Raw genomic sequence first — 57671 nt, 5'->3', positions numbered from 1 at the left:
CCCTCACAGCTGCGCGCCGCCAGGCGCCGTTCCCGCTGGCGGGGCGGGGATCGGGGGCGCGTTCCCCGTTCCGGACGCGTTGACCCGGTGTGACGATCGGTGAGGCGGGGCGGGGACGTTCACACCGTCGGGTCGGCGTCGCGGCCCGCGCGCCGCTCGCGCAGGCGCTCGGCGAACTCCTCGGCCATGTCCAGCTGGCGGCGCAGGGTGACGCAGCGGTCGGCGATGGCCGCCTCGAAGGCGTCCAGGCGCTCGGCCAGCGCGGCGCGCTCGTCCTTCCCGGTGCCGGGCGCGTTCAGGCCGTCGACGGCGGTGAGCAGGTCGCGGGTCTCCTCCAGGCTGAAGCCGAGCGGTTTCATCCGCTTGATCAGCTGGAGGCGGTCGACGTCGCTCTCGGTGTAGAGCCGGAAACCGCCGCGGGAACGCGCGGAGGGGACGACCAGGTCGACCTCGCCGTAGTAGCGGATCGTGCGCAGGGACAGCCCCGTGCGCTCGGCCACCTCGCCGATCCGCAGGTGGTGTTCCACGCTGTTCCCCCTCCCGCCGGTGTTCACCTCACGTTAGCGGTGGATTTCCGGCGCCCGGTCACACGGGCCGCTGAGGAGCGGGAGGTCGCGCCCCGCGAACGCGGGTGCGGGGTCACCCGGTCGCCACGGCGGCCTCCGCCAGGGTGAGCGCCGCTCCGGTTCCGTCCTCGGCGCGGGCCGCCTCGCCCAGGGTCCGGGCCCGGTCGGCCAGGAGCGGATCGCGGACCGCGCGGGACAGGGCCCGCGCCAGCGCGTCCTCCGTCAGGTCCTGGCCGCGCAGCGGGGCGGTGCCGACCCCGGACGCGTGCACGCGGCGCGCCCAGAACGGCTGGTCGCCCCAGAAGGGACACACCACCTGGGGGCGCCCCGCCGCGAGCGCCGCTCCGATGGTCCCCGCCCCGCCGTGGTGGACGACGGCCGCGCACCGCGGGAACAGGAGCGCGTGCGGCGCCCGGTCGATGACCAGCACGTCGTCCCCGGCCTCGGCGGCGATCCCGCCCCAGCCCGACGCGACGACGGCGCGCACCCCCGCCCGCCGGGCGGCGCCGACCACGAGGCGGCCCAGGGCTTCGGGCTCCGCGGTGGGCATGCTGCTGAACCCGACGAACACCGGCGGATCGCCCGCGCCGAGGAAGGCGTCCAGGTCGGGGGAGAGGATCTCCTCCGGGGCGGGCGGCAGGTACCAGAAGCCCGTGGTGTGGACGTGGGGCGGGTAACCGGTGCCCGGCGGCAGCAGGTGTCGGCTGAACGGCTGGAGGAGAGGGGCCCGGCCGCCGTCCGGACGGAGCAGGGGATCGTGCGGAACGGTTCCGGAGGGCAGGCGCAGCCGTCGGCCGCGGAAGTCCTCGACGACCGAGCGCTGGCCGCGCAGGGCCAGGGCGGCCAGCCGGTAGGAGAGGGGGTTGAGCGCGTCGGGCGTCCAGGCGGGCCAGGGGACGCCGGGCGCGGGGAAGGCGTTGGTGGGGACCCAGGACGGTTGCAGGGCGACGGGCAGGTTGGGCGCCCCCAGCGCCGCGGCGATGTCGCGGCCCGGCATGCCCGCGATGTGGACGACGAGGTCCGCTCCGGCCTCGGCGGCGTCGGCCATGTCGTCGAACACGCGGCGCAGCAGCGGCCGGATCCTCCGGACGAGGGACGCTCCCTGGGCGACGCCGCGCAGCCCCCGCAGTTCGGGGACGCCCCCTCCGGAGTCGCGCACCTCGTCCAGGAGGCGGTTGGGGCCCTCGTCGACGGGGTGGAAGTCGATCCCGGCGGCCTCTGCCAGGGACGCCGAGGAGGAGGGCCCGGCGAGCAGGGCGGTGTGCCCGGCTCCCGTCAGGGCGAGGGCGAGCGCGACGAAGGGCTGGACGTCGCCGCGGGTTCCGTGGGTGAGGAGGAGGACGCGCACGGACTGTCAGTCCTTCCGGGACGTGAGGGCCGTGGCCACCGCGTCGACGAGGAGGTCGAGCACCTCGTCGGCCCGGTCGGGGTCGGCCAGGTGGTGGCGGTAGGTGGGGAACATGAGGACCGACTGCAGGGCGCCGAGGATCACGGGGACGTCGGCGTCGATGACCGCTCCCTCGTCGCGCCGTGCCGTGACGAACGATGTCAGCGCGGTGGCGGGGTTGTCCTCCGAGGTGATCGCCACCGCCTCCGGCGTGACCTTGCGCGCGACCATCTCCATCTCCTCCGGGTGGGACATGAGTCGCCCGTAGAGGGGGTTGGTGGTCAGCTCGCGCACGGTCGCCGAGAGGAAGCGGCGCAGGGCCTCGCGGGTGTCGTGGGGGCTGGTCAGCAGCGCTCCGTCGACCAGACGCCGCCGGACGTCGGCCGTCTGCCGCCGCATCAGCTCCAGGTAGAGCGCCTCCTTGGAGCCGAAGAAGACGTAGAAGCTGCTCTTGGCGATCCCGGCGGGCGCGACGAGTTCCTCGAGCGAGGTCTTGCGCAGGCCGCGCGTGGTGAACAGGTCGCGGCCGGACTCCAGCAGGATCTCGGTGATCCGTGCCTTCTCCTCGGCCGAGAACGCGGGTGGCATGACGGGTCCCCTCTCGTCCGCGGTGGTGTAGAAAACATACAAACAGAATGTTCGGGCGTTTTCAATGGGGGGCCGGTCCCGGACCGCTCCGGGGCCCGGTGCGACCGCCGGACGGCGACCGGAGCGGTCGCCGTCCGGCGGGAGCGGGCACCGCTCAGCGGCCGTCCAGCATCGGGCGGGTCGGGTCCCAGCCCTGCCCCCTGCGGCGGGCGGCGATGCCCGACAGCGCCTCCAGGACCACCCGGTTGCCCAGCATCGCGGTGATGTCCGCGTGGTCGTGGTCCGGCGACACCTCCACGATGTCCACGCCGACGACGGGCAGCTCCACGCAGATGCGGCGCACGGCGTCCAGCAGCTGGCGCGAGGTGAGGCCGCCCGGTTCCGGGGTCCCGGTGCCCGGGGCCATCCCCGGGTCGACGACGTCCACGTCGACCGACAGGAACACGCCCTCGCACTCGTCCGTGGCCAGGGCGAAGGCCTCGTCCAGACAGGTGTCGAGGCCGCGCGCGTCCATCTCGCTCATCTCGTAGCAGCGCATGCCCTGTCGGGCCATCCAGGACAGCGTCTCCTCCTCGGGCCAGTACCCGCGCAGCCCCATCTGGATGAACCGGTCACCGCGCACGGCGCCCGACTCGATCAGCCTGCGCATGGGCAGCCCGTGGCCCAGCAGCGACCCGAAGTCGATGTCGCCGGTGTCCGCGTGCGCGTCGAAGTGGATCACCGACACACGCCCCCACCCGTGGTGGCTGGCCACGCCCTGCACGTCGGGCAGGGCGATGGTGTGGTCGCCGCCCAGCATGACGGGGATCTTCCCGGCCGCCGCGATCTTGGTCACCGCCTCGCGGACGTTCTCGACCATCCCCTCGATGTCGCCGTTGAAGCAGTCGACGTCGCCCGCGTCCCTGACGTTGAGCTCGACCAGGCCGTCGGCGCGGACCGCCAGGTGCGGCCGGCGGCCGTCGTGCGGCAGGTAGTCGGTCCCCCGGAGCGCGCGCGGGCCGAAGCGGGTGCCCGCGCGGTAGGACGTGCCCCCGTCGAAGGGCACCCCCATGATGACCGCCTCGGAGTCGGCCCAGGTGGCGGGTGTGTCGAGGTCGCACCGCCCGATGCCGAGGAACGTGGTGTCGGGGCCGAACAGCGGGTCGAAGCGGGTCATGGACGGTCTCCTTCGATGGTGGACGCGGCGGTGTTCGCGCCCGGGTCGGTGGGCGGGCCCACCCGGCCCCGGACGAGCAGGTAGTAGACGGCTCCGGCGACGGGGCCGCCCAGCAGGGACAGGTCCCCGCCGACGGCCGCGGCCAGCGGGCCGAGCCACAGTTCGGAGTCGGCGGCCAGCGCCGAGAACCCGGTGCCGACCGCGAGCGCGATCAGGCCCGAGCGGTGGAACCCGCGGGTGTAGCGGTAGGGGCCGCCGTGGAGGTCGTGCAGCCCGGCGGCGTCGTAGCGGGCGCGGCGCAGGGCGGCGTCGGTGAGGAACACCCCGGCCCAGGGAGCGAAGACCACGACCATGACCGAGAGCAGGGACAGGACGGCCGCGGTGAAGTCGACGACGAACAGGGCGACCGCCGACCCCGTGGTGACCAGGAAGACCTGGATCAGCACGGTCCGGGCGCGCTTGAGCGGCACGCCGAGCACCTGGAGGTTCAGCCCGGAGGAGTAGAGGGTCAGGATCGTGTTGGTGACCGATCCGCCCACCACGACCAGCAGGAACGGAACCTGGAACCAGACCGGCAGCAGGCCCGCGACGGCCTCGACGGGATCGGTGTCCGTGCCGGCGCCGACCCTGGTGGCCGCGGCGATGCCGATGACGCCCAGCGCCGCGGAGGGCAGCATCGCGCCCAGACCGGTGGCGAGGGTGATCCCGCGCGCGCGGCTCTCGGCGGGCAGGTAGCGGGCGAAGTCGGCGCAGATGGCGATGTAGGACAGCGCGCCGCCGGAGACGGCGACGACCAGGCCCAGGCTCCACGCCCACAGGCGGGGCTCGGCCGGGGCGGTGGCGGACAGGTCGGCCTGGGGCAGAACGAGGGCGCCGAGGACGACCGTGCACACGACCAGGCCCACGCCCAGCCAGCGCTGCATGACCTCGACGGTGGCGTGTCCCCAGACGGCGACGCTGGCGGTGCACACGATCATCAGGACCAGGGCGGCGAGGCGGACCGCCGCCCCGTCTCCCAGCCCGGCGGCGTCGGCCAGGACGGTCAGGGCGAGGACCCCGACCACCGTGTTCAGGACGATGTAGCCGATGCTGACGAGCCAGTTGAGCACGGCCACCGGGTAGTTGCCCCAGCGCCCGAACGAGGCGCGGGAGACGACGAGGGTGGGCGAGCCGGTGCGGGCGCCGGTGACCGACGCCGCCCCGACCGCGAAGAAGGCCAGGTTGCCGATGAGGAAGATCGCGGTCGCCTCCCAGAAGGAGAGGCCGAAGCCGACCACGAGGGCGCCGTTGATGACGAAGGTGAAGGTCAGGTTGGCGCCGAACCACACCCAGAACAGCTCACGCGGGCCGCCGTGGCGGTCGCTGAGCGGGATGCGGTCGGCGCCGTGCGCCTCGACCCGGAAGACCTCGTCCGTGGCCACTCCCGTGGACGGCCGGCGGATGCCGTGGGGGTCTGGCATGTGCGCTCCTCTGGTCCTGACTTTAAAATCAATGTGGCTGATCTTAAAGTCAGAGTGAGCTGCGACACAAGCGTCCGATGGTAAAGAATGGCGCCATGACCTCCAGCGACAGCCGCACCCGCATCCTCGACGCCGCCGTCGAGCTGATCGCCCGGGACGGATACGACGGTGTGCGCCTGGCCGAGATCGCCCGGCGCGCACGGTCCTCCACGGCACTGATCCACTACCACTTCGCCACCCGCACGCAGCTGCTGGCCGCGGCCATCGCGCACTCCCTCGACCGCGAGCACGCGCGGTTCGCCGACCTGGCCGAGGGCGTCGGTCGCACCTCGCCGCCCGAGCGCGTCGCCGATCTGGTCGACTTCTGGCTTCCGCTCACCCCCGACGACGTGCGGGAGTGGATGCTGTGGTCGGAACTGGAGAGCCGCGCCGTCCGCTCCGCCGACCTGGCGAACGCGCTCACGGGTCTCTACGCGCGGATGCGCGAACCCTTCGTCTCGGCGGTCCGCGACGGCGTCTCCTCGGGCGACTTCGGCCCCTGCGACCCCGAGGAGGCCGCCGCCACGTCCCACGCCCTCCTGAGCGGACTGGCCGTGCGCCTCCTGGCCCGCGACCCGGTGCTGACCGTTCCGGCGGCGCGCGGACTGGCCGGGCGGCACGTCGCCCTGGCCGTCGGTTACGCGGGAACCCTGCCCTTCGCCGATCGCGCGATCCCCGAGCACGTGCCCGACCCCGGCATCGAGCCCGCCCCGCCGCGCCGCAGGGCGACGCGCGCGTAGGGGGCCCGTCCGCGGTCAGGGCAGACGGCGCGGGTTGCTCGGGTCGCTCTCGTGGTGCAGGCGGTCGAGCGCGGTCACGAAGTACGTGTGCGCGCCGCCGCCCGGCACGGTCAGCACCGTCTCCCTGCCGTCGGACGCGCGCACGGTGGTGACCAGCGAGCGCGGGTCCTCGAACCGGCACGGCGTCGGCCGGAGCCCGTCATGGCCCTCGAACGCGTACACCGCGTAGTAGGCCGGTACCAGGCCCTGTCCGGCGCGGACCGTCAGCCGGACGCCGCCGTCCGCCGCCTCGGCCCCGACCACCACCGGCCGCCCGGGCGCCGCGCCGCCCCGGTCCGGCGTCACCGGCACGAGGGCGGGGTGGGCGTAGTGCTCGCGGGCCAGGATCGCCATGGCGTCGGCCGCGTTGGTGCGCAGGGACGTGGCGCTGAAGTACACCTCGCCGTGCACGCCGGGGCGGGCGCGGTCCATCTCCACGTGTCGGGCGAGCTCACGGGGCTCGGACCAGGCGCCGTCGTTGCCCACCTTGTAGGCGGCCTGCCCGATGTACAGGTGCGTTCCCGTGCCCGCGGTGACCTCCTCCCACCAGGGGACCAGCACCGCGTAGTCGGCCACCGGAAGGCCGATCTCCCAGTAGACCTGCGGGTTGACGTAGTCCAGCCACCCCTCGCGGACCCATCGTCGGCTGTCGGCGTAGATGCTGTCGTAGGACTGGAAGCCCCGGGTGTCGGAGCCGTTCGGGTCGCTGGACGCGTTCCGCCAGATCCCGAACGGGCTGATCCCGAACCGCACGTGCGGCTTCTGCGCGTGCACCGCCGCGCTCATCTCCCGCACCAGGCGGTTGACGTTGTCGCGGCGCCAGTCGCCGATGTCGTCGAACGCGCCGCCGTACCGCGCGAAGGTGTCCCGGTCGGGGATCGCCTGACCGGACGAGGGATAGGGGTAGAAGTAGTCGTCGAAGTGCACGCCGTCGAGGTCGTAGTTCTCGACCGCGTGCATCATCGCCTCGATCACGAACGCGCGCACCTCGGGGACGCCCGGGTCGTAGTAGAGGCGGCCGCCGTACGCGAACGCCCAGTCCGGGTTCCGCCGGGCCGGGTGGCCCTCGACGAGCCGGCCCGGGTCGTCGTGCATGGCCACCCGGTAGGGGTTGAACCACCCGTGGAACTCCAGGTTGCGGGCGTGGGCCTCCTCGACCGCGAACTCCAGGGGGTCGTAGCCGGGGTCGCGGCCCTGCTGGCCGGTGAGCCACTCCGACCACGGTTCGTGCGGTGAGGGCCAGAAGGCGTCGGCGGTGGGGCGGATCTGCACGAACACGGCGTTGAGGCCGTTGGCCCTGGCCTCGTCGTAGAGGTCGACCAGCTCGGCGCGCTGTTCGTCCGCGGTCAGCCCCCGCTCACTCGGCCAGTCGATGTTGACCACGCTCGCGATCCACTCCGCGCGCATCTCGCGTTTGGGCGGGGCGAGCGGGTCGGCCTCGCACTCCGCGGCTTCGCGCCGGTACCCGCCCGGCTCCGCGGCGGCGGGCGGCGCGTGGAGCGGGGACGCGGTGAGCGCGGCGGCGAGCGCGCCGCTCACGAGGACGGCTCTGCGCCCGCGGCCCCGGGCCGTCGCGGCCGCGGGGGCGGGCTGGTTCCGGTTCGGTCGCGCCAACGTGGCTCCTTCCGGCTTCCTCCTGGAAGCGGCAGTACGTGGGTCAGACACCACATGGAGTCTCATCGTAACTTTTCTGATACGAAGAGTGACGAAGTGCGGAGGTTCTGTGAAAAACCTTCATGAACCTGGCGAAGAACGCAAGAGTTCTCCGGCAGGTTGACAACGGAGTTGCGGACGGGGGAGATGAGGCCCCGGACCCGGAGGGGCCCGTGGTCGCCCTCCGCGTGTGCGGCGGCATCCGCGGGCGGCTAGCGTGCATGTCGACCCCGGCGTGACCCGACCGGTCCGCCGCGGGGTCCCCCGCGACCGAAGAGACCCTCGACCCGCGCGCGCCGGCGGGCGAGCACAGATGGGACACCCGTGAACAACAGTCGAACCCAGGAACTGCGTCTGATCGTGACCGGAGGCGGGACGGGCGGGCACACCTATCCCGCCCTGACGGTCGTCAACACGCTGCGCGAGCGGCTGGAGGCCGACGGGGGAACCCTGAAGGTGCTGTGGGTGGGCGCCGCCGACAGCCTGGAGCAGAGGGTGGCCGGGTCCAACGGGATCGCGTTCGACGCGGTGGAGGTCGGCAAGATCCGCCGTGCGGCCAACCCGCTGAGGATGCTCTCCAGGGACAACCTCCGCGACATGGCCAACGTGCCGCGCGGCGTGCTCCAGGCGCGGCGGATCATCACCGACTTCGCGCCGGACGTCGTCCTGGCCACCGGCGGCTACGTCGCGGTCCCCGTCGGCGTGGGCGCGGCGATGTGCCGCCGCCCCCTCGTCGTGCACGAGCAGACCGTGCGCCTCGGGTTGGCCAACAAGGTGCTCGCCCGCCGCGCCGCACGGGTCGCGGTGTCCTCGCCGTCGAGCACGGAGCTGCTGCCCGACGACGTCCGCGACCGCGCGGTCATCACCGGCAACCCGGTCCGCCCCGAGGTGCTGCGCGGGCGGGCCGACCGGGCCGCCGAGGGGCTCGGGTTCGAGGGGCACGACCCGTCGCTGCCCACGGTGTACGTGACCGGAGGGGCGCAGGGGTCGGCCCAGATCAACGGCACCGTCCGCGACCTGCTGCCGTGGCTGCTCACGCGTGCCAACGTCGTACACCAGTGCGGCGCGGCCAACCTGGACCCGCTGCGCGAGGCCACCCGCGACCTCGCCCCCGGGCTGCTCGTCCGCTACCACCTGACGGATTTCGTCGGCCCGGAACTGCCGGACGTGCTGGCGCTGGCCGACGTCGTGGTCTCGCGCAGCGGCGCGGGGACGATCGCCGAGCTCACCGCGCTGGGCAAGGCCGCCGCGCTGATCCCGCTCGCTACGTCCGCCGGTGACGAGCAGCGGCACAACGCCCGGCACCTCCAGGAGTCGGGCGCGGCGGTCGCACTGCTGGACGAGGTCGGCGCCGACCGCCTGCGGGAGGCGGTCGAGCCGCTGCTGGCGGACCCCGAGCTCCGCCGCCGGATCGAGGAGAACGCCCGCGCGCTCGGTCGCCCGGACGCGGCCGACCGCCTGGTGGACGTGGTCCTGTCCGCGGCCCGGGCCTGACCGTCGCTTCCGACGCCCGCGCGTGACGGCCGTCCGCTCCTGGCCGCCCCCGGGCGGTCGCGCGCCCCCGGGCGCCGCGACCGCCCGGTGTGCCTGGTCCGACGCCCGTCTTGCATGATCATTCATTTTCGCGCATACTTATTGCCATGTCCAAGGTACTCACCTCTCTCCCTGTCGGTGAACGTGTCGGCATCGCCTTCTCCGGCGGTCTCGACACCTCGGTCGCGGTCGCGTGGATGCGCGAGAAGGGCGCCGTCCCGTGCGCCTACACCGCCGACATCGGCCAGTACGACGAACCCGACATCGCCTCGGTGCCGGGGCGTGCCGCCGACTACGGGGCGGAGGTCGCCCGCCTGGTCGACGGCCGCGCCGCCCTGGTGGAGGAGGGGCTCGCGGCTCTCGCCTGCGGGGCGTTCCACATCCGGACCGGTGGCCGGGCCTACTTCAACACCACCCCGCTCGGGCGGGCGGTGACGGGCACCCTGCTCGTGCGCGCGATGCTCGAGGACGGCGTGCAGATCTGGGGCGACGGCTCCACGTTCAAGGGCAACGACATCGAGCGGTTCTACCGCTACGGTCTGCTGGCCAACCCCGCCCTGCGCATCTACAAGCCCTGGCTGGACGCCGACTTCGTCAACGAGCTCGGCGGCCGCAAGGAGATGTCCGAGTGGCTGACCGAACGCGGTCTGCCCTACCGGGACAGCGCGGAGAAGGCCTACTCCACCGACGCCAACATCTGGGGCGCCACACACGAGGCCAAGGCCCTGGAGCACCTCGACACCGGCGTGGAGATCGTCGACCCGATCATGGGCGTGCGGTTCTGGGACCCGGAGGTCGAGATCCCCGCCGAGGACGTCACCGTCGGATTCGAGCAGGGCCGACCGGTGAGCGTCAACGGCAGGACCTTCCCCACCGCCGTCGACCTGGTGCTGGAGGCCAACACCGTCGGCGGCCGCCACGGCCTTGGCATGTCCGACCAGATCGAGAACCGCGTCATCGAGGCCAAGAGCCGGGGCATCTACGAGGCGCCGGGCATGGCGCTCCTGCACGCGGCCTACGAGCGGCTGGTCAACGCGATCCACAACGAGGACACCGTCGCCGCCTACCACAACGAGGGGCGGCGGCTCGGCCGGCTGATGTACGAGGGCCGCTGGCTGGAGCCGCAGGCCCTGATGCTGCGCGAGTCGCTGCAGCGCTGGGTGGGCACGGCCGTCACCGGCGAGGTGACGCTGCGACTGCGCCGCGGCGAGGACTACTCGATCATGGACACGCGCGGTCCCTCGTTCAGCTACCACCCGGACAAGCTGTCCATGGAGCGCACGGAGGACTCCGCGTTCGGTCCGGTCGACCGGATCGGCCAGCTGACCATGCGCAACCTGGACATCGCCGACTCCCGCGCCAAGCTGGAGGAGTACGCCAGCATCGGCATGGTCGGCGAGAGCGCCCACCCGACCACCATCGGCGCGGCCCAGGCCGCCGCGACCGGGCTGATCGGCGCGATGCCCGAGGGCGGCGCCGAGACGATCGCGTCCCGCGGCGAGGGCTCCGGCGACGGCGACCTGCTCGACCACGCGGCCATCGAGTCCGGCAACGACTGACCGGCGACGCACCGACGTCCACGCGCGGCCCGCCCCACCCGGCACCTCCGGGAGGGGCGGGCCGCGGTGTTTCCGTGCCCGACGGCCTGGTCGCGCACGTCCCTTCCGGATCGCTGGTCAGGGGCCGTGTCGCCGCTCCCGGAAGCGAGCGGCCCCGCGCCACAGCGGAATCTCTACATCATTTGACTTACTCCAGAAAAGCGACCAGACTGAGGGCCATGCCAAGCCCTTCGGATTTCGAGCGAATGCTGCGCGAGTCCGCTCTGCGGGTGACGGGCCCCCGGCTCGCCGTCCTCTCCACCGTTCACGAGAACCCGCACTCGGACACGGAGTCGATCATCGGCCTCGTGCGCGGCAGCCTCGGCACAGTGTCCGACCAGGCCGTCTACGACGTGCTCAAAGCGCTGACCAGCGCTGGTCTGGTGCGGCGCATCCAGCCGCAGGGCTCCGTGGCCCGTTACGAGACCCGGGTCGGGGACAACCACCACCACATCGTGTGCCGGTCGTGCGGAGCGATCGCCGACGTCGACTGCGCCGTCGGCCACGCGCCGTGCCTGACCGCCTCCGACGACCACGGCTTCTCGGTCGACGAGGCCGAGGTCGTCTACTGGGGGCTCTGCCCCGACTGCTCCAGCACGCGCAGTTCCTGAACCAACGTTTCAGCTCTCTCCCACAGGCGGAAGGATCTCCATGTCTGACAGTCACGAAGCGGCCAAGGCCGGCGGCTGCCCCGTCGCCCACGACCGTGCGCCGCACCCCACCGAGGGCGGCGGCAACCGGGGCTGGTGGCCGAACCAGCTCAACCTGAAGATCCTGGCCAAGAACCCGGCCGTGGCGAACCCGCTCGGCGAGGAGTTCGACTACGCCGAGGCGTTCGAGGCCCTCGACCTGGACGCCGTGAAGGCGGACATCGCCGAGGTGCTGACCACCTCCCAGGACTGGTGGCCGGCCGACTTCGGGCACTACGGACCGCTCATCATCCGCATGGCCTGGCACAGCGCGGGCACCTACCGCTCCCACGACGGCCGCGGTGGCGGCAGCGCGGGTCAGCAGCGCTTCGCGCCGCTGAACAGCTGGCCGGACAACGTCAACCTGGACAAGGCCCGCCGCCTGCTCTGGCCGGTCAAGAAGAAGTACGGCCAGAACATCTCCTGGGCCGACCTGATGATCCTCGCCGGCAACGTCGCGCTCGAGTCGATGGGCTTCGAGACCTTCGGCTTCGGCGGCGGACGCGCGGACGTCTGGGAGCCCGACGAGGACGTGTACTGGGGCCCCGAGACCACCTGGCTCGACGACCAGCGCTACACGGGCGACCGCGACCTGGAGAAGCCGCTGGCCGCCGTCCAGATGGGTCTGATCTACGTCAACCCGGAGGGCCCGAACGGCAACCCGGACCCGATCGCCGCGGCGCGCGACATCCGCGAGACCTTCGGCCGCATGGGGATGAACGACGAGGAGACCGTCGCCCTCATCGCCGGCGGCCACACCTTCGGCAAGACCCACGGCGCCGCCCCGGACAGCAACCTGGAGGCCGACCCCGAGGCCGCCGGCCTGGAGATGCAGGGCCTGGGCTGGAAGAACAACCACGGCACCGGCAAGGGCGGCGACACCATCACCTCGGGCCTGGAGGTCACCTGGACCACCACGCCCGCGCAGTGGAGCCAGGGCTTCTTCAAGAACCTCTTCGAGTTCGAGTACGAGCTCACGGAGAGCCCGGCAGGCGCGAAGCAGTGGATCGCCAAGGACGCCGAGGAGATCATCCCCGACGCCCACGACGCCGCCAAGAAGCACAAGCCGACCATGCTCACCACGGACCTGTCGCTGCGCTTCGACCCGGTCTACGAGCGGATCTCGCGCCGCTTCCACGAGAACCCCGAGGAGTTCGCGGACGCGTTCGCGCGTGCGTGGTTCAAGCTGACCCACCGCGACATGGGCCCGAAGGTGCGCTACCTCGGCCCGGAGGTCCCGGAGGAGACGCTGATCTGGCAGGACCCGCTCCCCGCGTGGGAGGGCGAGGTCGTCGGCGCGGCGGAGATCGCCGCGCTCAAGGCCAAGGTCGCCGAGTCCGGCCTGTCCGTCGCGCAGCTGGTGTCCACGGCGTGGGCCTCGGCGTCGACCTACCGCGACAGCGACAAGCGCGGCGGCGCCAACGGCGCGCGCGTCCGCCTGGAGCCGCAGGTCGACTGGAAGGTCAACAACCCGACCGAGCTGCGCGAGGTGCTCGGCGCGCTCGAGGAGATCGCCAAGGAGTTCAACGCCTCCTCGGACGCCAAGGTCTCGCTCGCCGACCTGATCGTGCTCGCCGGAGGCGTCGGCGTCGAGCAGGCCGCCAGGGCCGCCGGCCAGGACGTCGTCGTGCCCTTCACCCCGGGTCGCGTGGACGCCACGGCCGAGCAGACGGACTCCGGATCGTTCGCCTACCTCGAGCCGGTCGCCGACGGCTTCCGCAACTACTACGGCGAGGGCAACCGCCTCCCCGCCGAGTACCTGTTGCTGGACAAGGCGAACCTGCTCGGCGTGAGCGCGCCCGAGATGACGGTCCTGGTCGGCGGCCTGCGTGTGCTGGGCGCCAACTACGACAACTCCGATCTGGGCGTCCTCACCGACCGGCCGGGCACGCTGACGAACGACTTCTTCGTCAACCTGCTCGACCTGGGCATCGCGTGGGCCCCGACCGGTGAGACCTCCCAGACCTCGCAGACGTTCGAGGCCAAGGACGGGTCCGGCGCCGTGAGGTGGACCGGCAGCCGTGTCGACCTGGTGTTCGGCTCCAACTCCGAGCTGCGCGCCCTCGCCGAGGTGTACGCCTCCGACGACGCGAAGCAGAAGTTCGTCGCGGACTTCGTCGCCGCGTGGACCAAGGTGATGAACGCGGACCGGTTCGACCTCGTCTGATCCGGTCCCCCGGGTGCGTGACACCCCCGGAGCCGGCTCGGCCCCCGCGGCCGAGCCGGCGTCCGCGCGGACGTCAGCGGCCCTCCCGGTCCTCCGGGCCCGGGTATCCGTGCTCGCCGTGCAGACGCACGAAACGGGCGCGCGTCATCGAGGCGCGCGTCCGCAGACCCTCGGCGGTGCGCTCGAACAGCACCACGTCCTCGTCGCCTCCCTCGCCGATCGGCTGCACCAGGCGCCCGCCCACGGTCAGCTGGTCGATGAGCGGCGGGGGCACGCTCGGGTGGGCGGCCGAGACCAGGACCGCGTCGAACGGCGCCTCGTCGGGCGCCCCGAGCGTCCCGTCGCCGACGCGCAGCACGACGTTGGCCACCCCCATGGCGTCGAGCGTCTCCCGGACCCGCCCGACCAGGTCGGGCCACAGGTCGACGCTCACCACCCGAGCCGCGAGCCGGGCCAGCAGGGCGGTCTGGAAGCCGTAGCCCGTCCCGACCTCCAGCACGTGTTCGTCCCCGGTCAACCGCAGGGCCTGGAGCATCGTCCCCGACAGGGAGGGCTGCGTCGTCACCTGCCCGTGCCCGATGGGGAGCGGCCGGTCCTCGTAGGCCGCCGACCGGTGGGCACGCGGAACGAACCGGGCGCGCGGGACCTCCCGGAGCGCGGCGAGCACCCGCTCGTCGTGCACGCCCGTCACACGGGCGGCGCGCACCAGGTCCTCCGGCGTGGCGTTCCACCTCACCTGTGCCCTCCCCCGTCCAGGCGGTCGGCGGCGCGGTACCGCGACACGGAGCCCTCCCGGGGGCGGGGCCCTTGGCGTCGACGGCCGCGTACCGGAAGCTGGCACCGGGCCGACACGACGGACGGGGAGTCCGACCATGCCAATCCCAGAAGCGACGGACGCCTGCCGTGCGGGTCGCGACCGCCTGCCGGAGCGGTTCGAGCCCGGAGAGGGCTCGCTGGTCGTCTACGGTGACATGTTCCCGCGCCACCCCTGCGACACACGGCCGGGGCCCGGGACCGGCGAGACGGCACGGCCGAGGCCCGACCCACCCGCGACACGGCGCGGACCCCGTCGCGGCGCGACGCGAAGGTGCGGCGGTGGACCTGTTCGGCGATGACCCGACGGAGCGGCCCCTGACCTACCCGGGCCGGATCCCCGACACGTCGGGGGTGTTCCTCGGCGACGCCTACGTCCCGCTCCGACCTCGCCGGGGGCGGTCTGCGGAGGCGTGGTACGCGGAGTTCGCCGGCGAGCCCGCGACACTGGCGGGCGTCCTGTCCCGCCTGCGCCGGGCCGACCTGGCGGACCGGCACCCCGTGGTGGCGGTGGGTTCGAACGCGGCGCCCGGTCAGATGCGGCGCAAGTTCCTCGCCCGACGCGTCAGACCGGTCGTCCCGATGACGTTGGCCGACGTGCTCGGCATCGCTCCGGGCGTGTCCGCGCACGTGAACCGTTGGGGCTACGTTCCGGCGGCTCCCGTCGAAGCGCCCGGGCCGACCGGCCGCCTGTTCGTCCTGTGGTTGGACGACGCGGAACGCGACGCGCTCGACGCCACGGAACCCAACTACCGGCGGCGGCTCCTGCCGGAGGACCGCCACCCGGTCACGCTCGCATCCGGTGTGCGGCTCCCACCCTGCTCCGTCTACGTGAGTCGACACGGCTGCCTGGTGGACGGTGAGGGACGGCCGCGGAGGCTGACCGACCAGCCCACGCTGATCCGGGCCCTGCTGGCGGAGTCGGCCGGACTCCGCCGCCTGTGCGGCACCACGCCCGAGTCGTTCGTCGACCGGGTCAGGGATCCGTCCGTGCGGGATGCGGTGCGCCGACTCCTCCGAGCGGAAGGGCGTGTGGCCGCCCAGCCCGGGCTGGCGCGGTGACCGCGAGGGACGGTCGCACGCAGCCGCCGATCTCGCAGATCGCCTCGGGGAAGGGCGACGCCTTCAGGTCGTCGTACCAGATGTGGCTGTCGTTGGCCGGCGCGAACCCCTCCGTGGAGCCGCCGAAGAAGGACGAGAAGTAGGCCTTGTCCACCAGGTCGTCGTTGGAGACCAGACGCAGGCCGGTGACCGCGGCCGCGGGCGCGCCGTTGTAGAGGACCTCGATCTCGCCGTCGGGGTTGGCCCGGCCGCCGGTCACGGTGTTCACCCTGAGCCGCTGCACGATGTTCACCCACTCTCCCCGGGGGTAGTGGACGTCGGCGCCGTCGACGCGCAGGAACGCCTGGTCGCCGAAGGTGCCCTTCTTGTCCATGTGGTAGTAGTACACGGCCGCCAGGCCGTCACGGCGCCAGATCATGCGCGAGCTGAAACCGTTCTCGCCGTCGCAGACCCGACCGCCCGAACACGCGCCGCCTCCCGCCAGGCCAAGGCCCAGCTTCCCGCCGAACGAGGTGGTGCCCCAGCTGAAGTCCTCGCTGAACCGCACCCAGAAGGACACGTGGTACTCGCGGGCGGGGGTGAGCCTGAACGGAGCCTGCGCGCCGGACTCGCGCGGACCGATCCTCCCCTCCGGATAGGACACGCGCAGGGACCGTCCGCCCGCGTGGGCGGGGACCCCGTCGTCGATCAGGGTGCGCTCGTCCATCCCCCGGGCCCGGGGGGCGTACCACCCGTCCTTCGCCCATTCCGACAGGGGATAGGCGCGGCCCGCGGCCGCTCGCTCGAAGGTGTTGAGCTGGAACGCGGCCGATGCGTCCGCGGCCGCGGGGACGGCGTTCACCACGGCCACCAGGACCGTGGACGCGAGCGCGGAGGCGAGCAGGGCGCGGGCGACCGTCATACGGTGTCTCCGTTTCACAGCGGCGGCGTCGCAGCCATCCTCGTCGTCGGGCCGCGCTCAGCCGGTGTACGACACGGGGACCAGCCGCGTGCGTTCGACGGGGCGCCCGCCCGTCACCGCCGTCCGGCGCTCCCGCCGCCCTCCGCCGTCAGCCAGTCGCCCTGTTCGAAGGCGAGGTCCTCGGCGTTCTGGTAACTGCGGGCCGAGCGGACGACCCCGTCCGCCGTCTGCTCGAAGGCCTGGGCCAGAGCGACGCCGAACTCGTCCAGCAGGTCGAGCATGGGGGTGAGGTCGCCGCGGACGGACTCGGCGGTCTCGTCGGTGCCCGCGCCCCACGGCGGCCCCAGCGCCGCGCGCTGGGAGCGCAGGCGCTCGAAGGACTCGCGCAGGAGGCGGGAGGGTTCGCGCAGCTCGCGCCCGGCCCGGGCCAGTTCCTCCGGGCTGACGCTGAGGCGGTCGTTCGTCGGCATCGGTGATCTCCTTGTCCTGGTGTGCCGGACCCGGTCAGGTGGCCGGTCCCGACGCGGGTGTCAGGGTCGCGGTGAAGTCGTGGATCAGCTGGTCCTGGCGGCTCCGTCCCCGCGGCGGGCCCGAGGCGGCCGTGGCCGGCGGGGGCGGCCACGCGCGACCGCGGGCCGCGGCCAGCGCCCGCTCCAGCCCGCGCAGCGCCCGTTCGCGGTCCGCGGCGGCCCGCTCCATGAGCCGCACCTGTGCCCGGTACCGGTCGCGGAATCCGTCGCCGGCCCCGTCGCGCGTGCCGACCAGCTCCAGGAGCGGCAGGCGGGCGGCCATGTAGGCCGCGTCGGCCTCGGCGAAGGCCTCCTCCGCCTTGAGCAGGCCGTCGATCTCGGGGGTGTCGGTGCGCAGGTTCCATTCCCTGGCCCTGGTCTCGGAGATCCACAGCGTGACGGAGGCCTCCGCCTGGACGGGGTGGCGCTGGTCGGCGGGGGAGCCCGCGGGCGCGCTCCACGCCAGCCACACGGCGGGCACCCGGACGAGGAACTGGCGGGCGGTACCCGGGCCCTCGGCGACCGCGCCGGTCCGGCTGGAGGAGGACCGGCCCTGCCCCGACCGCGCGTTGCCCGCCAGGTCCACTCCGGCCGGGCTCGTGCGGAGCCGGTCCTGCGGGCGGGCGTCGGTCAGGACCTGGCCGGCGACCTCGAGGGCGTTCGCGCTGGACTCCGTCTGCGCGGCGGAGACCCCGTGCTGCCCGTGTTCGGATCCCCGGGCCCGGCTGTCCCCGCTCGCCGACACGATCGCGGCGCGGGTGGGGTCGACGAGTGCCTTGAGGCCCACCGTCGTGCCGTTCACGTCCGACAGCTCCACGCCGTCGGCGCGCCGCAGGGCCTCGGGCGCGAGCCCGCGGAGCACGAGTTCGCCCGCCACCGAGCTGATCGGGTTGATGCCCGTCCTCCCGCCCGCGTTGGCGTCCAGGTACTCGTGTGCGGAGCCGCCGCCGTCCCTGGGGCGCCACCCCTTGTCCCGGGCGGCCGACTCGATCGCGGCGTCGAACACGCTCCGACCGCCGCCCTGCACCGCGACGGGGGCGTCGGTGCCGCCCCCGCTCCGGAGGGAGACGTAGCCGAGGCGCGCCTGCCGGGCGGTCCAGGCCGTGACGGCGTCGGTCGCGGGGGCGCCGTCCGCGACCGTGCCGGGTGCGGTCGTCGGCCCGTCCGCTCGGCCCGCGGGTGCGGGGCCCGTGTCGCCTGCGGCCGGGGCGGTGCCGGGGCCGTCGTCCGCGGGCCGGGTCCGGGCCAGGCGCGCGTCCCTGACCTGCTGGTCGAGCCGGTCCGCCCTCCGCTGGTGGTCGGCGGCCTCGAAGCGGGCGTCGCGCACGGTCGTTCGGTTGGCGTCGATACCGGCCAGGGTGCTCCTGAACTGCTTGTTCAGCCCGTCCAGGCGCCTCCGGGCCCGGGTGGCGTCGTCCTCCGCCCTCCCCAGCCGGGTTTCGAGGTCGCGGATGCCGTTCCGGAGCGACTCCGCCTGCTCGGCGGCCGCGTCGAGGTGCCCCCTCGCGGCGTCCGCGTACATGCCGATCATGGCGGCGCTCCGCCGCGCGTCCCAGCGGGCCCCGTCCGCGCGGTCGGCCGCGTCCTGCCACCGGCTCGCGCGGTCACCGAGCGCCCGGATCCGTTCCTCCGCGCCGGAGTCCTCGTCCTCGTCCTCGCGCGCGGCGTCGCGAGCGGCTGTGATGGCCCTGACCCTCTCCGCGGCCTGATTCCTCCGGGCCTCGGCGGCGTCGGCGACCGCCTGCTCCCGATCCTGCCGGTGCCTGAACCGGACGGCCCGGTCGGCTTGGGTCCGCGCGGCCCTCTCGACCTCCGTGATCTCCTCCTCGGCCCGGCGGATCCGGTTCCTGAGCCGGTCCCGCGTCTGCTCGGCGGCATCGCGGTTCGCCTGGACACGCGGGATGGCGTTCTCACGCAGGTGCTGGGCATCCCGTTCCAGCCAGTCGAGGTTCGCCCTGGCTCTGCGGGCCTCCTCCAGAAGCTTCGTGACCTCCGCCCGGTGGTCCCGGGCCCGCCTGGACAGGTCCGCGATCCCGGCGTCGTCGGGTTCCGTGCCCGGGGCGTCCCCGTCGACGGTGAGGTAGGACACCGGTTGGATGGTCTCCACCGTGCCGCTGGGTCCCGTCCCCGTGAAGACGCGCCCCCCGACCTCCACCGTCAGGGTCAGCGTGGTGTCCGTCGAGACCACTCCGTACGGGCCGAACCCCACCCGCTCGTAGGTGCGTTCCACCGACACGCTGTCGGACCCGGAGTTCTCCTGACCCGCCTGGCGCCGGACGACGACGTCCCCGCCGGACTGGAGGGCGGCGACCGATCCCGTGCCGCCCTCGATCGGGCCCCGTGCCTCGATCAGCCCGGAGACCGACCAGCCGGACGTCTCCAGCGTTCCCCTGTCGGCGCTGCGGACCACGACCACGCGCTCCACGAACTCCATCATTCCGCCGAACTGCCGGGTGCGGCTGGCCCCGCGCCCCACCTCCAGGTTGAGCGTCGCGCCGTGCGAGAAGCCCTTCGACCGGACGCGCACCCGCGTCGGCGGGACATGGTCCAGGTCGCGGGCCATGTGCGTCGACAGCTGGTGGATCAGGTCCTCACGGCTGGTGCCGGTGAGTTCGTAGCCGCCCGCGGACAGTTGCGCGACGAGGTCGTCGAGCGCCGCCCCGGGGTCCAGGGGCCGGGACTGGTAGCCCTTGTCGGCGAACCCGTCCATGGGTCGGACCGCTGCCCGCGGGGCGGCGGGCGGCGGATGCGGACCGACGGTGAGCGCGCCGTCGGGCGCCCAGTCGACCCGGTCCCGCACCAGGCCGTCCATGTAGGCCCACAGGGCGGGGACCACCCCCTTCTGCGCCTGCGCGATCGGCGCCGTCCACGCCGCGTGGTCCGACTCCCCCGGAGTGCGGGGGATCGTCAGGCCCAGGCTGAAGTCGTGCTTGACCTCGAACGCCTGGGCGACCACGCCGTCGGCCACGAACTCGAACGAGGGACCCCGCAGCTTGACCTCGGTCCGCGAGCGCAGGATCCGCGACGTCGAGGCGGTGTCCCCCCGCCCGAGGAACTGGTAGCGGGCTTCCAGACCGGGGCCGATGATCGGGTCCATCGCGGTCGGCGGGGGAGGGCCCCCGGGCGCGCCACCGCGGTTGGTGTTGAGTCCGCCCCGGCCGAAGACGCCGAAGAACAGACCGCGGGTGGTCACCCTCGCGGTCCCGATCTGGCTCTCCTTGGTGTGGGAGGCCTCCACGGAGGCTGACGGCCGGGGAGCCAGCGACTCCACCCTGGTGGTCAGGAACCAGGTGGCGACGGTCGTGCGGTTGCGCGTGGGCGGGAGCTTGTTGTCGGTCTGGAAACGCAGGCGGCTGCCGTGCCCGGACGCCAACGCCGGTGTGGCGGCGAGCTGCTGGGGCGACATGTGGTTGCCGAGGATCTGTCCGATGCCCGACGCGGACTCCAGCTTGTCCGGGAACCTGCGCAGCATCCGGTTCAACTCGTCGAAGCCGCGGGTGAGCACGCTGGTGGGGAGATCGCCGCCCCGGGTGACGGCGGGGTCGAAGACCTGCACGACGTGGAAGGTGTTCGACAGGATCTCGGCGGCCCGCGTGCGCGAGACCGGCGGCGCGTCGCCGCCGGTTCGCGTCGTGGTCAGCGTCGCCGGTGCGCCGTCGCGGAACAGGTCGCGGGCCTGTGCCGCCGGGAGACGGCGGAAGGACCCTGGCGGCCGTGCGGGCGGCGGATCGAGCGGAATCGCCCTGCCCGGCCGCGGCGCGTGGAGTTCGATGCGGCCGCGTACGCGGTCCCGCCCGTCCGTGAACAGGCCGCGTGAGGTGAGCGGCGGCGGTCGGTCGATCCGGGCGGAGCGGGGAACGAGATTGTCACCGGGGCCGATCCAGGCGCCGAACTCGACCTCGGCGAAGTACAGCTGCGTTCCGCCCTTGTCCTTGACGTTGTCCTCCGCGGTGACCGAACGGCCCGACCCGCGCTGGTTCACGGAGCGGCGCTCACCCGTCAGCCGGGCCCCGCCGCCCCCGGAGAACAGCGGGACGTCACCGGAGTCGACGACGTCCACGCCTCGCCAGGTGGCGGCCGCACGGAGCTCCACCTGGTGCGACCTCCACGTGGCGTCGCGGTGGCGCAGACCGGCCGACGCCCCCGACGTGCTGCCGGTGTGCGAGTCCTTCAGCTGCGGTCCGGGCACGGGGGCGCCCACGTCGGCGGTCACCCACAGCGAGATGTGGTCGGGGACGGTGATCCGGAACTCGCCCGCCTCGTTGCCCCCCGGAAGCAGCTTGGTCTCGGTCAGCTTGATCTCCAACCCCTGCCCGGTCCAGTCGCCGTGCTGGAAGCGGAAGGACTGGAGGTTGACGGCGCTCAGCACCTTGACCGTGTTCCCGACCGCGGTGTCGCGGTTGCGCCGGTGGTTCCACCCGGCGTGGGACCGTCCGGGCCGGGCGGCGCCCGGTAGCGCCATGGGCGGTAGGACCAGGCCCGGATACCTGGCGTCGATCCGCGTCAGCAGCCGGTGGGCGAACTCGCCGAAGACGGTCACGAGCCGGTTCTCCGCGTCGCTCCGTACCTCCGCGCCGTCCGGGAAGGTGACGTCCCGGACCTGGGAGTCGCCGAAGTGGGTGAGGCGGGGGCGGTTCAGGAAGGGGTCACGCGGAGCGGGGCCGCCGGGCAGGGGGGCGTTGGCCGAGGGGTCGTCCAGGGTCCGGGCCTCGTGCGCGGTGACGGCCTCGACGGAGGCGACGTCGAACAGGGTCGGGGCGGCGTCGTCGTCCACCCACACGGCGACGCGCCGTCGGACCCGGTAGACGGCGGTGTCCGTGCTGTGGAACAGGTGTGATTCCCAGGCGGCCGACTGCCGGGCGCGGTGGAACGCCGTCTCCCGCGAGTACCCGTACTCCAGCAGCGGTATCTCGAGACGGACCGCGTCCCCGGGCAGCCGCTCCATCAGACCGAAACCGGGGCGCACGGTGAAACCGGTGCTCCGGTGGGCCGCGGTGGTGCTCCCCCGGGCGAACCTGTCGGTGTGCTTGAGGTTGAAGGACTCGGGGATGTCCGGGACGTTGGTCATGCGCAGCGGGAAGGACCACACGGTGACCGGCGTCGGGCGCCCCTCGGAGTCGGTGAAGGTCAGGACGACCGCCTCGCCCGTCATCACGGGCAGGTTCCTGGCCAGGGAGTCGGGCCGGAACGTGCCCGTGACGAGGTCGAGCGCCCGCATGCGCCGCCGCTCCGCCCACGGGCTCCGGGCCGCGCCCTCCCCCGGCGTGTACAGGCGTCGGAGCGGGTTCCACCGCGCCGGCCGGACGGGCGTGGACAGGCCCAGCCGGTCGGCGATCCACTCCGCGATCCCCTGGTCCGTGGTGCGCGTCCCGGCGGGGACGCCGCCGGTGACGGGGACCTCCTCGGCGGAGAGCGGGTGGCTGTTGGACAGGTAGCCGCCGATCCTGGCGGGCGCCGGTGTCCGCGGCGGCCGGGGCCCGAGCGGGTCGGGGAAGGCGATGGTGTCCGGCAGGTCGCTTCGCCGCGGCGCCAGGCCGCCCATGAGCGTGAGCTCCACCCCCCGCCGCACGACGGCGGGCACGCCGTCCCGTCCGGCCGCGTCCAGCCCGACCAGGAGGTCGGCCGAGTACTCCGCCCCCGTGCCGGTCATCTCCGTGGTGCGCGTCCGCGTCTGCCCGGTCTCGCCGGAATGCTGCCAGGAACTCGACCCGATCCCGAGGTTCCCGCGGAAGCTGGGCAGCGGAACCATGCCTCCGGTGGCGAGCAGGTGGCCGGTGAACTGGATCCCGACGCGCTTGACCGCGCCGGACGAGTCCGAGAGCGACTGCCCGGTCTGCTCCTGGATGTCGTCGAGCCCCTTGAACCCGGCCCGCGCCGGTCCGCCGACGGTCGTGGGGCTCGGGCGCCAGTCGTCCTCGGCCGCGAGGTTGAGCCGGTAGGCGCGGCCGTCCTGGCCCTGGACGGGCACGCCGCCCGGGCGGAAGAACGGGCGCACGTCCTGGGAGAGCTGTTCCGCGAACCGGTCGCGCACGTCGTCGGGGAGCGGGGGCCGCACGGCGGAGAGCACGGCGTCGGGGTCCACGCGCACGCCGTAGGCCTCGATCCACCCCGTGGTGATCAGGTAGTTCAGGCGGACGGTCGGGTCCTGGGCGGGTGTGGGCGGCGCCGGTCCGGTCGGGGCGGGCGGAGCGGGTCCGCTGGGCGGTGGGGGCAGGGGTGAGACGTCCTGCGGCTGGGGTGGGGCGTCGGTGTTCGTGGGGCTGCCGGTGGTGTCGACGGGGTCGGCGCCGTCTCGGAGCCCGGGATCGGTGGACGTCTGGGGGGTGCTGGTTCGCGCTGCGGCTGGGGTGGTGTTCTCGGGCGTGGCCGCGTCGGTCGTCTGGGGTGGTGACTGGGTGGCGTCGCGGGGGTCGGTGCGGGTCGTGCCGCCGTGGGTGGCTTCGGGACTGTCGTTCCGGGAAGCGGGAGTGGCTGCTGGTGGTCGTCGCGGGGTGTCGTGGCGCTGGTCGGCCGCGTTCTGGCCCGCGGTGGCTCCGGTGGCACCGGGATCGGCGGGCACGGGGGCGGTCGAGGAGCCGAAGCCGACGGGAGCGGGGACGCCGGACAGCCCGGGGGCGTCCGGCGCGGACGTCTCCGACACCGCGGTGCTCTCCTGTGCGTTCATGCCTCCGACACCGACGACGGACGGGGCACCCGGGGAGGACGACGAACCAGGACGCGACGAGGGCAGCGGGACCTCTTCGGGGGACGGGTCAGCGGACGACCGACCTCCGTCGGCGGCGGGGACGTGCGCGTCCGGCACATTCCTGGAGAGCGCGGACACGGCCGGGTGCGGCGTGTCCCGGGGCTCCGTCCGGGCGTCGCCCGTCGCGGGGGAGTCGACGCCTGTCCGCAGCTCCGCCTGGAACAGGTCCGCGAGGTCGCGGGCGTCGGCCTCCACCGGCGACGTCTCTCCGTCGACCGTCGCGTCGCCGTCGCGGGCGGGGGAGGGGATCCCCCCGGAATCCGAGGTGGTGTCGCTCTCCCCCTCGGGGACCGACCTGAGGCGTGTGTCCGGGGCGCGTGAGAGGGAGGGCGCGTCGGTGTCGGCCGGGGAGTCCCCCGGCACGCCGTCCGAGGGCGCTCCCGAGACGTCGTCCCCTGTCCCGGTGTCCGAATCCTCCGAGTCCCCCTCCCGGACGGGATCGCTCTCGCCGGACGACGCGGGGCCCTCGGCCGAGCGCGGTGGATCGGCTCCCCGGGTGGCGGAATCGGAGTCCGTCGCGGGCGGGGCGGTGTCCGGTGCCGCGATCCTCAGATCGCGCAGGCCGTCGATCGCCGCGACCCCGCCCCAGGTGGCCAGCTGCTGCACCGTCGAGGTCGTCGCGCCCGCGACGGCGGACATCCCCGACGCCTTCCATTCCCGCTCCGGGGAGAACAGGAGGTTGGTGAACCCCTCCCCAAGGTACCCCTCCAAGGCTCCCGAACCGGCGCCGACGCCGAGGTTGAGCAGGCGGTCCCACCACGTGGTGCCGAACTCGCCCAGGGTCCGCGTGAGCGCCTCGGGAACGTCGTGGGCGAGGTGGTCGCGGGTCGCCCTCGGCAGCGGCACCGAAGAGAGCAGGTCGTCGAGCGCGGGTCGGAGGTCGGGTGTGTCCCAGTTCCCGAGGAAGGTGTCGGCGTAGTCGCGGCCGAGGTCGCGGGCGGCGTTCCCGCCCAGCACCGGACCGAGGTCGCGCTCGAAGGTCCTGGCCGCGTCGTCGCGGAACCGCTGTGCCGCTCCAGGCGCCTTCCACCCACCGCCGGGGATCTGCTCGGGTCTGAGGAAGGCGAAGGAGTTGCGGCTGAACAGGTGGGACAGGTCCCGCCCGAACCGGGGTGTCACGTCGCCGTCGCCGGGCGCGCCGGTGCTGTCGGTGTCGCCCGGCCGATCGCCGTCGCCGGGCCCGTCGAGGTCGTCCGGCCGGTCGGCGGGCGCCGGGGCGCCGTCGCGGGCCGACCCTCGGGGCGGGGAAGGGTCCCGAGGGGGTGCCGTCGGGTCCGGCGTTGGGTCCGGGTCGAGCGACCGCGGAGGCGGGGTGGCGGCGTCGGCGGACACGTCGCCGACGCTGTCGCCGAGGGCGCCGGACAGCCGCTTGGACAGGAACACGTCGGCGCCGAAGGACAGCCCGGCGCTGAGCAGCCCCTCCACGAACGCCCCGGCGGAGGCCATCCGGGTCAGTTCCCTGTCCCACTCGTCCCGGTTGCCCTCGTCCCTCTGGATCCGCTGGATGAGCAGGTCCATCGTCACCCCGAACAGCTGGGCGACGAACAGGTGGCTCAGCAGGTTCCACACCAGCCAGTTGAGGATGCGGCGGATCATCTCCTGACGGACGAACGTGAACAGCGTGATCCAGGACAGCGACGCGCCGAACGTCCAGTAGGACATGGCGATCGCCCAGGCGATCTCCAGGGCCAGCTGGACGAGCTGTCCGATGATCATCCACTTGGCGTACTCCACCTGGTTGGCGGCCTCGCGCGCGTACTCCTTGATCTCCTCCGCGAGCCGCCCCGCCTCACCCAGGTAGTCGCGCTCGCCCGCGGTGAACTGGGCCAGGGAGCGCTCGAAGTAGTCGGTGGTCCGGCCGTCGAAGGTCAGGCTGACCTTGCGCCGCAGCAGGAGCACCAGTTCGGGCAGTTCGGTGTCGAGGATGTACTGGACGGTCTCGTACATGTCGGACAGGTCGCGCAGCCGATCCTCGTCCACGTCCGGCCACTTGGTCCCGGTGAGCCCGTAGAAGAGGTTGACGAGTCCGTCCGGAATCTGCATCCCCATCGGATGCCCCCCACCTCACCTCACACAGAACCGCAGACGCGCAAGCGCAAGCCAACATATCCGCGATTTATCGAGGATCGGTGTTCGGATCCGTTGTTCATGATCTGTTCGGCCGACAGCGGTCGGACGGTGAACGACCGATGCTCTTCCGATGGGATCGGGAGTTTCCTTTCGCCTGTCCCCTCCTGTCCGAGGTCGACCCTGAGGGGTGCTGAACAGGGTCGATGCGGGTCAGAACGGACCCTCGGGCACCGGCTCCGCAGCGTCGTCGCGATGCCGCCGCCGAATGCCGCGCGATGTGGTTTTCTGTGGTGAATTACCATTCCGTACACCTGTCGTCGTGGTGGAAGAAACCGTGGGGAAAGAAACACGTGCGGACCGCCTCGCGGCCACGCGTCCGGACGCGGAAGCGGTGCAGCGCGGGTGTGGTCCAGGCGGCGCGGGCGCGGGGGTGACCCCGCCGCCATGGTCGGACATGGGTCGTCCCACGTCGCCGCCGCCCGGGGAGGGCGTGGGGGCGCCCCGGAGTCCGGGGCGCGGGTGGGAGCGATTCCACGGTCGCACCGGACCCTCTTGTCCCGAGGCGGCGGTAAATGTAAGGTTTGTTTTCCCTTCAATCTGTGACGGTGCTGCCCCGAAGTGTCACGATCAGGGGTCGCACGCGTCCACCCCACCCTCCATCGAGTCGGACCGGTCCGTGCGCGGCCCCCGCTCCGCGGGCCGCCGCCGGAGCCGGGCACGCAGTTCGGAGATGTCAGATGAGCCCGACCGCCCCCCACCGCACCCCCCGATTCCTCCGCCCCTCGCGACCCCGGGCGCCGCACCGCCGCAGGCGGGGCGCCCTCGCCCTGGCCGCGACCGCCGTCCTGATGGTCGCGGGTCCGACCGCGGCGCAGAGCGCGGCCACGGCCGGCGCGCAGGCGTCCCCCGTCCCAGGGGCGGCGCAGGCTCCGCGGGTCGCGTCCGCGGCCGCACCCGGCGACCTGGTCTGGGCCGACGAGTTCGACGGACCCGCTGGGAGCGCTCCCGACCCCGCCCGATGGCGCCACGAGACCGGTGACCACGGCTGGGGCAACGCCGAACTGCAGAACTACACCACCAGCCGGGCCAACTCCGCGCTCGACGGGAACGGCAACCTCGTCATCACCGCACGGCGTGAGAGCGACGGTTCCTACACCTCCGCCCGGATGACCACCCAGGACCGGTTCGAACGCGCCTACGGCCGCTTCGAGGCACGCATCCGCATCCCGCGCGGCCAGGGCGTCTGGCCCGCCTTCTGGATGCTCGGGGACACGTTCCCCGGCACCCCCTGGCCGGACTCCGGCGAGATCGACGTCATGGAGAACATCGGCCGCGAACCCCACCTCGTGCACGGCAGCCTGCACGGCCCCGGCTACTCGGGCGGGCAGGGCGTCACAGGGTCCTACACGCATCCCCAGGGATGGTCGTTCGCCGACGACTTCCACACCTTCGCGATCGACTGGACCCCCGGCGCCATCACGTGGTCGGTGGACGGCGCGGCCTACCAGACCTTCACCCCCGACGACGTGCGCGGCAACCCCTGGGTCTACGACCACCCGTTCTTCATGATCCTCAACGTCGCCGTCGGCGGCCACTGGCCCGGCTACCCGGACGCGACCACCCAGTTCCCTCAGCGGATGGTCGTGGACTACGTGCGGGTCTACGACACCGGCACCGGCTCCGGGGGCGGGACCGGAACCATCACCGCGCCCACCGGCATCTGCGTGGACGTGGCGGGTGCGGCCACCGCCAACGGAACGCCCGTCCAGGTCGCGCACTGCAACGGCAACCAGGCACAGCAGTGGACCATGGCGGCCGACGGCACCGTTCGGGCCTTCGGCATGTGCATGGACGTCGCGGGCGGCGGCACCGCCGCGGGAACCGACGTGCAGCTGTGGGAGTGCAACGGCACCGGGGCGCAGACGTGGACCTACTCCTCCGCGACGCGGGCGCTGCGCAACCCGCAGTCGGGGATGTGCCTGGACGCCCGCGGCGGGAGCCTGGCCGACGGCACCCGGTTGCAGATCTGGACCTGCCACGGCGGCCAGAACCAGCAGTGGACCGTGCCCGCCTGACCGGCCGGACACCGTTCCCCGGGGACCGGCCCGCGCGGCCGGTCCCCGGCCGTCGCCGGACGCGTCGCCTAACGCCAGGTCTCCCGCCGCCGTTCGAGGCCGTCGAGGATCAGGTCGAGTCCGACGTCGAACTCCTCGGCGTACGCGTAACCGGGTCTGAGGGCGCGGTCGGCGATCATCTCCGCGAGATGCGGGAACGCGCCGCCGGGGATCCGTTCCAGCATGGAGCCCGCCACGTCCTCCAGGTCCGCCGATGACGTGAAGGGCAGGCTGAGCTCCTGGAGCGTGAACCCGTAGACGTATCCGTCCAGTACGGACAGCGCGTGCGCCGCTCCGGAGATCGAGAAGCCCCCCGCGCGCAGGCAGCCGATGACCGCGTCGTGGTGGCGCAGGGTCGCCAGGCCGGGGCTGGTCCGTGAGTCCATCAGGCTGATCGCCCACGGGTGCCGGGTCAGTGCGTCGCGCATCGAGACCGCCCGGCGCCGCATCGCCGTCCGCCAGCCGGCGTCGCCCGAGGGGAGGGCGATCTCGCCGAAGACGAGGTCGACCATGCCGTCGAGGATCGCTTCCTTGTTCCGGAAGTGGTGGTAGAGCGACATGGCCTCGATGCCGAGCCGCCTGGCGAGACCGCGCATGCTCGGCGCGCCCGTGCCGGCCTCGTCCGCCAGTTCCACCGCCGCGCGGAGCACCGTCTCCTTGCTCAGCGGGTCGCGGCGAGGCGTGTCGGTCGGCTCCGTGCTCACGGGGTCCTCCTGTCGGGGCTGTCTGGACACTTGACAACCTTACACTGCAAGGCTGTACCTTACACCGTAAGAGGCAAGCGGCGAGTGAAGGAGAGGGACATGGAACCGGCCGGTGCGGACGCAGTCGGGAAGTCGGGAGCGGGGAGGAGGGTGTGCGTCGTCGGCGCGTCGGGCAAGCTCGGGCGCCACATGGTGCGGCACGCCCTGGACCGCGGATACGAGGTCGTGGGTGTGTGCCGGGAGCGGAGCGTGGACAAGCTCGCCGGTTTCGGGGGCCGGATCACCGTGATCCCCGGGATGACCGACGACCGCGAGGCCATCGCGCGGGCGGTGGACGGGTGCGACGCCGTGCTCACGGTCCTGGTGCCGTGGGGGGTGAACCACTACGCCACCGGTACGGCCCAGGCCGTGCTCGACCACGCGCGTCCGGGCGCCCGGCTGGTGTTCTCCTGCGGCTGGCACATCACGCGCGACGGAAAGGACGTGTACAGCCGGAGGTTCAGGCTGTACGCGGCCGTGTTCGGCCGGCTGGCCAAGCTGGCGCGCGTCGTCGACGTGGACGACCAGGTGGAGGCGTGCCGGCGGATCTTCGCCAGTGACACCAGCTGGACGGTCGTGCGGGGCAGCGACCTGGAGGAGGGCGAGAGCCAGGGCCTGCCGGTGTGGAGCCGGCACGTGGGCGACCCCGTCCTGGCGAGCAACCTGACCCGGCGCGTGGACTACGCCCGGTTCATGGTCGAGGCGGTGGACGACGACGCCCTCGTCCGCGAGGCCCCGGCCATCGTCGGCCGACTGACCCCGTCGGCCCTCGCCCACGCCGGCGGCCCGGCGTGAACGGCGTGCGCCTGAGGCGCCGACCCCGCCGGGTGCGGCCGACCGACAACGCGAACCCGGGGAGGGCCGCACTGTGACGGAACCGAAGAAGCTCGCGAGGGTCGCGGGGTTCCTGTACCTGCTCGTCGCCGTGTTCACCATCTTCGCCGGAGTGGTGAACACGCGCGTCGCCGAGTCGGGAGAGGCGGGGGCCACGGCCGACGCCGTCGCCGCCTCGGCCACGCTCTACCGCGTCGGATTCGTCAGCGAGCTGGTCGGGGCCACGGCCTTCCTCATGACGGCCATGGCCCTGTACGCGCTGCTCAGGCACGTCCACCCGCTGGTCGCCGCCGCGATGGTCACGTTCGTGGCGGTCAGCGTCGCGATCCAGAGCCTGAACCTGCTCAACCAGATGACGGCGCTGAACGTCGCCACCGGCGAGGACTACGCGGGCGCCTTCGGCACGGCGGGTTCCGACCGGCTGGTCATGCTGTTCGCCGACATGCGCCACGACGGATACCTCATCGCCCAGACCTACTTCGGCCTGTGGCTCCTGCCGCTGGGCTACCTCGTCATCAGGTCGGGCTACTTCCCCAGGGCGCTGGGGGTCCTGTTGGTGATCGGATGCCTCGGCCACCTCACGGACGTGCTCGCGCGCTTCCTCGCCCCCGATCTCGGCGCGAGCATCTCGCCGTTCGTCATGACCCCTCCGGCGATCGCGGAGGTGTCGTTCATCCTGTGGCTGCTGGTGAGGTCCGTGCGGGATCCCGACCCGGGCGCCCGGGCTCCCGCCGCGGCCCGCCCCGCCGTCTGACGGCCGGCCGCCGCGTGCCGCCTCCGAGGTCGGAGGCGGCACGCGATCTCGTGTGACACGGAGCGATGTTCTGGCTGCGCGGAGTTCCACGTGGGAGGCTCTGGAGCGTCGCCGATGTCCTGGAGGGACCGCCGTGAACCTGCCGCTGATGAACATGCCCCTGGTGAACTCGTGCGAGGCGCACGCCTGCGCGTACAACACCGACCACTCCTGCCACGCCCTCGCCATCACCGTGGGCAACGAGCCCCGCGCCCACTGCGACACCTTCTTCGGCGACGGCAGCAGTGGAGGCGACCCCGTCCAGACCGGGCACGTCGGCGCCTGCAAGATGTCCGACTGCGAGCACAACGTCCACCTCGAATGCCAGGCCCCGGGCATCAACGTGGGCTTCGTGGAGAACCAGGTGGACTGCCTCACCTACGCGCCCGCCTGACCCCGGCCGGTCGGGCCCCGACCCGCCGCGACGCCTTGCCCGCGGCGCCGCGCGGGTAGACCGTAGGCACAAGGCTCCACCACGCGCCCCCGCCCGTGCGGGTGCGAGGCGCGACGCCGGAGGTGAACCACCGGTGCCCGACCACATCGAGATCGAGACCACCTACTCCGTCGACACGCACGCGCGACTGCCGGACCTGGCCGACCTCGCCCCCGGCGGGATCGAGGAGCGGGCACACGAGCTGGACGCCACGTACTACGACACCGACGACCTGCGCCTGGCCGCGCGCCGCATCACGCTGCGCCGACGCACCGGCGGCACGGACGCGGGCTGGCATCTGAAGATCCCGTGGGGCACGGACGCCAAGCGCGAGTTCCACGCTCCGCTGGGCGGGGACACCGGCACGGTCCCGCCCGAACTGGCGCGGCTCGCCGCCTCGGCCGCCCGGGGCGGGTCGCTGCACCCGGTCGCCCGGATCGGCACCCGGCGCACCGAGTACGAGCTGCGCGACGCCGCGGGCGAGCCGCTCGCCCTGGTCGCCGACGACACGGTCACCGGCGAGACCACCGCCACCGTCGCGTGGCGGGAGGTCGAGATCGAACTCGCCGGGGGCGGCCGCGCACTGCAGCGCGACATCGGTCGACGCCTGACCTCGGCCGGGGCCGCACCCTCCGCGACCGGCACCAAGCTCCTCACCCTGCTCGGCGACCGGGTCGCGCGCCCCGTGCCCCGCCCCGCGGGCGGCACCGCGGGCGACGTGGTCCTGTCCTACCTGTGGGACCAGGTGGAGCACCTGCTGGAACACGACCCGAAGGTCCGCCTCGACGAACCCGACGCCGTGCACCAGATGCGGGTGGCCACCCGCAGGATCCGCGCCGTGCTCCAGGTGTTCCCCTCCGTCCTGGACCGGAGGTCCACGCGGCCGGTCGCGGACGAGCTCCGCCGCCTGGCACGCGTACTGGGGCTGGCACGGGACCTGGAGGTCCTCCGGGAGAGGTGCGCGCGGTGGATCGGCGACCTCCCCGACCGCGCGGTCGGGAACCGGCTCACGGACGTCTGGCTCCACGCGATCGACGACCACCGCGCCGCCGAGATGCGGCGGATCACCGAGGAGCTGTCGGGTCCGCGCTACTTCGCGCTGCTGGACGCCCTGGACCGCCTGCGCGCCGACCCGCCGCTGACCGGGGCGGCCGACCGGAAGCCGGGTCCCGTCCTGGCACGCGACCTCGGACGGGCCTGCCGCCGGATGTCCGCCGCGCACGACCGGGCGGAGGCCGCCGAGGACGCCGACACGCGGCTGACCGCCTGGCACGAGGTGCGCAAGGCCGCCAAACGCACCCGCTACGCCGCCACGCTCGCCGGTCCCGTCCTGGGCAAGCGCGCCGAACGCGTACGCACCTGGTCGTCCCGCCTCCAGGACGTGCTCGGCGAGCACCAGGACGGCGTGGCCCTGCGGACCTACCTCGACGAGCACGCACCGGCCCTGCTGGAGGCGGTGGACGCGGACGCGGTCCTGGTGACCCTCGGCGCGGTGGCCGGGGCCGAGGCCGTGCGGGGGGAGGCGCTCATCGACGAGGCCGCGCGCGTGTGGCGGTCGGGTCCGAAGAGACGCGACGGGTTCACCTGAGGCGCATGTGCCGCGCGCCGGGTGTGCCAGGATCGTCGCCGTGCCGCGCCGACGCGGCGCACCCGCCCGCGCCCGTGGCGCCTGGACCGACGCCGGAGGCCGACTTGTGGACGACCTGGACACCTTCGCGTCCGCGCTCCGGGACGGCGGCGAGACGCTGAACGGCCTCGTCGGGCCGCGCGACATCGTCCGCACCGCCCCCGGGTTGCGCAGCGTGGCCGTCGTCGAGTCCGGGACCGGTGGCACGCAGACGCTCAGGATCGCCTTCGTCAGCGAGACCGGTCCCGGCTCGTTCGACGTGAGGACGCGGATACCCGGCTCGTTCCCGGTGCGCCACGTGAGCGACGACGGCGAACGCTTCACCCTCACCAGCGACGACGGTCGGTCCGTGCTCGGGACCCCGCGGCAGTTCAGGAGCCTGGCCGAGGTCAGGATCCTCAACCGGGAGTACAACCCCTCGTACGAGCGGCACGCCGAGGAGGCCTTCCTGGCGACCCACCTCCTCCCGGACGGCCGGTCGCTGCCGCCTCGCCTGCGCACGGACGCGGTCCTCGGTGAGATCCGCCTCCACGACGCCCTCCGGGAGTACGAGTCGACCGTTCGGGTCGGCGGGGGCGAGACGCGGTGGGCCTTCGACAGCGCCGGACCGGAACGGGTCGCCGCGCTGCTGCCCCGGGTCCGCGCGCTCGTCGCTTCGTTCGACCGTGTCCTCCACGACGGGTTGGAGTTCCTCTGGACGTGGGGCGCGGACGGTGCCGGACCCGAGGAGGAGGCGGAGGAGAGGTCCCGCTTCCTCGAGGAGACGGCGCCGCCCAGCGACGTGGTCGTCTACCGCTCGGGAGACTTCGAAGTCCACTTCGGAGGGGCCGGCGGCGGCCGCTCCTTCATGGACGGCTACTGGCCGGCCGTCCACTTCCGGTCCGACACGACCCCCGTCGGCGTCTCGGTGCAGGCCTGACGGCGAACTCCAGGACGCCGTCGTCGACCCGTGTCCGGCGCGTGTCCGTCACCGCTCACCTCCGGACACGAGCGTGCCCTCGACCCGGCGGTCCAGGTTCCAGGGGTTCGCTTCCTGCAGAGCGGGCGGAAGGAGTTCGTCCGGAGCGTTCTGGTAGCTGACCGGGCGCAGGAAGCGGTCGATGGCCAGACTGCCGACGGACGTGCCGCGCGGGTCCGACGTGGCGGGGAAGGGGCCGCCGTGCACCATGGCGTGGGTCACCTCCACCCCGGTCGGCCATCCCCCGAAGACGATCCGCCCGACCCTGCGTTCCAGCACCGGGAGGAGGGCCCGGGCAGCCGCGGTGTCCTCGGCGCTCGCCGTGTCCGCGTGCAGGGTGGCGGTGAGCTGCCCCTCCATCGACTCCAGCGCCCCGGTGAGCTCGTCGGTCGAGGAGTAGCGGATCACGAGTCCGGCCGCCCCGAAGATCTCCTCCTGGAGCCCGGGGTCGGCCGTGAAGGCGGCGATGTCCGTGCCGAACAGGACCGGAGCGGGTCCGTGGGGGCCGCGGCCCCGCGTTCCGCGCGCCAGGACCGCCACCCCGGGACTGGCCGCCAGCCCCTCCACACCGCTCTCGAAGGCCCTGTGGATCGGGCCCGTGAGCATGGTCTGCCCCGTCGCCGCCGCGACCCGCTCCCGCGCGGCGTCGACGAACGCGTCACCGCCGGGGGTGGCGGGCACGAACACCAGGCCCGGATTGGTGCAGAACTGACCCGAACCCAGGGTCAGGGAACCGACGTACTCCGCCGCGAGCGCGCGGGCGGCGTCCTCGCGCAGGGCCCCGGGCAGCACCACCACGGGGTTGGTCGAGGACATCTCCGCGAAGACCGGTATCGGTTCCGGTCGAGCCGCCGCAGTGCGCATCAGGGCCGTCCCCCCGGCGCGCGAGCCGGTGAACGCGGCGGCGCGGATGTTCGGGTCGGCCACCAGCGCCTGGCCGATCGCGGTGCCCTCTCCGAAGAGCTGGGAGAACACTCCTCCCGGCAGCCCACTGTCCTTGACGGCGCGGGCGACCGCCTGGCCGACCAGCTCGGCGGTGCCGGGGTGGGCGTTGTGGGCCTTGACCACGACCGGGCACCCCGCCGCGAGCGCCGAGGCGGTGTCGCCCCCGGCGGTGGAGAAGGCGAGGGGGAAGTTGCTCGCCCCGAAGACCGCGACCGGGCCGAGGGGGACGCGGGTCAGGCGCAGGTCAGGACGCGGCGCGGGTCGCCGGTCGGGGAGGGCCGGGTCGATGCGGGCTCCGAGCGCGTCGCCCCGGGCGACGACGTCGGCGAACATCCGCAGCTGACCGGTGGTCCGGGCGCGCTCGTTCTCCAGACGCGCCGTGGTCAGTCCGGTCTCACGGGACGCCCGCGCGGTCAGCTCCGGGCCGATCTCCTCGATGTTGTCGGCGATCCCGCGCAGGAACGCCGCGCGCTCGTCCGGAGGCTGGGCCCGGAAGGTGTCGAACGCGTCGTGTGCGGCGCGTGCGGCCTCCCGGACCGTGCTGTCGTCGACCATGCCGAAGTCGGGGCCGAACTCCGCGCCCGTCGCCGGGTCGACCGCGCGACGGGTTCCTGCTCCTCCCTCGACGGGCTCTCCGGCCACGAGCGATCGTCCGTCAACGGACACGGCTTCTCCTTGCGGGTGTGGGGTGGCGAGGGCTGTCTGTCGGGCGTGGTCGGCCCGTCAGGCGATCTTCCGGACGAGGGCGGCCAGTTCGGCGCGTTCAGCCTCGTCCAGTCCGGTCAACGGAGGGCGGACCGGACCGCCGTGGCGACCGGCGGCGTCCAGACCCGCCTTGACGATGGACACCGCGTACCCCCGTGTCCGGTCGCGGATGTCCAGATAGGGGAGGACGAACTCGTCGAGCTTGCGGTGGACGGCCGCCCGGTCGCGGGCCCGTACCGCGGCGAAGAAGTCGAGGGCGAACTCGGGCGCGAAGTTGTACAGCGCCGAGGAGTAGGTGGTCACCCCCAGTTCGAGCAGCGGCAGCGCGTAGGTCTCGGCGGTGGGCTGGCCGCCGATGTAGACGAGCCGGTCGCCGACCCTGGCGCGGACGCGGGTCAGCGACTCGATGTCGCCGATGCCGTCCTTGAGGCCGATGAGGTTCGGGTTCCGGTCGGCCAGAGCGGCCACGGTCCGCGCCGTGTACACCGCGTTGGCGCGGCTGTAGGCGATGACGCCGAGGTCGGTGGCCGCGCAGACCGCGCTCACGTGCTCGACCAGCCCGGCCTGCGGGGCCTCGGTGAGGTAGGGCGGCAGCAGCAGGATCCCGTCGGCTCCCGCCTCCTGCGCCGCACGGGCCTGGGCCGCCGCGGAGGCGGTACCGCCCGTGGCGGGCGCCAGCACCGGCACGGTGCCGCCGACCTCGTCGACGGCCACCCGCACCACCTGGTCGATCTCCGCGGGGGTCAGCGAGAATCCCTCGCCGGTGCCGCCCGCGGCGAACAGCGCGGCCACCCCGTGGCTCGCCTGCCAGGCGAGGTGCTCACGGTAGCGGTCCTCGTCCACGGCGAGGTCCTCGCGAAAGTGCGTGACGGGGAAGGAAAGGAGGCCGGAGCCGAGCCGGGCGGCCAGATCGGCGGGGGGCATCGGGTTCACGTGACGTCCTTTCGGCGGTGGCGGGATCGCCCTGACCGGGGCCCGATCAGTTCCTTCCGCCACCGTAAGGAGTGCGTTTCGATGCTGTCCAAGACTAGTTGTGCATCAATCGATGCCCGTCCGGTATCAGTGGGGCGTGTCCTCCGGGGTCGGCCACGTCTCCAGGGCCCGGCGGAGGGCGGGGTTGTCGGAGTCGCGCGGCCAGATGAGGTGGAGTTCGACCGGGTCCTCGGGGAGTCCGTCGAGCTCCACGTAGGTCACCCCCGCGATCCCCAGCCCGGTCGCCGAGGCGGGCACGAACGCGACCCCGCGCCCGGCCGCCACCAGCCAGACCATGGTCAGCACCTGGCTGACCGTGTGGACCACGTTCTGGTGGGCGATCGGGAGCAGACCCACCACCAGGTCGTAGAAGTACCGCGCCCTCGTCGGCGAGTGCATGATCAGCGGGACGTCGACCAGGTCGGCGGCGCCGACGGCGCCGCCGGCGCGGGCCAGCGGGTGCCCGGTCGGCACGGCGAGCAGAAGGCGCTCGCGGTGCTGCGGCCGTGAGGCGAAGACCTCGGTGTCGAAGGGCGGTCGGGCCAATCCCAGATCGAGTTCGCCGTTGAGCAGCGCCGCCACCTGTTCCCGGGTGACCATCTCGAACAGTTCGACGTCGACCTCCGGGAACTCCTCCTCCAGCGTGGCCAGCATCGCGCCCAGGACCCCGTAGGAGGCGACCGCGGTGAACCCGATCCTGAGTCTGCCCCGCGATCCCGCGGAGATCCGCCGTGCGAGGTCCGGCGCGCTGTCGGCGAGGGCGAGCAGTCGGCGCGCCTCGGTCAGGAACGCCTGGCCCGCGGGGGTCAGGGCGACCCGGCGGCGATCCCGGTCCAGCAGTCGCGCACCGACCGCGCGTTCGAGTTTCTGGATCTGCCGGCTCAGGGGCGGTTGCGTCATGGACAGCCGTTCGGCGGCGCGTCCGAAGTGCAGTTCCTCGGCGACGGCGACGAAGCCGCGCAGTTGGTCGAAGGAGAACGCGATGTCCATGGGGTATCGACTGACGCCTGTTCGAGCTCGGATGTGCACAGAGGGGCCATCCTAGGCCGCCGACGCCCGCCCCCGGCGTCAGGCGCCGGAGGGGGTTGGAGTCTCCTCCTCGCCCCGCGCGCCCAAGCCCGCCTCGACCATCGCCTGGACCTTGGCCAGATGCGCCCGCATGTGGCGCTCGGCGTCGTCCGGGGCGTGCGCGGCGATCGCCGCGGCGATCCGGACGTGCTGGGCGGCGCACTCCGAGGAGTTGTCCACCTCGGGCGCGTCCCGTCGGCGCAGCGTGGTGACCAGGTCCAGGTAGTCCGTGACCAGGTGGGCCAGCGGCCGGTTTCCGGACGCGGCGGCGATGGCCGCGTGCAGCCGCTGGTCGTGGGCGCGGAAACCGGCCAGATCGGCGGCCTCGGCGGACGCGCGCGACGCCTCGGCCAGGCGGGTGATCTCCGCGGCCTCGTCGTCGGTCCGCCGCTGCGCGGCCAACCGCGCGGTCTGCGTCTCCAGCGCGGCGCGGACCTCGTAGGCCGACCGGATGGACTCCGCCGAGGGGACGGGCACCCGCAGGCCGCGCCGACCCTCCGGCTCCACGAACCCGACGTGGGCGAGCCGTACGAGGGCTTCGCGGACCGGGGTCTTGCTGACGCCGAGCCGCTCGGCGAGCTTGGCCTCGGTGACCTGCTCGCCGGGCGCGATGCGACTGGTGACGATCGCCTCCCGGATGCGCGCGTACACGGTCTCGGTCAGCCCCGCGGGGCGGCTCGGAATCGGTTCCAAGGCGTCCGTCATCTCCTCGCTCCACCTTCTCTCCGCGGCGGTTCCGAGCCTGGCGGGCCGTTGACCCCAGCAGATCTCCTGTGCCAGACTCCGGTATTCCATACACGATATCCGTATACGAGATATGATCGAAAGGCGCACGGATGACGCGATCGGTCGCGTTGGTCACCGCGGGCAGTCGGGGTCTCGGCTATGCCTGCGCACGCGAACTCCTCCGACGAGGCCACCGGGTGGCGATCGCCGCCCGCTCCGCCGAGGGCGTCGACACCGCCGTCGCACAGCTCCGCGCGCACGGTACAGCCGAAGGGTTCGTCGCCGACATCGGTGACCAGGACGCCCTGGCCGGGGTCGTGGAGCGGACCCGGTCACAGCTCGGCCCGATCGAGGTCCTGGTCGCCAACGCGGGCGGCCCCAGAGCAGGCGGGTTCTTCGACCTCGACGACGCCGACTGGGACGCCGCCTACCGGCTCACCCTGCTCAGCGTGGTCACCTCGGTCAGCCTGGTCGTCCCCGACATGCGGCGTGCGGGGGGCGGTCGCGTCGTCGTCACCGGATCCTCCAGCGTCCGTCGCCCCCTGGAGGGGCTCACCCTGTCCAACGCCTTCCGTCCGGCGGTCAACGGCCTGGTCAAGGACCTCGCCGTGGAGCTGGCGCCCCACCGGATCACCGTGAACATGGTCTCCGCCGGGCGCATCGACACCGACCGCGTGCGCCAGCTCGACCTCGTCCGGGCCCAGCGGAGCGGATCCGACCCCGAGAGGGTCCGGGCCGGTTCGGAGGCCTCCATCCCCACGGGCCGGTACGGCACGCCCGAGGAGTTCGCCGCCGCCGTCGGATTCCTCGCCTCCGCCGAAGCCGCCTACGTCACCGGCCAGAACATCCTGGTCGACGGCGGACTCGTTCCCACACTTCCCTAGGCGAACGCCGTGATCGTCACCGAGGTCGGCGCCCGCCATCCGTGTGACGTCCCCGTGCGGCCTCCTGCGACGGGAGCGCGGCGCCTCCGGCGGCTCGTGGATACGGGCCGCCGGAGGGCCGTCGGCGCCGGAGCCGGTGCGCCCGATCAGACGCGGTCGACCAGGAGCTGCCCGTCGGTGGCCTGCTGGCCGGTCAGCCCGCCGCCGTAGTTGGCCTCGACCCGCGAGCGCTCGGAGGCGTTGGGGTAGGGGTTGGTGCAGCTCACGCCGCCGGTCGAGCCCGACATCAGCGACGAGCACGGGCCGGGCTTGACGTCGGGCAGGCCCAGGCTGTGGCCGAGCTCGTGCGCGGCGATGCGCACGGCGTCGTAGCCCGCGGCGGTGCCCTGGCGGCCCATCCAGACCGTGACCTGCCCGCCCGGGCGCACCGGGCCCAGGTGGGCGCGCGGCCAGCCGTTGTCGGCGATGACGCGGATCTCGGCGCGCCGTCCGGCGGGGACCGGCTCCAGACGGACGTTGGTGACGCTGTGGTTCCACACGAGCACGGCCGAGGAGACGGCGGAGGTGTACTCCGCGGCCTGGCTGGCGTCGTAGTACAGGACGGTCTGGCGCAGCGGCTGGGACTGCTCCGCGGGAGCCGCGGCGGCCGGCGCGGAGCTCACCAGCGTCAGCGCCAACGCGCTCAGCGCGATCAGGAGGGGTGTGAGGACACGTCTCAGCATGGGGGTCTCCCTGAGGGGTGAGAGTGCTGGTCCTTCGGTGACCCGGTGGGGTCGGCCTGATGCTATGTGTAGTGACGTATCACCACAAGGTGTGCAAAACGACTTTCCCACCCGTCGATGAAGAGGTCGGGTTCCTCGATCGGGAGGACAACCCCCGTACGGGCGGCGCGCCGAGGAGGTCTTCCCGGCGGCCCGCCTCCACAGCACGCTCGTCCCGGGCCGCGTGGGCGACGGGCGCGGACACCCGTGGTCGGAGCGCCGACCGCGGTGCCGGACGCCGACACCGTCAGCCCGAGGCCCGGGAGTCCGCCCCCCGGGGCGCGGCCGTGGTTCCCCGGACGACCAGCCGGGGGGCGATGACGGTCTCCGTGTCGGGCGCCTCCTCGCCCTCCAGGCGGGCGACGGCCAGGCCGACCGCGAGCTCGGCCATCCGGGTGATGTCCTGGCCGACCGTGGTGAGGTCGACGTGCGCCAGTCTGGCCAGGCGGCTGTCGTCGAAGCCGACGACCGAGATCTCGTCGGGGACCGCGACGCCGGAGCGGAGGAACGCGTCCAGGACGCCGGTGGCGCAGCGGTCGTTGAAGGCCAGCACGGCGGTGGGCCGCGGGCGGGCGGCCAGCAGAGCGCGGGCGGCCGCCGCGCCGTCCTCCTCGGTCAGGCCGCCGGGCAGGACGTGGACCTGGTCGGCCAGGCCGTGCCGCCTCATGGCGGCGCGGTAGCCGCGGCGCCGGTCGGCGGAGCCCGGGGCCCGGCCGCCGTCGATGTGCGCGATGGCCCGGTGGCCCAGCGCGGCGAGGTGGTCCACGGCCTGGCGGGCCCCCACGTCGTCGGCGGTCCGCACCACGAGGACCCCCGGAGCGGTCGGGCGCGGCCGACGGGCCACCGAGACGACCGGCAGCCGCTCGGCGAGTTCGGCCAGCCGTGCGGCGGGGGCGTGCGGACCGAGCAGGACCAGCGCCTCGCAGCGGTCGGCGAGCAGGCTCTCCACGGCGCGCCGCTCGTCGCGGTGGGCGCCCACGGCGCTCAGCACGACCTGGTACCCGGCGGGTTCGGCGGCCGCGTAGACAGCCTCCACCAGGTCGGTGTGGAACGGCTGCTGGAGGCCGAACTGCACGCCGAGCAGGTGGGAGCGGTGGCTGCGGAGCAGCCGCGCCCGGGAGTCGGGCCGGTAGTCGATCTCCCGGGCGGCCGCGAGGACCCGTTCGCGGGTGGCGTCGCTGGCGCCCTTGGCGCCGCGCATCACGATGGAGACCAGTGCCGTGGACACGCCCGCCCGCGCCGCCACGTCGGCGAGGGTGGGCCGTTTCCCGCGGGGGTCCGTCGGCGTCGGTGGCACCGCTTGGCCTTCCTGGTCGGGGACGTCTCCTGAGCGACGATCGTAGGCCACACGGGGCGAGCCGCTCCCCGGATTCTATAACGTTCTAGTACTGCTGGCCCGGTGGTCTTGACGGGGCGGCGGTGCTGCCTGTGTACTTCCTCGCAGGAACTAGAACGTTCTAGTTCGCGGAAGGGAGAACACGGCGATGTACACGTTGGCCGTCTGCGCCGAGATGGTCTTCCTCGACCAGCCGATCGAGGAGCGGGCGCGGCGCATCCACGACCTCGGTTTCCAGGTCGAGATCTGGGACTGGACCCGGCACGACCTCGCCGCGCTGGAGCGCACCGGGGCGGCGTTCTCCTCCATGACCGGGTACGTCCGGGGCAGCCTGACCGACCCCGACGGCGCGGCGGAGCTGGTGCGCACCGCCGAGGAGTCGGTTCGGGTCGCCCAACGGCTCGGCTGCCCCCGGCTGAACCTGCACGGCACCGGACTGGACGGCGAGGGTCTGCCCGTGCGACCGGTCACCGGACCGGCCACCGGACCGATGTGGATCGCCGCCCACCGCACGCTCACCCGCCTCGCCGAGCTGGGCGAACGCACGGGCACCACCTTCACCCTGGAGAACCTCAACACCGCCGTCGACCACCCGGGGGTGCCGTTCGCGACCGCCGCCGACACCATGGCCCTGGTCGCCGCCGTGGACCGCCCCGGGCTGCGGATGAACCTCGACCTGTACCACGCACAGATCGGCGAGGGGAACCTGATCGACCTCGTCCGCCGCGCGCACGGCCAGGGCCTGATCGGTGAGATCCAGGTCGCGGACGTCCCCGGCCGCCGTGAGCCGGGCACCGGCGAGATCGACCACCCGGCCGTCGCCCGCGCCCTCGCCGGCCTCGGCTACGACGGCACGGTCGCGATGGAGGCCTGGGCCTCCGGCGACAGCGCCCTGGCGCTGGAACGCTTCCGCTCCGCCTTCACCCCGTGACGGGCGCGCACACCCCTGACCAGACCACCGACCCCGGAGACCACCATGACCACGCACTCCTCCGAACCCCTCGCCGTCGGACTCGTCGGCGCCGGACGGATGGGCTCCTTCCACGCCGAGACGCTCGCCCGCCGCCTCCCGGACGCCCGGCTCGCCGCCGTCGCCGACCCCGTCCCGGGCGTCGCGCGCCGCCTCGCCGACCGCCTCGACTGCCCCATCGCGCTCACCGACATCGACGAGCTGCTCGCCGACCCCGGGATCGGGGCGGTGGTGGTCTCCACCCCCGCCCGCACCCACGCCGACCTGGTGGTGGCCGCGGCCCGCGCGGGCAAGGCGGTCTACTGCGAGAAGCCCATGGCCACCACCCTCCCCGACGCCGACCGCGCCATCGACGCCGCCCGAACGGCCGGCGTCCCCCTCCAGGTCGGCTTCAACCGCCGCTACGACGCGGGCTTCCGCGCCGCCCACGACGGGATCGCCGCCGGTGACATCGGCACCCCGCAGCTGCTGCGCTCACTCACCCGTGACCCCGGACTGGCCGACCCGGCGCCCATCCCGCCGTGGACGATCTTCCTGGAGACGCTGATCCACGACTTCGACACGCTGCGCTACCTCAACCCCGGAGCCGCACCGGTCGAGGTCTCCGCCATGGCCGACGCGCTGGTCCGCCCGGACTTCAAGGACCGCGGCCTGCTCGACACCGCCGTGGTCACCATCCGCTTCGACAACGGCGCCATCGCCGTCGCCGAGGCCAGCTTCCAGGCCGTCTACGGCTACGACGTGCGCGGCGAGGTGTTCGGCTCGGGCGGCATGTTCACCATGGGCGACGTCCGCCGCACCCACCTGACCCGGTACGGGCCCCCGGGCGTCACCGCCGACTGCGCCACCTACGACCAGGACCTCTTCCGCGACGCCTACGTCGCCGAGCTGGCCGACTTCGTCGACAGCGTCCGGACCGGCCGGACTCCCGCCGTCACCGGCGAGGACGCCCGCGCGGCCCTGGCCGTCGCCCTGGCCGCGATCCGGTCGGTCGGGACCGGGGCCCCGGCGCGCGTCGACGGGGCCGAGTGACCGTCCGGGCCCGGCACCGGTTCCCGAGCCCGGCGGGGGCCGGAGGCCGCTCCCGCCGGGCTCCGCCGCCGACGGAACCGTGGTCCCGGTCCTTCGTGCGCCGATCACGAGCCCGGACGGATGGCGCTCCCGACCATCTCGATCCTCACCTGGGACAGTCCGCTCAGATCGAGCCCCGGGTTGTTCTCCCTGCGCACGGTGAACTGCCACTGCGTGAACGGGTTCGGCTGCATGAGCAGCTTGCCGAACTCCTCCTCGATGGTCCCGTCGATCACGATCTCGGGCTTGTCCCTCCCGGGCTTGTACTCGAAGGCGCGCTCGGCGGGAAGGGAGGAGAACCGGAACTCCTTCCTCCTGAAACGGTCCTGGTACAAGCCGGAGCTGTGGATTCCCACCGTGATGCTCTGTCCGTCCCTGGGCTTGGCCCCGACGAGGTAGACCCGGATGGTCTTCAGCCTGACGCGCTCCAGCTTCGTGAACACGGGGTGGTCGAGGGTGATCGGCACCTCCAGGACCTCTTCGTCCCTGATGCTCCCGAGGCCCTCGGTGATCGCGAAGTCCTTCACCATCGTCTGCGGCGGCGGTCGGAACCCGTTCAGCGCCCTGGCGTACTCCGCCGCGATCTCGGCGATCTGTTTGGCGATGTGGGCCGCGTCACCCGCCATCGTGGGTGTCACGCTCGGCTCGGCCAGCGCCCAGTAGCGGTAGGCGCGCCCGTAGTTCTCCAGGGCCACGAACAGCCACCGCTTCTGGTCCAGGTACCCCTGGTAGAACGCCTGGGCCGCCGCGTCGCTCAGCGCCTCACCCCTCTCCAGGTCCGCGATGTAGCCCTCCAACCGGTCGACCGACCGCCGGGTGAGCCCCTCCTGGAGGGTCGCGCGGATCAACCGCTGAGCGGCCTGCACGTACCCCGCCTGGGCGGCGACGAAGGCGCGCCCGTAGATCGACAGCCCCTCCAGGGCGGTCTGGTACTCGGCGCCCACGCCCGCCTTGGCGACCATGTGTCCGAACATCGCGCGGACGACGACCTGGAATTCCTCCCACTTCGCGCTGGAGTTGACCGCCCCGCTGTCCGCCGTCTCCCTCAGAAGCCTGTCGATCTCCTTGACCGGCAGCTTCGACAGGTCGGCGGCGTTCTTGCCCATCTGGGCCTCGAGCTTGCGCAGCTGGTCCAGGAGCCGCAGCGCGGCCTGCAGGTCCTTCATGATCTGGTCGATCTTTCCCGCGGCCTCGACGATGCTCTTGGCCGTGTCGATCGTCTTGACGAGCTGGCCGATCGCGTTGGGCGCGCTGAAGGCCCCCATCGCTCCGGAGGCCACGGCGAGTCCCAGGCTGAGGACGGCGAGGCCGCCGTTGACGACCGCGGCCTCGATCTGCTTCTGCCTGAACCTCTCCATCTCCCCCTGGAAGCCGATCTCCGCCAGCTTGACCCGGTCCCTCTGGTTCTCGAGGTTGCGCCGCGACTGGGCCAGCGTCTCCGCCGCGGCGTCGGCGTTCGCGTGGGCCTGGCGGGCGAGCTGCGTGTGGTAGGTGTGGGTGTCCCTGAGGCTCGCCAGGAGCAGCTTGGCCGCCTCGACGCGTTCCTTGGCCCCGGTGGTCTTGTTCCGCAGGACCACGTAGCCGTTCTCGTAGGCCGCGACCGCGTCCTTGTAGGCCTCGACCAGGGTGCCGTAGACACTGCGGTCCAGGCGGGGCACGTACCGCCCGTGGAGACGGTCGCTGTCGTGGAGCGTCACCAGGCTGCTCGCCTGTGCGAACACCTCGCGAAGGTCGGTGCTCTGGCTCGCCAGGTGCACCACCCACCGCAACTGTGCGACCGCCTTGTCCCGTTCCGAGGCCCACACCTGGGTGGCGACCTGGAAGAGCAGTGTCAGGGAGAGCCCGAGTTGGACGGGCCCGCCGGAGACGGGCAGGGGCACCGTGTTCTGGGCCGTGACGGTCAGCGCGTCGTCGTCGACCTCCAGGTTGATGCCGGGCCTGCCCTCCAGGGTGGGATGGCGGTCCTGCCACGTGCCGTTCTTCCCGGGGATGCGCACGTACAGGGCTCCGGGCGTGTCCGGGTTGGTGATCCGGCCCGTGTAGAGGGTGAGCTGTGTCCCGTTGTCCATCGTCAGCGGGGCCGCGGCGGAGGCCGTGACCTCCCGGGCGATCACCTGCCAGCCGGAACCCCGTTTCAGGGACACGGCAGGGTCGCCCGACACGGTGACGGTGTCGGCGTACAGGTAGACGACGCGCACGTCGGGATGCTTGGCGAGTTCCCTGGCCACCGCGGCGGTGTCGAGGTCCCGGCCGTGGAAGACCGCGTTCCTCCCGTCGATGACCGGGCTGGTGAGCGCGGGAACGCCGAGGGCTTCGGGAAGGCTCTGCGGGGCATCGCCCAGGAGCACGGTGTCAGCGGTCATGGTTGCCTCCATGTGCTGGTCGACGAAGGGTTCCGGGTGAGGGGGCGTCCGGGCGCGCGGGAGGAGCGGCGGACGCCGCGGTGTACGTGGAGGCGGCCACCCGGAGAGCCGTTCGCTCACGAGTCCTGGGGGCCGCCTCGTCGCCGTCCTCCCACCCCGTCCGGTCGTCGGCGCCCTCGCCGCCGGTGAACGGGTGGGAGCGGGCGCGTCAGGCGTAGGCCAGTTCCGGGGTGGTCGTCTGTACCTTGATGTAGGCGTTCTGCGCGTAGTCCTGGGCCTGGCCCGCGACGTTCTCCCAGTCGTTGATGGCCTGCTTGACCTGGAGCTTCACCAGACTCTCCGCCTTCCTGATGTCCTCGTCCACCAGCTTGGCGATGTCCTTCAGGTTCCGCTCGATCGATTCCCAGCCGCCACGCATCTTGCCCAGGGTGTGCAGGGCCCGGTCTGTCAGGCCCTTGGTCTCGGTCACCGAGCCCTGCGCCACCTTGACCGACATCCTGATGTGGGCGTTCCGGTTCAGCTGCCCCTTGAGGACTCCGAGCTTGTTCTCGATCTCGTCGATCCTGCTCTTGAGTTCCGCCGCCTTCTTCCCGTAGATGCCGGCCACCGTGACCGCGGCGATGAACCCGAAGACCGTGCACCAGGCGTACGTGGGCGTGGTGCCGGCCACCACGCACGCGTGGTTGTAGTCGTCCCTGAGCGCGGTCAGTTCGTTCTCCATGTCCTTGATCTCCTTGTCCACCTTCTTCCACGCCTCGTTCTCGTGGTCGTACTCCTTGTCGTACTTCTCCTTGAGCTTGCCCATCCTGACGGCGTCTTCGGAGGTCTGCTGGTGGAATTTCCGCACCCCCTCGGTGACCGCTGTCGCCTCCGCGGCGTACTTCTTCGCCTCTGCGGCGCGGTTGTCCACGATCTCCAGGAACTCCTTCTTGCGCTGGGGGTCGCTGAGGCCCTGGGTCGCCAGATCGAGGAGTTCGCCGTAGTAGGTCTTCGCATTGCGCCCGTAGTTGTTGATCCCGGTGGCGAGCCCCACGCTCTTGGTGACGACGGCGTCCCAGCCGTGTACGTGCTCGTACATCGCCTTGTACTGGTCCCGCATGTCGCTGAACTTGGCGACGTCGTCGTCCGGAAGGAGTTCGAGCTTGAGCTTGATCTCGTTGTCGCTGATCGGGAGTTTCTTCACGGCGGCGCAGTAGGTCTGGACGCTGTACCATTCCGCCTCGCTCAGGAGGAAGCGCCGCTTGTCGTCCCTCTTGGTGTCGCGAAACTGATCGGCCTGGTCCTTCAGTTCGATCTGCTTGGGGTCGGTCATGGCAATTCGCCTCTTCTTTTCGGTCTGGGGTGCTTGGGTCCGGAATGATCCACGGAAACGACGTGCACCCGCTCCAGGAGAGCCGCCCGTACGGGCGCACTCTTCCTATCAAAGTCCTGGTGGGAAAACCAGAGGCGCCATCGCCCGCTGCGATGGTTTCGAACCGCGTCTGGAAATGCTCGCCTAAGGGATAAGGCAAACAAAGATTGCAAGAGGCCCATATCCCCGGAGGGGATTCCGGCGTATGGGGCGATACGCCGCCCTGCGCATATCTCCAGGGCCGGCCCGGGGGAACGCCGGAGAGAGTTCCGGGCGGCGCCGGGCCCCCGGGTCTTTCCGCGGACCGCACGATTTCCATTACCGGGCCGACCGGATCTTGTGATTCGGAAATGCAGTTACCATTCGGGGGCCTGGCGGCGCCGACCCGTCGCGGCCGTGGCCCCCTCCTCGGGCCGTCGGCCGAGGACGGTCGCTACAGGCGACCGGCGCCGGCCAGCCTCGGCACGGCGCGGACGGAGTGGACCGAGCCCACCCGCTCGACGTACGTGGGGGTCCACGTCCGCTCTGTGCCCAGCGGCCGGTCGGGGTTGGCGGCGTTGTACTCCGCCACGAGGTCGACGGGGCGCAGTCGGCCGCGCCCGCCGTCCATCGTCGCGTTCCCGAACTCCACCACGTCGGTGCCGCCCCAGTTCGCGAGGATCTCACCGGCGCCGACGCCGCCGTACAGGTCGAAGATGTTGCTCTCCGCGTACAGGTGCGACTCGAACCCGGCGCCCAGGCTGTACTGGTAGTGGTCCCCGCGCACGCTGTAGTAGTTGTTGTAGACGTGCGTCCGGCCGTAGCGGACGCGGGGCGCCCGCTGGCCGAGTCCGTCGAAGTGGTTGTGGTGGTAGGTGACCCGCAGGCGCCCGCGGTCGGTGGTGCGGCCGTCGCTGTTGCCCAGGAGCATGGCCTTGTCGCGGTCGGCGAAGCGGTTCCAGGAGACCGTGATCAGGTCGGACTCGCGCACGATGTCGAGCAGGGCGTCGTGCACCTCGTACTTGCGCCCGAAGTACTCGGGGAGCTCGCTGCCCGGATTGTCCCCGTCGTCGAAGGTGTTGTGGTCCACCCAGACGTTGGTGGCGCCGGAGATCTCCACCTGGTCGTACTCGGAGTTCCAGTTGCCGGAGCCGCCGTCACCGGGATCCCAGCCCGGGAAGCAGTCGTGGGCGTCGGAGATGGTCAGGTTCCGCAGGATGACGTTGTCCGCGCCGATGATCCGCAGACTCATCCCGGTGATGGCGGCGTCGTCGTCCGCGCCCACGATGGTGGTGTTGGACCCGACGCTCACCCTGACCCGCTCGGCCTGGCGGGCGGACGACGCCAGCCGCGCCTCCTCCAGCGGCCCCTCGGGGTCCTCCCAGCCCCAGACCTCGGGATCGTAGGCGGCGAGGTACTCCTCCTGCGTGTAGCCGTCGACGGCGTAGTCCGCGCACGAGAGGGGGGTTCCGTCGGGGGCGGTGTTGCCGTCGATGGTGCCCTCCACGTAGACGATCCTCGGGGCGTCGCCCTCGCGTTCCCCGACCGCCTCGCGGAACTCCTCCAGAGTGGACACGCGGAGGACGTCCTCGGGGACCGCCCCGGCCCCGCCGGTCGTCCCGGCTCCGGCGGCGCCCCATCCGTCGTCGTCGGACAGGACCTCGCGGCCGAGGTCGGCGGAGCCTCCGGAGGCGGTGGCGCTGACCAGCGTGGCGGAGGGGGACCCGTCGGGGCGAGGGGGCGCGGTGAGGGCGACCGCGCCCGCGGCCGTCAACGCGACCGCCAGGGTCAGGGGAAGTACGGGCCTGCGTCGTGACATACGTCCGTCCTGAGGGGGATAGGAGCGGCTGTGGCCGCCCGGAATACAAACGTTTGCATGACCATCCCCCGAACAGCGCCGCGGAGTCAACCCTCCCGGCACGCGTTCGACACGGAGGACCCAGGGGAACCCGGTAGTGGCGCTGTCAGCGGTGTAGGCGGGGCGCGCACCGCCGGTGGCTGCGGACAGCAACCGTTTGCCGTAGTCTCTGGGCATGCGACCCGGCGAGGAGGGGAGGCCGACCGTGGCCGTCACGATCCGGGACGTGGCGCGCGAGAGCGGCGTGCACGTCTCCACCGTCTCGCGGACCTTCTCCGCGCCGCACCTGGTCCACGCCCGGACGCGGACGCGGGTCCTGGCCGCCGCCGACGCCCTCGGCTACCGGCCCAACCGCGCCGCCCGGGCGCTGTCCACCCGGCGTACGGGGAACCTCGGACTGATCGTCGCCGACATCGCCAACCCGTTCTTCCCGCCTCTGATCAAGTCCGCCCAGGCCCAGGCGCGGACGCGGGACTACCACGTGTTCGTCGCCGACACCGACGAGCGGGCCGAGGTGGAGGAGGAGCTGATCCGCTCCATGGCCAAGCAGGTGGACGGCGCGCTCCTCGTCGCACCGAGGCTGAGCAACCGGGTGATCGAGGAACTGGGCCGCGACGTTCCGTTCGTCGTGGTGAACCGGAGGGTCCGCGGCCTGCCCGCGGTGCTCATGGACGTCGCCTCGGGCGCCCGGCAGACCGTCGACCACCTGGTCGGGCTCGGCCACCGCGACATCGCGGTCCTCACCGGCCCACGCGCCTCCTGGACGAGCCAGGAGATCGGCCGGGCGGCCCGGGAGCGGGCGGCCGAGCACGGGGTGCGCGCGTACGAGGTGGGCCCCAACCCGCCCACCGAGGAGGGCGGTTCCTCGGCCGCCGGAAGCGTCGTCGCCAGCGGCGCCACCGCCGCCCTGGCCTACAACGACCTGGTGGCCCTGGGCCTGGTGCGCGGGCTGGAGGAGTCCGGCAGGTCCGTGCCGCGCGACCTGAGCGTCGTCGGCGTGGACAACACCCGTATCGCGCGCCACTGCCGCCCCGCGCTCACCACCGTGGACATGCCGGTGGCGGCGGCCGGACGCGGGGCCATCGACCTCCTCATCCAGGCGGTCACGACCGGGGAGCCCCCGGGGACCGTCTCCCTGGACACCGAACTGGTGGTCCGGGACTCCACGGCCCCGGCCCTCACCCCGTTTCCCGGCCCTTGACGTTCTGGGCCGTGCGGGTGGCCGCGGGCTTCCTCCCGCCGCGCCGCGTGCTCAGCTCGTAGACCGCCACCGTCACCAACCACAACGCGGTGAGCGGAATGACGAACCACAGCATCGCGGCGCTGAAGGGCCGCAGTGCCGCGTGTCCGGTGGCCTCCACGACCAGATAGGCGATGTAGGCGACGTAGAAGCCGACGAGCAGCGCACCCTCCCAGCGGGCCACTTCCAACCTGGTCAGGGCGATCGGCAGCAGCACCAGGGCCACCGCCGCCATGATCGGCAGATCGAACCGCAGAGCCGACGGCGCGATGGCGATTCCCCCGGGTGAGACGATGGCGGTCAGTCCGAGCACCGCGCCGATGTTGAACACGTTGCTGCCCACGATGTTGCCCACCGCCATGTCGCGCTCGCCGCGCACCACAGCGACGACACAGGTCACCAACTCGGGCAGCGACGTGCCGACCGCCACCACGGTCAGCCCGATGAGCAGGTCGCTCACCCCGAGCGTCGTCGCGATCGCGCTGGCCCCGTACACCAGCAGCCGCGCCCCCGCGACCAGCAGGGCCGTGCCCAGGACCACGAGCACCACGTCCACCAGGACCGGCCTCGTCCGCGGGGTGTCGCGGACCGGGCCGTCCGCGCCCGGGCCGGCGTTCACGCGCACGGAACCCGAACCGAGCGCGGCCCGCCGCCGGGAGACGAGCACCGTGACCGTGACGTAGACCACCAGGATCACGAACAGCGCGGCGCCCTCGAAGCGGCCGAGGTTCCCGTCCAGGGCCATCAGGAGCACCACCACGGACAGTGCCGCCATCACCGGGATGTCGGCGCGCACGACCTGCGAGTGCGCCGCCAGGGGAACGAACAGCGCCGACGTCCCGAGCACCAGCAGGATGTTGGCGATGTTGCTGCCCACGACGTTGCCCACGGCCAGACCCGGGTACCCGGAGAGGGCGGCGTCGGTACTGACCGCCAGCTCGGGCGCCGACGTCGTGAACGACACCACGGTCAGGCCCACGACCAGTGAGGACATCCCCAGAGTCCGTGCCAGGGAGCCGGCGCCCCGTACGAGCGTCTCGCCTCCGGCCACCAACAGAACGAACCCCGCCACCAGGGCGAGGACCACCAGTACGTTCACACGAACCCTTCGATCGTCCCACCCTGCCGTGCTCGGCATACCCCTTCGCCGCAGGGCTCTTCCATGCAAACTACGCGGTTTCCGCCGACCCGGCCCGCATCGGCCCCGTCGTGGCCGACGGCGACGGTGTTCCTTCACACGAACTTCACACCGGGTTCGCGTGCGGCCTCCCCGTACCGGACGCGGCCCTCACCGCGGTTCCGGTTCCCCGTCGCCTGGTTGCCTCTCCCCTTGGGGGAGGGGCCACAGTGGAACCATGCTTCCCATCAGTTCATTCAGTGAACTCACCGGCCTCTCGCGCAAGGCGCTGCACCACTACCACTCCCTGGGCCTGCTGGTCCCGGACCGCGTGGACGAGGACACGCAGTTCCGCTGGTACACCGTCGACCAGATCGAGCGTGCCGGCTGGATCGTCGCCCTGCGCCGCGCGGGGATGGGTCTGGACTCGGTCCGGCGCGTGGTGGACGACCCCGGCCTGGCGCCCGAGATGCTCCGGCGGCACGCCGAGGAGTTGCGGCGCGAGCGCCAGGAGCAGGACCGCGCGCTGGCGGAGGCCTCCACGGCCCTGGAGTGGGAGCCGCGTGTGGAGGTCCGGGCCCGGCGGGCCCGCACCGCCCTCTCGGGGCTGACCGCGGAGGAGGGTGAGGACTTCGACCTGGGCCGGTCGCGGGCCGAGGTGCGGGCCCTGGCCGAGCGGCTCGGTGGTCTGGCCCGGGAGCGCGGGTGGCGCGCCGACGGCCGCTGGTGGAAGGCGCTGGAGCCGGCACCGGGGGGTGGAGCGGCGTACCGGGTGTGCGTACCGGTCGCGGCGGCGGCCCCGTCGTCGCCGTTGCCCGCGGACGTGGAGGTGGTGGAGTACGGGGAGGGGACCGAGGTCTGGCTGGCGGCGCCCGGCCCCGAGAGCCTGGGCGGAGTCACCGTCGCGCTGTCCCGTCTGTTCGAGCACGAGGTGGAGGGCATGTTCGCCGACGTGAGCACTCTCCGCCAGTCGGAGTACGGGGGCTTCGTGGAGTTCGCCGCGGAGCTGCGCCCCGTGGCGGAGGCGCCGGAGTAGCGGCGAGCGCCCGCGGGCGGGGCGCCGGTGTGTCGGGACCCGTGTTCCCTGCGGGATCTCGGCCGTGCCGCCCGCGCAGGGCTCAGTTCGGCGTCGGGGCCACCTCGACGCCGATGTTCCACTGGTCGCCCTCGACCCCGGTGAACGTGACCGTGGTGTCGAACTCCGCGCCGGTGGCGTCGGTCATCGTGCAGTCGACCGTCCTGCCGTTGAACGGGTTGATGTCGAGATCCCCGCAGTCGACGACGGGGCGTTCACCGAGCTGGGGCTCCAGCGCGTCCGCGGCCGCGGCCTCGACGGCGGTCACCGCGACCCTGTCGACCGCGCCGCCCGAGCCGGCCTGGTCGCCGGGGTTCTCGGAGGCCGCGGCGGGGTCCGGCTCGGCCTGGTCGGTCTCCTCCGCGCTCTGCCCCCGCGGCTCCGAGGCCACCTCGACGCCGATGTTCCACTGGTCGCCCTCGACCCCGGTGAACGTGACGGCGGCGTCGTACTCCTCGCCGGTGCCGGGGTCGGTCACCACGCAGTCGACTTCCTGGCCCTCGGTGGCGATGACGCTGTCGTCGGGGCAGGCGACGTCAGGACGCTCACCGGTCTGCTGTTCGAGCGCGTCCGCGGCCGCCTCCGCGAGCGCCTCGCCGGACACCGTCAGGCCGGCCTGGAAGCTGCATGCCGAGAGGGCGAGGGCCGCGCACGTCAGCGGCAGGGCAAGTCGGAGGGGACGCACTGTCTGGCCTTTCCATGGGAGGAGTTGCGGGCCGATGCTCGGCCGAGGCGGTCGTTGACCGACTTGGATCGTAGACGCCTCCCGCACGGATCGTGCACGGCTCGTCCGTGCACGACCGGACCGCTCCGCGCGGGGGGCGCGGACTATCCCTGGTCCGTGCGGTTCCCCGGGACGGCGGCGCCCGTGCCGGCGTACAGGGTTCGCGCCTCGTCCCGGTACCGGCGGGCGGTCTCCGCGTCGCCGTCGGCGAGCGCGATGCGGGCGAGGACCGACAGGGAAGCCGCCTCGCCGGGCCGGTGCCCGGTCTGCCCGCAGACCCGCAGCGCCCGGTTCGCCCGCTCCGCGGCGCCGCTGAGTCGCCCCGCCTCCACATCGATCTCAGCGAGCTGGTTGAGCGCCTGGCCCTCCAGGAACCGGTAGTCGCCCTCCTGGGCGGTCCGGAGCGCGCGCACCGCTTCGGCTTCGGCGTGGTCGAAATCGCCCTGGCGGTACAGCGCCCGCGACTTTCCCACCATCGCCTCGACCCGGTGGAGCATGGTGCTGCCCTGCTCGGTCGCGGCCAGCACGCGATCGTAGTGCGCGACCGCCTCGCCGTGCTCGCCCGCGGCGTCGTAGGCCGCTGCCACCGTGACCATGGCGGACGTCCTGATCCGGTAGTCGGCGGCGTCCGTCCGGGCCTCGACCACCCGCTTCGCGTGCGCCAACGCCTCCTCGACGCGTCCGGCGGCCAGCCGGAGCCTCGCGGTCGCCCCCTCGATGTCGCCGGACCGGTCGAAACCGAGGCCGCCGCGCTCCAGTTCGGCCGCCTCGTCCAGATGGGCGCTGGCCAGATCGAGTCGCCCGCGGAAGAGCTGGATCTCGGCCATATGGGTCAGCAGCACCGCCTTGACCGACGCGGTTCCCGCCTCCCTGGCGAGTTCCAGCGCCTGCTCGAAGTACCCGATTCCGGTGTCGAGCCGGTCCACGAGGGAGTGCAGGATTCCCAGCCAGTGCAGATTGGTGCATTCGGCCCGGCGTTCGCCGAGCGCCCGATTGAGGCTCAGCGCCGTACGGGCGTGCCCCAGCCCTTCACGCATCCGACCCGCGTAGAAGGCCCCGGACGCCAGATTTCCCTCGGCCGAGGCCTCGCCCGCGGCCCAGCCGGTCCGCCTCGCGAGGGCGGCGGCGGTACGGCCGTGCTCCATCGCCTCGCCCACGCGGTTGCAGCGGATCAGGGCGCAGGCCATGCCGAGCTCCGCGGAGGCCTGGCCGAGGGGGTCGCCGGCGCGGGTCGCCGCCGCCAGCGCGGCCCGACTGACGCGCAGGCCGTCGCTGCCGAGCATGCCCAGCCAGACGTACCCGCGCAGCGCGTCGGCCAGACGCCAGGCGTACTCGGGCGATCCGTGCCCGGCGGCGTGTTCGACGGCGGCGACGAGATTGGTCCACTCGGACTTCATCCACCGGGCGGCTTCGGCCTCCGTCCGCGGGAGGTCTCCGGCATCCCCCTTCGGCACCGGCAGCCGCGCGAACTCGAACTCCGGGTAGAGGAGCGACCGGCAGGCGTCGGCGGTGTGCAGATACCAGTCGAGCAGCCGGGCCGAGGCCGCTGACCGCTCGTGTTCCGATTCCTCCGCCTCGACGAGCTCGGCCGCGTACAGGCGGAGCAGGTCGTGGAGCCGGTAGCGCCCCGGACGGCCGTGCTCGACCATGTGCGCCTCCGTCAGCTGGCGCAGCGCCCGCGCGGTCTCCTCCCGGGTGCCTCCGTGCAGACGGGTCGCGCTGTCGATGCCGAAGTCGGGACCGGGAACGGTGCCGAGGAGGCGGAACATCCTGGCCGTGTCGGCTTCGAGGGAACGGTAGGACCAGGAGAACACCGCCCGAAGGTCCACGGACTCATCGTCACCCGCCAGGGCGTCCAGGCGTGAGGTCTCCAGCTCGTCGGCGGTGGCGCTCAGCGGATGGTCGGGCCGTGTCGCGGCCTTGGCGGCGGCTATCGCGAGGGCCAGGGGCACCCCCGCGCAGGCGGTCAGGATCCGCTCCACGGACTCGGGCTCCGCCGCGAGGCGACGTGCGCCCAGTTGCCCTTCGAGCAGGGCCGCGGCCTCGTGCCGCGGGAACGCCCCGACCTCGACGATCCTGGCCCCGTGGGAGACGGCGAGGCCGACCAGTTGGCGGCGGCTGGTCACCACCGTGTGGACACGCGAGGAGTTCGGCAGCAGCGGTCGTATCTGCGCCGCGTCGCGTGCGTTGTCGAGGATGAGCAGTCGGCGCCCGTCGCCGACGACGCAGCGGTAGAGCGCGATCAGGGCGTCGGGATCGGCCGGGATCCTGCGCGGTTCCACGCCCATCGAACCGAGCAGGAGACGGGCCGCCTCGTAGGGCTCCATCATGGTCCCCACCGGGGTGAAGCCGCGCAGGTCGATGTAGATCCTCCCTCCGGGGAACCGGTGGGCGGACCGGTGGCCCCAGTGCAGGGCCAGCATCGTCTTGCCGACGCCTCCGGCGCCGGTCAGGACGACGAGGGGGACCGAGGGCGCGTCCGCCGACTCCTCCAGCGCCGCCAGGCCCTCGTTCCTGCCGGCGAAGGCGGCCGTTCCCGCGGGGAGCGTCACCGGCGCGACCGCCGCGGGCTCCTCCGGCGTCCCGACATCCAGGTCCGGGTCCTCGCGCAGGATGGCGGTGTGCAGATCACGCAGCGGTCTGCCCGGGTCGGCGCCCAGCTCGGCGGCCAGCCGGTCGCGGACGTCGGTGTAGACGCGGAGGGCCTCCGGGGCGAGCCCGCAGCGGTAGAGCGCCAGCATCAGCTGTTCCGTGAAGCGCTGGCGATGGGGGTGTTCGAGGCTCAGCTTCCGCAGCTCGTTCACCAGCAGCTCCTGGCGGCCGAGGCGCAGCCCGACGTCGATGCGCTCCTCGGTCAGTGTGAGCCGGTAATCGTCGAGTCTCCGTGCCGCCGCCTCGAGGATCGTCCCGGACAGACCGGTCAGGGACGGGCCGCGCCATTCGGACAGCGCGTCGTCGAGCGCCCGCTCGGCCTCGGCGAGTCTCCCCGCCGCCCGGTGCCGCAGCGCCGAGGACTCGCTTCGTTCGCAGCGCAGCACGTCGAGCTCGTCCACGCCGACATCGATCCGGTAGCCCGTCCCCACCTTCCGCAGCCGTTCTCCGGCCGCTCCGAGCTGGCGTCGAAGGGCCGCCGCGATGTTCTGCACCTGCCTGACGGCGGTCGCGGGAGGCCGGTCGTCCCAGAGCCCCTCCACCAGCCGTTCCATGGGGACCACGTGGTTCGCCTGGTCGAGCAGTACCGCCAGCAACCTCGGGTGGTGGCGCCCGCTGATCTCGACGGGCCCGTCGGGTGTTCGGACTTCGAGCAACCCCAGAATGCCGAAACCCATCATGGCCGCACCCTCCTCCGTCACCCGGCCCCGGACCGCGGGCTCAACCTGACGATGCTCTCCGCAGCAGTGTAAGGGTGGCCTGACATGACCGTTCGGGAATGGTGGGCGGGGAACGGGCCGTGTCAGCCCTGTCCCGAGGGCCGTTCCCCGTCGGAGGGATGGGCCCACCGTCCGCGGGTCTGGCTGATGTGGTCGCGCATGATCCGCTCCACGGCGTCGGGGTCGCGGCTCTCCAGCGCGTCGATGATCCCGAAGTGCTCGCGGGCCACCCCTTCCAACTCCCCCTGTTCGAGCAGGGAGGTCAGTCCGAACAGCCGCGTGTGGGCGCGCAGGTCGGAGACGAGGTTGAGAATCCTGCCGTTGTCGGCGTAGGAGAGCAGGCGCAGGTGGAAGAGGCGGTCGGCCTCGGTGTAGGAGACCAGGTCCCCGGCGACCGCCCCGTCCACGATGTCCTGGGCCAGCGCCCGCAGTTCGGGGAAGTCCTCGTCCGGGATGATCGCCGTGACCTTGCGGACCACCGGGGGCTCCAGCAGCAGGCGCACCTCGGTGATCTCGTCCAGGTCGCTCTCCTTGATCTCGGTGACCCGGAACCCCTTGTTCGGGACGATCTCGACGAGGCCCTCGCGGACCAGGTCGAGCATGGCCTCGCGGACCGGGGTGGCCGAGACCCCGAACTTGACGCCCAGCGAGGGCGCGGAGTGGACGACCCCGGGCTCCATCTGGCCGGAGACGATGGCGGCGCGCAGCGCGCGGGCGATGCGGTCGCGCGCCGAGACCTTCTCCAGCGGGGAGATACTGCCGAACGTCAAGGGAGTCACCTCGTCTGTCACCTCACCCACCTTATGCCATGTGATGTAGTACTGGCCGTCGGGTGCTGGCGGGGGTCGGGGAGTGACCCCTTGCCATCCTCAGTGCAATGTCACATTATATTAGAACTGACACCGCACTTCGAGGAGAAGCATGCCCATCCCAAGCCAGACGCCGTGGCGCGGTCTGTACACCGCCACCGCCCTGCCGTTCGACGCCGACCTGCGCGTCGACTACGACGCCTACGCCGACCACGTGCGGTGGCTGGCCGACAGCGGCACTGACGGCGTGTGCCCCTCCGGATCCCTGGGGGAGTACCAGGCCCTGACCCCCGAGGAGCGGGCCCGCGTCGTCGAGACCGCCGTCCAGGCGTCCCCCGACGGGTTCGGCGTCATGCCCGGCGTGGCCGCCTACGGCGCGCTGGAGACCGTGCGCTGGGTCGAGCAGGCCGCCGAGGCCGGCGCCCAGTCGGTGCTGATGCTCCCGCCCAACATCTATCGCGCCGACCGTGAGGCGGTGGTGGCCCACTACCGCGCCGCCGCCAAGGTCGGTCTGCCGATCGTCGCCTACAACAACCCCTACGACACCAAGGTCGACCTGACGCCCGGGCTGCTGGCCGAACTGCACTCCGAGGGGCTGATCAGCGCGGTCAAGGAGTTCTCCGGGGACGTGCGCCGCGCCTACGAGATCCGGGAGCTGGCACCCGGCCTCGACCTGCTGGTCGGGACCGACGACGTCCTCGTCGAGCTCGGTCTGGCCGGTGCGGTCGGGTGGATCGCGGGCTACCCCAACGCCCTGCCCGAGGCGTGCGTGCGCCTGTACCGGCTGGCGGTCTCCGGCGATGTCGAGGACCTGCGGGCGGCCATGCCGCTCTACCGCGACCTGCACCCCCTGCTGCGATGGGACTCGCGCACCGAGTTCGTGCAGGCCATCAAGCTGTCCATGGACATCGTGGGTCGACGGGGCGGCGCGTGCCGTCCGCCCCGTCTGCCGCTCTCTCCCGAGCACGCCCAGACCGTGCGGCGCGCCACCGAGGACGCGCTGGCCAAGGGCCACCGCTGACCCGCCGGGGGGGGGGGGGGGGGGGGGGGGGGGGGGGGGCCGGCCCCCCCCCCCCCCCCCCCCCCCCCCCCCCCCGCGCCCGGCGGGGGCGGGGCGCCCCGGGGCCGC

General features: G+C 72.8%; 42 protein-coding genes and 1 pseudogene. 19 read left to right on the top strand and 24 right to left on the bottom strand.

The window, feature by feature from the left end; all coding sequences use genetic code 11:
* Positions 1–119: 119 nt before the first annotated feature.
* From ACIBFB_RS00215 to ACIBFB_RS00195, 5 genes are all read right to left on the bottom strand, one after another.
* A complete protein-coding gene (locus tag ACIBFB_RS00215; RefSeq protein ID WP_397224481.1) occupies positions 120–527 on the bottom strand; it encodes a MerR family transcriptional regulator in 408 nt (135 codons plus the stop codon).
* Positions 528–639: 112 nt separating this feature from the next.
* Complete coding sequence (locus tag ACIBFB_RS00210; protein WP_397224479.1) at positions 640–1914, bottom strand: glycosyltransferase; 1275 nt, start codon at positions 1912–1914, stop codon at positions 640–642.
* A 6-nt stretch (positions 1915–1920) separates the two neighbouring features.
* On the bottom strand, positions 1921–2541 hold the full coding sequence (locus ACIBFB_RS00205; RefSeq protein ID WP_397224477.1) for a TetR/AcrR family transcriptional regulator: 621 nt from the start codon (positions 2539–2541) through the stop codon (positions 1921–1923).
* Positions 2542–2695: 154 nt separating this feature from the next.
* Positions 2696–3697, bottom strand: a complete 1002-nt coding sequence (gene speB, locus ACIBFB_RS00200) for an agmatinase (RefSeq protein ID WP_397224475.1) — start codon at positions 3695–3697, stop codon at positions 2696–2698.
* A complete protein-coding gene (locus ACIBFB_RS00195) occupies positions 3694–5157 on the bottom strand; it encodes a purine-cytosine permease family protein (RefSeq protein WP_397224473.1) in 1464 nt (487 codons plus the stop codon). Before ACIBFB_RS00195 ends, speB begins: the two co-directional genes overlap by 4 nt.
* Before the next feature lie 95 nt (positions 5158–5252).
* Between ACIBFB_RS00195 and ACIBFB_RS00190 the strand changes: the two genes are divergently transcribed.
* Positions 5253–5936 (top strand): TetR/AcrR family transcriptional regulator, encoded by a 684-nt coding sequence (locus tag ACIBFB_RS00190; protein WP_397224471.1) that lies wholly within the window; start codon positions 5253–5255, stop codon positions 5934–5936.
* A 15-nt stretch (positions 5937–5951) separates the two neighbouring features.
* Here ACIBFB_RS00190 and ACIBFB_RS00185 read toward each other — a convergent pair whose 3' ends face one another.
* Complete coding sequence (locus tag ACIBFB_RS00185; protein ID WP_397224469.1) at positions 5952–7589, bottom strand: glycoside hydrolase family 10 protein; 1638 nt, start codon at positions 7587–7589, stop codon at positions 5952–5954.
* Between the two features lie 363 nt (positions 7590–7952).
* Here ACIBFB_RS00185 and ACIBFB_RS00180 point away from each other — a divergent pair, with 363 nt between their 5' ends.
* From ACIBFB_RS00180 to katG, 4 genes are all read left to right on the top strand, one after another.
* Positions 7953–9122 carry a UDP-N-acetylglucosamine--N-acetylmuramyl-(pentapeptide) pyrophosphoryl-undecaprenol N-acetylglucosamine transferase gene (locus ACIBFB_RS00180; RefSeq protein WP_397224467.1) on the top strand — a complete coding sequence of 390 codons (1170 nt, stop codon included), beginning with the start codon at positions 7953–7955 and terminating at the stop codon, positions 9120–9122.
* 146 nt (positions 9123–9268) lie between these two features.
* Positions 9269–10720, top strand: a complete 1452-nt coding sequence (gene argG, locus ACIBFB_RS00175) for an argininosuccinate synthase (RefSeq protein WP_397224465.1) — start codon at positions 9269–9271, stop codon at positions 10718–10720.
* Positions 10721–10938: 218 nt separating this feature from the next.
* Entirely contained in the window at positions 10939–11370 is a 432-nt protein-coding gene (locus tag ACIBFB_RS00170; RefSeq protein WP_397224463.1) for a Fur family transcriptional regulator, read from the top strand.
* A 40-nt stretch (positions 11371–11410) separates the two neighbouring features.
* A complete protein-coding gene (gene katG, locus ACIBFB_RS00165) occupies positions 11411–13615 on the top strand; it encodes a catalase/peroxidase HPI (protein WP_397224461.1) in 2205 nt (734 codons plus the stop codon).
* A gap of 73 nt (positions 13616–13688) precedes the next feature.
* On the opposite strand, the gene ACIBFB_RS00160 is transcribed toward katG, so the two are convergent.
* On the bottom strand, positions 13689–14351 hold the full coding sequence (locus ACIBFB_RS00160; protein ID WP_397224459.1) for a protein-L-isoaspartate(D-aspartate) O-methyltransferase: 663 nt from the start codon (positions 14349–14351) through the stop codon (positions 13689–13691).
* Between the two features lie 359 nt (positions 14352–14710).
* Here ACIBFB_RS00160 and ACIBFB_RS00155 point away from each other — a divergent pair, with 359 nt between their 5' ends.
* Positions 14711–15490: a hypothetical protein gene (locus ACIBFB_RS00155; protein ID WP_397224457.1), complete on the top strand. Its 780-nt coding sequence runs from the start codon at positions 14711–14713 to the stop codon at positions 15488–15490.
* Here ACIBFB_RS00155 and ACIBFB_RS00150 read toward each other — a convergent pair.
* From ACIBFB_RS00150 to ACIBFB_RS00140, 3 genes are all read right to left on the bottom strand, one after another.
* Positions 15405–16391, bottom strand: a complete 987-nt coding sequence (locus tag ACIBFB_RS00150) for a polysaccharide lyase (protein WP_397224455.1) — start codon at positions 16389–16391, stop codon at positions 15405–15407. The two genes, ACIBFB_RS00155 and ACIBFB_RS00150, sit on opposite strands and share 86 nt — an antisense overlap.
* Positions 16392–16504: 113 nt before the next feature.
* Entirely contained in the window at positions 16505–16861 is a 357-nt protein-coding gene (locus tag ACIBFB_RS00145) for a hypothetical protein (RefSeq protein WP_397224453.1), read from the bottom strand.
* Positions 16862–16895: 34 nt separating this feature from the next.
* Complete coding sequence (locus ACIBFB_RS00140) at positions 16896–25694, bottom strand: hypothetical protein (protein WP_397224451.1); 8799 nt, start codon at positions 25692–25694, stop codon at positions 16896–16898.
* 869 nt (positions 25695–26563) lie between these two features.
* Between ACIBFB_RS00140 and ACIBFB_RS00135 the strand changes: the two are divergent.
* Together ACIBFB_RS00135 and ACIBFB_RS00130 are read left to right on the top strand one after the other, a co-directional pair.
* Positions 26564–27382: pseudogene (locus ACIBFB_RS00135) on the top strand (family 16 glycosylhydrolase); the annotation flags it as partial.
* Entirely contained in the window at positions 27359–27790 is a 432-nt protein-coding gene (locus tag ACIBFB_RS00130; RefSeq protein WP_397225393.1) for an RICIN domain-containing protein, read from the top strand. The pseudogene ACIBFB_RS00135 and the gene ACIBFB_RS00130, both read left to right, overlap by 24 nt.
* Positions 27791–27858: 68 nt before the next feature.
* On the opposite strand, the gene ACIBFB_RS00125 is transcribed toward ACIBFB_RS00130, so the two are convergent.
* Positions 27859–28533 (bottom strand): TetR/AcrR family transcriptional regulator, encoded by a 675-nt coding sequence (locus ACIBFB_RS00125; RefSeq protein WP_397224449.1) that lies wholly within the window; start codon positions 28531–28533, stop codon positions 27859–27861.
* 99 nt (positions 28534–28632) lie between these two features.
* Between ACIBFB_RS00125 and ACIBFB_RS00120 the strand changes: the two genes are divergently transcribed.
* The 5 genes from ACIBFB_RS00120 to ACIBFB_RS00100 all read left to right on the top strand — a co-directional run bounded on the left by ACIBFB_RS00120 (position 28633) and on the right by ACIBFB_RS00100 (position 33178).
* Positions 28633–29367 carry an NAD(P)-dependent oxidoreductase gene (locus ACIBFB_RS00120; RefSeq protein ID WP_397224447.1) on the top strand — a complete coding sequence of 245 codons (735 nt, stop codon included), beginning with the start codon at positions 28633–28635 and terminating at the stop codon, positions 29365–29367.
* A gap of 73 nt (positions 29368–29440) precedes the next feature.
* Complete coding sequence (locus tag ACIBFB_RS00115) at positions 29441–30160, top strand: DUF4386 domain-containing protein (RefSeq protein WP_397224445.1); 720 nt, start codon at positions 29441–29443, stop codon at positions 30158–30160.
* A gap of 133 nt (positions 30161–30293) precedes the next feature.
* Entirely contained in the window at positions 30294–30593 is a 300-nt protein-coding gene (locus tag ACIBFB_RS00110) for a DUF1540 domain-containing protein (RefSeq protein ID WP_397224443.1), read from the top strand.
* A 133-nt stretch (positions 30594–30726) separates the two neighbouring features.
* The gene (locus ACIBFB_RS00105; protein WP_397224441.1) at positions 30727–32220 is read left to right on the top strand and encodes a CHAD domain-containing protein; all 1494 of its coding nucleotides are present in this window, start codon (positions 30727–30729) and stop codon (positions 32218–32220) included.
* A 40-nt stretch (positions 32221–32260) separates the two neighbouring features.
* Positions 32261–33178, top strand: a complete 918-nt coding sequence (locus tag ACIBFB_RS00100) for a hypothetical protein (protein WP_397224439.1) — start codon at positions 32261–32263, stop codon at positions 33176–33178.
* Positions 33179–33226: 48 nt separating this feature from the next.
* Here the strand turns inward: ACIBFB_RS00100 and ACIBFB_RS00095 are convergent, their stop codons facing one another.
* The 4 genes from ACIBFB_RS00095 to ACIBFB_RS00080 all read right to left on the bottom strand — a co-directional run bounded on the left by ACIBFB_RS00095 (position 33227) and on the right by ACIBFB_RS00080 (position 37612).
* Entirely contained in the window at positions 33227–34828 is a 1602-nt protein-coding gene (locus ACIBFB_RS00095) for an aldehyde dehydrogenase (NADP(+)) (RefSeq protein WP_397224437.1), read from the bottom strand.
* Between the two features lie 57 nt (positions 34829–34885).
* Entirely contained in the window at positions 34886–35791 is a 906-nt protein-coding gene (kdgD, locus tag ACIBFB_RS00090; protein ID WP_397225391.1) for a 5-dehydro-4-deoxyglucarate dehydratase, read from the bottom strand.
* A gap of 135 nt (positions 35792–35926) precedes the next feature.
* Entirely contained in the window at positions 35927–36829 is a 903-nt protein-coding gene (locus ACIBFB_RS00085; RefSeq protein WP_397224435.1) for a LysR family transcriptional regulator, read from the bottom strand.
* Between the two features lie 78 nt (positions 36830–36907).
* Positions 36908–37612, bottom strand: a complete 705-nt coding sequence (locus ACIBFB_RS00080; protein WP_397224433.1) for a GntR family transcriptional regulator — start codon at positions 37610–37612, stop codon at positions 36908–36910.
* Between the two features lie 131 nt (positions 37613–37743).
* Between ACIBFB_RS00080 and ACIBFB_RS00075 the strand changes: the two genes are divergently transcribed.
* Positions 37744–38517 (top strand): SDR family oxidoreductase, encoded by a 774-nt coding sequence (locus tag ACIBFB_RS00075; protein WP_397224431.1) that lies wholly within the window; start codon positions 37744–37746, stop codon positions 38515–38517.
* A gap of 146 nt (positions 38518–38663) precedes the next feature.
* Here the strand turns inward: ACIBFB_RS00075 and ACIBFB_RS00070 are convergent, their stop codons facing one another.
* Both ACIBFB_RS00070 and ACIBFB_RS00065 read right to left on the bottom strand, forming a co-directional pair.
* The gene (locus ACIBFB_RS00070) at positions 38664–39239 is read right to left on the bottom strand and encodes a snapalysin family zinc-dependent metalloprotease (RefSeq protein WP_397224429.1); all 576 of its coding nucleotides are present in this window, start codon (positions 39237–39239) and stop codon (positions 38664–38666) included.
* Between the two features lie 286 nt (positions 39240–39525).
* Positions 39526–40524: a LacI family DNA-binding transcriptional regulator gene (locus tag ACIBFB_RS00065; protein ID WP_397224427.1), complete on the bottom strand. Its 999-nt coding sequence runs from the start codon at positions 40522–40524 to the stop codon at positions 39526–39528.
* A 238-nt stretch (positions 40525–40762) separates the two neighbouring features.
* Here ACIBFB_RS00065 and ACIBFB_RS00060 point away from each other — a divergent pair, with 238 nt between their 5' ends.
* Both ACIBFB_RS00060 and ACIBFB_RS00055 read left to right on the top strand, forming a co-directional pair.
* Complete coding sequence (locus tag ACIBFB_RS00060; RefSeq protein WP_397224425.1) at positions 40763–41545, top strand: TIM barrel protein; 783 nt, start codon at positions 40763–40765, stop codon at positions 41543–41545.
* 45 nt (positions 41546–41590) lie between these two features.
* Complete coding sequence (locus ACIBFB_RS00055; protein WP_397224423.1) at positions 41591–42616, top strand: Gfo/Idh/MocA family oxidoreductase; 1026 nt, start codon at positions 41591–41593, stop codon at positions 42614–42616.
* Positions 42617–42720: 104 nt separating this feature from the next.
* On the opposite strand, the gene ACIBFB_RS00050 is transcribed toward ACIBFB_RS00055, so the two are convergent.
* The 3 genes from ACIBFB_RS00050 to ACIBFB_RS00040 all read right to left on the bottom strand — a co-directional run bounded on the left by ACIBFB_RS00050 (position 42721) and on the right by ACIBFB_RS00040 (position 48167).
* Positions 42721–45018, bottom strand: coding sequence for a hypothetical protein (locus tag ACIBFB_RS00050; RefSeq protein WP_397224421.1), 2298 nt, complete (start codon positions 45016–45018; stop codon positions 42721–42723).
* A 208-nt stretch (positions 45019–45226) separates the two neighbouring features.
* Complete coding sequence (locus ACIBFB_RS00045; RefSeq protein ID WP_397224419.1) at positions 45227–46330, bottom strand: alpha-xenorhabdolysin family binary toxin subunit A; 1104 nt, start codon at positions 46328–46330, stop codon at positions 45227–45229.
* A gap of 472 nt (positions 46331–46802) precedes the next feature.
* A complete protein-coding gene (locus ACIBFB_RS00040) occupies positions 46803–48167 on the bottom strand; it encodes a polysaccharide lyase family 1 protein (protein WP_397224417.1) in 1365 nt (454 codons plus the stop codon).
* Between the two features lie 244 nt (positions 48168–48411).
* Between ACIBFB_RS00040 and ACIBFB_RS00035 the strand changes: the two genes are divergently transcribed.
* A complete protein-coding gene (locus tag ACIBFB_RS00035; RefSeq protein WP_397225389.1) occupies positions 48412–49407 on the top strand; it encodes a LacI family DNA-binding transcriptional regulator in 996 nt (331 codons plus the stop codon).
* Here ACIBFB_RS00035 and ACIBFB_RS00030 read toward each other — a convergent pair.
* A complete protein-coding gene (locus ACIBFB_RS00030) occupies positions 49385–50545 on the bottom strand; it encodes a calcium/sodium antiporter (protein ID WP_397224415.1) in 1161 nt (386 codons plus the stop codon). The two genes, ACIBFB_RS00035 and ACIBFB_RS00030, sit on opposite strands and share 23 nt — an antisense overlap.
* Before the next feature lie 256 nt (positions 50546–50801).
* On the opposite strand from ACIBFB_RS00030, the gene ACIBFB_RS00025 reads away from it, so the two are divergent.
* Positions 50802–51599: a MerR family transcriptional regulator gene (locus ACIBFB_RS00025; protein ID WP_397224413.1), complete on the top strand. Its 798-nt coding sequence runs from the start codon at positions 50802–50804 to the stop codon at positions 51597–51599.
* Between the two features lie 82 nt (positions 51600–51681).
* Here ACIBFB_RS00025 and ACIBFB_RS00020 read toward each other — a convergent pair whose 3' ends face one another.
* From ACIBFB_RS00020 to ACIBFB_RS00010, 3 genes are all read right to left on the bottom strand, one after another.
* A complete protein-coding gene (locus ACIBFB_RS00020; RefSeq protein WP_397224411.1) occupies positions 51682–52323 on the bottom strand; it encodes a DUF4333 domain-containing protein in 642 nt (213 codons plus the stop codon).
* Positions 52324–52466: 143 nt separating this feature from the next.
* Positions 52467–55694, bottom strand: a complete 3228-nt coding sequence (locus ACIBFB_RS00015; RefSeq protein ID WP_397224409.1) for a BTAD domain-containing putative transcriptional regulator — start codon at positions 55692–55694, stop codon at positions 52467–52469.
* A gap of 122 nt (positions 55695–55816) precedes the next feature.
* Positions 55817–56503: a GntR family transcriptional regulator gene (locus ACIBFB_RS00010; protein WP_397224407.1), complete on the bottom strand. Its 687-nt coding sequence runs from the start codon at positions 56501–56503 to the stop codon at positions 55817–55819.
* 151 nt (positions 56504–56654) lie between these two features.
* Between ACIBFB_RS00010 and ACIBFB_RS00005 the strand changes: the two genes are divergently transcribed.
* The gene (locus tag ACIBFB_RS00005; RefSeq protein WP_397224405.1) at positions 56655–57563 is read left to right on the top strand and encodes a dihydrodipicolinate synthase family protein; all 909 of its coding nucleotides are present in this window, start codon (positions 56655–56657) and stop codon (positions 57561–57563) included.
* The last annotated feature ends 108 nt before the right edge of the window (positions 57564–57671 follow it).

Source organism: Nocardiopsis sp. NPDC050513, assembly GCF_044457925.1.
GTDB lineage: Bacteria > Actinomycetota > Actinomycetes > Streptosporangiales > Streptosporangiaceae > Nocardiopsis.
Note: the sequence above shows the minus strand (reverse complement) of the source record. Positions and strands in the feature narration are given on the sequence as shown.

Coding starts and splice junctions, on each gene's coding strand:
- ACIBFB_RS00205 (WP_397224477.1), bottom strand. CDS start 2,541: ATGCCACCCGCGTTCTCGGCCGAGGAGAAGGCACGGATCACCGAGATC.
- speB (WP_397224475.1), bottom strand. CDS start 3,697: ATGACCCGCTTCGACCCGCTGTTCGGCCCCGACACCACGTTCCTCGGC.
- ACIBFB_RS00195 (WP_397224473.1), bottom strand. CDS start 5,157: ATGCCAGACCCCCACGGCATCCGCCGGCCGTCCACGGGAGTGGCCACG.
- ACIBFB_RS00190 (WP_397224471.1), top strand. CDS start 5,253: ATGACCTCCAGCGACAGCCGCACCCGCATCCTCGACGCCGCCGTCGAG.
- argG (WP_397224465.1), top strand. CDS start 9,269: ATGTCCAAGGTACTCACCTCTCTCCCTGTCGGTGAACGTGTCGGCATC.
- ACIBFB_RS00170 (WP_397224463.1), top strand. CDS start 10,939: ATGCCAAGCCCTTCGGATTTCGAGCGAATGCTGCGCGAGTCCGCTCTG.
- katG (WP_397224461.1), top strand. CDS start 11,411: ATGTCTGACAGTCACGAAGCGGCCAAGGCCGGCGGCTGCCCCGTCGCC.
- ACIBFB_RS00150 (WP_397224455.1), bottom strand. CDS start 16,391: ATGACGGTCGCCCGCGCCCTGCTCGCCTCCGCGCTCGCGTCCACGGTC.
- ACIBFB_RS00145 (WP_397224453.1), bottom strand. CDS start 16,861: ATGCCGACGAACGACCGCCTCAGCGTCAGCCCGGAGGAACTGGCCCGG.
- ACIBFB_RS00140 (WP_397224451.1), bottom strand. CDS start 25,694: ATGGGGATGCAGATTCCGGACGGACTCGTCAACCTCTTCTACGGGCTC.
- ACIBFB_RS00120 (WP_397224447.1), top strand. CDS start 28,633: ATGGAACCGGCCGGTGCGGACGCAGTCGGGAAGTCGGGAGCGGGGAGG.
- kdgD (WP_397225391.1), bottom strand. CDS start 35,791: ATGCCCCCCGCCGATCTGGCCGCCCGGCTCGGCTCCGGCCTCCTTTCC.
- ACIBFB_RS00085 (WP_397224435.1), bottom strand. CDS start 36,829: ATGGACATCGCGTTCTCCTTCGACCAACTGCGCGGCTTCGTCGCCGTC.
- ACIBFB_RS00080 (WP_397224433.1), bottom strand. CDS start 37,612: ATGACGGACGCCTTGGAACCGATTCCGAGCCGCCCCGCGGGGCTGACC.
- ACIBFB_RS00075 (WP_397224431.1), top strand. CDS start 37,744: ATGACGCGATCGGTCGCGTTGGTCACCGCGGGCAGTCGGGGTCTCGGC.
- ACIBFB_RS00070 (WP_397224429.1), bottom strand. CDS start 39,239: ATGCTGAGACGTGTCCTCACACCCCTCCTGATCGCGCTGAGCGCGTTG.
- ACIBFB_RS00060 (WP_397224425.1), top strand. CDS start 40,763: ATGTACACGTTGGCCGTCTGCGCCGAGATGGTCTTCCTCGACCAGCCG.
- ACIBFB_RS00055 (WP_397224423.1), top strand. CDS start 41,591: ATGACCACGCACTCCTCCGAACCCCTCGCCGTCGGACTCGTCGGCGCC.
- ACIBFB_RS00050 (WP_397224421.1), bottom strand. CDS start 45,018: ATGACCGCTGACACCGTGCTCCTGGGCGATGCCCCGCAGAGCCTTCCC.
- ACIBFB_RS00045 (WP_397224419.1), bottom strand. CDS start 46,330: ATGACCGACCCCAAGCAGATCGAACTGAAGGACCAGGCCGATCAGTTT.
- ACIBFB_RS00040 (WP_397224417.1), bottom strand. CDS start 48,167: ATGTCACGACGCAGGCCCGTACTTCCCCTGACCCTGGCGGTCGCGTTG.
- ACIBFB_RS00025 (WP_397224413.1), top strand. CDS start 50,802: ATGCTTCCCATCAGTTCATTCAGTGAACTCACCGGCCTCTCGCGCAAG.
- ACIBFB_RS00015 (WP_397224409.1), bottom strand. CDS start 55,694: ATGATGGGTTTCGGCATTCTGGGGTTGCTCGAAGTCCGAACACCCGAC.
- ACIBFB_RS00005 (WP_397224405.1), top strand. CDS start 56,655: ATGCCCATCCCAAGCCAGACGCCGTGGCGCGGTCTGTACACCGCCACC.